This window comes from Escherichia sp. E2748 (genome assembly GCF_005781125.1).
Taxonomy (GTDB): Bacteria; Pseudomonadota; Gammaproteobacteria; order Enterobacterales; family Enterobacteriaceae; genus Escherichia.
In genome coordinates this window covers 921386-968727 of sequence record NZ_VATP01000001.1, presented here as the reverse complement: position 1 = coordinate 968727, position 47342 = coordinate 921386, and the positions used below count along the sequence as shown (strand labels likewise).

Sequence of the window (47342 nt, the reverse complement as noted above, 5' to 3'; positions counted from 1 at the left end):
GTCTGACACATATCCTCCTGTGGCAAGCGAAGTAAAATCGTTCGTTCAGTATTCCAGCGCCTGTCAAAGCGTTCGACCGCTAACGCGCGCACTCTACCCGCTTTTATGATTTCTGCGTCCGGAACATTCAAGCTGAGCTCTTTCGCCAGCAGCAGACAGTAATATTCATTATCCACGCTTTGACTGAGATCGAGCGTCGCGTTGGGCTGCCTGATTTCACCAATCGGTAATTTAATGATATGCGTCGTCGGCGTTATTCCTTTCGGAATGCACCAGTCATTGCCCATTCTGAGCAGCGCGGTCTTTTCCTGCGCGCCAGCAACTGAGATGCGAAAGTCATTTTCTTCTCTTATCATGCCTAGCGGAATATCTGCTTTATAAGCCGTTAATACTTCTTCAAGTCTGGCGTCAGTAAGCTTTTCCCATGCCATTATCGGGTGCGTTACGGTTTCATCTTCTGGTAATAACGTCACGGCGCCAACGCTGTCTCGCCCTATTTCTGACAATAAATCAAACGGTTGTCTGGATATAGCATGATAACGTTTAACGATCCGGTCGCGTACAACCGGGCTATCGGGTAACAGGTTATCGAAGAAGTTAAACACGGCATCAGAGGTGATATTCCCCCTCTGCAATGGCAGCGATAGCGACAACGGCCTGGCATAACGGTTGGCTAACCACTCCGGCGCATACCTAAAAGTGTGCGCGCCATTGGCCAACTTCGTTAACTCGCCTACCCGCTGGTTGTTCATCCAAGTGACAAGTTTAGGCATTACCACTCCAGATCTTGCTGTCCTGTTGATTCTGGCGCAGCGTTTTTCGTGTCGCATAGCGTCATTGAGAGTTCAAGTGACTGTAATATCTTAAAAAATGTCGTCAGCGTGGTGTTATCGGGATTATTCTCGAAATTCGAAATCGTCGCCTGCTTAATGCCGATTTTTTTCGCCAGCTCGCTCTGCGTCCAGCCATTTTGCTGACGAACCAGTTTCATTGCATTCGCTAATTGCGTTGGGCTATAGATCATCGGAAAGCTCATCATGCCATACGTCCACAAGAAGTTTATCCGCTCAAGGGGATATTGTCAGTTTTATCCCTTAGTGAGGATAAAGTCAATCTGTAAACGCATTTTATCCGCTCTACGGGATAAACGCTGCGATATCCGCGATCGCGGATAAAATGGAGGATTAAAAAACGGCGCTGATGTGCCATTTGAGGTTGCTGACTAAAGTCGTCAATACTAAACCGCATACCATCTTCGGCATGCGGCTTGATACGGTTTAGCAGATATATTTCACTCCCGGCATGCCCAGCCGTTATCACCTAATCCTAATAAAGAAAAGAAATAGGAATACTGATACTCAAAAATTAACAGCCACGGTTATCAGGATGTGGCTGTCAATAAAACTATAACCCAGGTGCTTTCCATAACGATGTCGTCAGTCCGTGATCAACCAGCCCCAGTTGATCCTGATATACAGCCTGCCACTTATCGCGTGAATCTTGATAAAGTTCATGCTTTTCCGGGTCTGGTGTATGCGTCCGTTCCCAGCGTACAAGACGTTCTCCAGTTTCTGCCATTGATGAATAAATCCCGGCACCGACGCCAGCTGCAATGGCACATCCTAATGCAGTGGCTTCTTTGACCACCGGAATATTAACGGGTAATCCCGCGACATCAGCGAGAATTTGACTCCATAATTTTCCCTTCGCCCCTCCGCCTGCAAAGACCAGCGATGTGGGACGAATATTCGAAAAATCAGCAATTTGCTGCAAGTTACACGCTGATACAATCGCCGCATTTTCTTCCAGAGCACGGAACAACGTCGCTTTGTTACATTTATCCGGGTCAATGGATAAGTTAATAAAAGAAGGCGCAGCGTGATACCAGGTTTTAAAGCGCATTCTGTCGGAGAATATCGGCATCACGCCCCACGACCCAGGCGGCACCCGGCTGGCCATATCTTCCAGCAGCGTGTAAGTGTCGATACCTAAACGTTCGGCAATCAGTTTTTCTTCGGCACAGAAAGCATCGCGGAACCAGCGCATGGTGAGTCCGGTAAAAAAGCTAATAGATTCAGCTTGTACCATGCCAGGAATAACATGGGGATTAACGCGCACGTTCATTTCTGGGTCTGTCATCGGCGCGGCTAAGTTTACAACTTGCTGCCAGAATGTGCCGCCAAGTACGGCAGTTTGTGCCGGGCGCACTACACCTAATCCCAGGCAACCAAGCTGTACGTCCCCTCCTCCCACGACCACCGGAGTGCCAGCCTTCAGGCCGCAAAGTTCCGCAGCTTGTGAACTTACCACGCCCAGCAATGTGCCGGTTTCTTTGACAGGAGAAAGAATATCAGCCCGCAGTCCGGCCATATCCAGCAATGCAGGTTTCCAGTCACGGGTGGTTAGATCGAGAAGTCCCGTGGTGCCTGCGTTAGACGGATCGACCGCAAGTTCGCCGCTGAGCATATAGGCCAGCCAGTCGCTGATCATGGTGATGGTCGACGCTTGTCGGTAGATATCAGAACGATGATGCGCCAGCCAAAGTAATCTGGGAATGGCGCTTAAGGCCAACGTTTGTCCGGTCGCGCGATAAACTTCGTTTTCAAAGGTATTGTTATGCAGTTCTTTAAGTTCGCTGACTTCCCGCGCCGCTCTGGCATCCACATTGGCGCAGGCCCAGATCGGTGTTCCTTCATTGTTATATAAAACAATACCTTCGCGCATCGAACATGCCGAAACGGCAGCAATATATTCCGGCGCGATACCAGAATTATGTAACGCCTGGCGCATACATTCGCACGCCAGTTGCCAGTTCTTATTCAGATCAAATTCCATTGAACCGGGAACGTCAGGCACTGCCAGATGCCGCCACTCCGCCTGTCCTACTGCGATTTGATTGCCTTCCAGGTCGAAAATCACAGCCCGAATACTTCCGGTGCCTGCGTCCAGCGCCATCAGGTAATGCTTTGATTCTGAAGGGGTAAAGAGTCGAGCCATTAGATTATCCTCGGCTTAAGCGTTCTGTCTGTTCCTCTATACGTTCTCCATCGTTCCCGGTAATAAGGTGATGCTAAATTAACCACGTAAAATCGCAGCGGCAGTATCCTGGTCGGTAACCAGCGCGTTGATGTAGCCGCCTTTCATCGCAGCGGCGATCGCTTCGGCTTTATTTTCGCCCCCTGCGACACCTACTCTAGTTGGAATAGTTGTCATCGCGGTTAAAGGTAAGCCAATCAGTTCGTTATGTATTTTGATATCCGTGACAACGTCACCTTTAGCGTCAAAAAAGTAACCTAAAATATCGCCAATGGCCCCTTTTCGACCAATCATTAACTGTTCGCCCTGGCTGATATAACCGGAGCGAATAATCGTCGCATTCTCTTTTTGATTCACTGCGCCAATGCCGACAATGGCCACATCCGCAGCTTGTGCGGCTAACAGGACATCTTTGACGCAGTTTTCATTTTTCAGCGTTCGGGCAATTTCAGCCGAAGATGCCCGTAATGGCGCCGGAATGATGTTGACGCTGCACGCTGCGTTAAGTTGCCCGATGCCTGTCATATAAGAGCCGACGCCACCGGAGAGCGTGACCAGGCGGATTTGCTGTGACGAAATAAACCCACTTAAGCGTTGCAGCGTGTTCATCGTTGCCTCGCCAAAGCCAATCGCCAGCATTTGCTGTGGCTGGAGCAATCCCATCAACATATGCGCTGCGCCGATTCCTAAGCGCCCGCCGACATCTGCATCTGCGAGTCCAGGGATCACCCGCACATGCTGTAATGAAAACTGGCGACGTAATTGCGTTTCATATTCCAGACAGCCTTCAAAGCGAGAATTAATCTGCACGCGAATAATGCCGGACTGATGCCCTTTCTCCAGTAACCGCGACACTTTCAAACGCGTTAGCCCTAGGCGATCGCTAATCTCGCTCTGGGTCAGCCCGTCGTGATAGTAAAACCACGCGATCCGCGCGACCTGTTCTTCTTCGCACATTCCCTGTTCTGAAATTGCCGAATCGTTGATTGTCATAATTCATTCTTCACTTTGAACATATTTAAATCTTTAATGCAATTGTTCAGTTATTGCGCGCTTATATCTGTGATAACCACCACAGTTTGGTCAAACAGCAATGAACAAACGCAACCATAAAAATCAAAATAGCATAAATTGTGATCTATTCGTCGGAATTATGCGCAATAGCCACCTAAGGTTATGAACAAATTAAAAGTAAAAATACATTTGTTCAAAACTCACCTGCAAAACTGAATGGGGGAAATATGCAAACGAGTGATACCCGCGCGTTACCGCTACTTTGCGCCCGCTCGGTTTATAAAAAGTATTCAGGGGTTAATGTCCTGAAAGGCATCGATTTTACGTTGCATCAGGGGGAAGTCCACGCCCTGCTCGGCGGTAACGGCGCGGGTAAATCGACGCTAACGAAAATCATCGCCGGTATTACCCCCGCTGATAGCGGTACGCTGGAGATTGGGGGCAACAACTACACCAGATTAACGCCAGTTCATGCTCATCAGTTGGGTATTTATCTCGTTCCCCAGGAACCGCTGCTTTTCCCAAGTCTGTCGATAAAAGAAAACATCCTGTATGGGCTGGCAAAAAAACAGCTTTCTATGCAGAAAATGAAGAACTTGCTGGCGGCGCTGGGCTGCCAGTTTGATCTGCATAGTCTGGCGGGCTCACTGGATGTTGCCGACCGCCAAATGGTGGAAATCCTGCGCGGTCTGATGCGCGATTCGCAAATTCTTATTCTCGATGAACCTACAGCGTCGCTTACCCCTGCGGAAACCGAACGCTTGTTTGGCCGTTTGCGGGAACTACTCGCCACTGGCGTGGGTATTGTTTTTATCTCACATAAGCTGCCGGAAATTCGCCAGATTGCCGATCGGATTAGCGTGATGCGCGACGGAACTATCGCGTTAAGTGGCAAAACCAGTGAGCTGTCTACCGACGACATCATTCAGGCCATTACGCCAGCAACGCGGGAAAAATCTCTCTCAGCCAGTCAAAAGTTATGGCTGGAGTTGCCCGGTAATCGACCACAACATGCAGCTGGAACATCGGTACTGGCGCTGGAAAATCTGACTGGCGAAGGTTTTATGGATGTCAGTTTTACGCTGAATGCCGGAGAAATTCTTGGCCTGGCTGGGCTAGTGGGGGCCGGGCGCACTGAACTGGCAGAAACGTTATATGGTCTGCGGCCTTTGCGTGGCGGGTGCATCATGTTGAATGGTAAAGAGATCAATAAATTATCTACCGGAGAACGTTTGCATTGCGGTCTGGTTTATCTACCAGAAGATCGCCAGTCCTCAGGATTGAATCTCGATGCTTCGCTGGCGTGGAACGTCTGCGCCCTCACCCATAATCAACGCGGATTCTGGGCAAAAACCGCGAAAGATAACGCCACACTGGAACGATATCGTCGCGCGCTCAATATTAAATTTAACCAACCGGAACAAGCTGCACGAACTTTATCCGGTGGCAACCAGCAAAAAATCCTGATTGCCAAATGTCTGGAAGCTTCGCCGCAAGTATTGATTGTTGATGAGCCGACGCGCGGCGTGGATGTCTCGGCGCGTAATGATATCTACCAGCTGTTGCGCAGCATCGCCGCACAAAATGTGGCCGTGCTGCTTATTTCCTCCGATCTGGAAGAGATCGAACTGATGGCTGACCGCGTGTATGTGATGCATCAGGGTGAAATTACCCACTCGGCACTGACCGGGCGCGATATTAATGTCGAGACCATTATGCGCGTTGCCTTCGGCGATAGTCAGCGTCAGGAGGCGTCATGCTGAAGTTTATTCAGAACAACCGTGAAATCACGGCACTGCTGGCGGTGGTGCTGCTGTTTTTGTTGCCAGGTTTTCTCGACCGTCAGTATTTAAGTCTGCAAACGCTGACCATGGTTTATAGCAGCGCACAAATCTTGATCCTGCTGGCGATGGGCGCGACGCTGGTGATGCTGACGCGCAATATTGATGTTTCGGTAGGCTCAATTACGGGTATGTGCGCGGTGCTGTTGGGGATATTACTGAACGCGGGGTATTCACTGCCTGTTGCTTGTGTCGCGACGTTACTGCTCGGCTTGCTCGCGGGATTTTTCAACGGTGTACTGGTCGCGTGGCTAAAGATCCCTGCCATTGTCGCTACGCTCGGTACATTAGGATTGTACAGAGGCATCATGCTGCTGTGGACTGGCGGTAAATGGATTGAAGGGTTACCCGCCGAACTGAAACAACTCTCCGCCCCGCTACTGTTTGGCGTTTCCGCGATTGGTTGGTTGACGATAATTCTGGTGGCATTTATGGCCTGGCTGCTGGCGAAGACGGCGTTTGGACGCAGTTTTTATGCCACGGGCGATAATTTACAGGGCGCTCGTCAACTGGGCGTTCGTACAGAAGCCATTCGGATTGTGGCATTTTCGTTGAACGGCTGCATGGCTGCGTTGGCGGGAATTGTGTTTGCTTCGCAGATTGGGTTTATCCCCAACCAGACCGGCACCGGGCTGGAAATGAAAGCTATCGCTGCCTGCGTGCTGGGCGGTATTAGTTTGCTCGGCGGTTCCGGCGCGATTATCGGAGCGGTGCTCGGCGCCTGGTTCCTGACGCAGATCGATAGCGTACTGGTGCTGTTGCGAATTCCGGCATGGTGGAATGATTTTATCGCGGGCCTGGTTCTGCTGGCGGTGCTGGTGTTTGATGGACGCCTGCGTTGCGCGCTGGAACGTAATCTGCGGCGGCAAAAATATGCCCGCTTTATGACGCCACCGCCATCCGTTAAACCCGCTTCGTCAGGTAAAAAACGGGAGGCCGCGTAATGCGTATTCGCTACGGTTGGGAACTGGCCCTTGCCGCACTGCTCGTTATTGAGATCGTCGCATTTGGTGCAATTAACCCGCGGATGTTAGATCTCAATATGTTGCTGTTCAGCACCAGTGACTTTATCTGCATTGGCATTGTCGCCCTACCGCTGACGATGGTGATTGTCAGTGGCGGGATCGATATTTCGTTTGGTTCGACCATCGGCCTCTGCGCCATTGCATTGGGCGTACTGTTTCAAAGTGGTGTGCCGATGCCACTGGCGATTCTTCTGACATTACTGCTCGGCGCATTGTGCGGGCTGATCAACGCCGGATTAATTATCTATACCAAAGTTAACCCGCTGGTGATTACGCTTGGCACGCTATATCTGTTTGCCGGAAGCGCTCTGCTGCTTTCCGGGATGGCCGGAGCGACGGGGTACGAAGGTATTGGTGGATTCCCGATGGCGTTTACAGATTTTGCTAACCTGGATGTGCTGGGACTCCCTGTTCCGCTGATTATCTTCCTGATATGTCTCCTCGTTTTCTGGCTCTGGCTGCATAAAACCCATGCCGGACGTAACGTGTTTTTGATTGGGCAAAGCCCGCGCGTGGCGGTTTATAGCGCGATTCCAGTTAACCGTACCTTATGTGCGCTCTATGCCATGACAGGGCTGGCATCTGCGGTCGCCGCTGTGCTGTTGGTGTCGTATTTTGGTTCCGCGCGTTCCGATCTCGGTGCGTCGTTTCTGATGCCCGCCATCACCGCAGTGGTGCTCGGCGGTGCCAATATTTATGGTGGCTCCGGTTCCATTATCGGCACCGCCATTGCGGTTTTATTAGTGGGATATTTGCAACAAGGTTTGCAAATGGCAGGAGTGCCAAATCAGGTGTCCAGCGCCCTTTCCGGTGCGCTGCTTATCGTCGTTGTCGTTGGTCGTTCCGTTAGCCTGCATCGCCAGCAAATTAAAGAGTGGCTGGCGCGTCGGGCCAATAACCCATTGCCATAAAGGATATCTTCATGACACTTCATCGCTTTAAGAAAATCGCCTTACTTAGCGCCCTTGGCATTGCCGCAATCTCTATGAATGTGCAGGCCGCAGAGCGTATTGCATTTATTCCCAAACTGGTTGGCGTGGGATTTTTTACCAGCGGTGGCAACGGCGCACAACAAGCTGGTAAAGAGCTGGGCGTTGATGTGACCTACGATGGGCCGACAGAACCCAGTGTTTCTGGTCAGGTACAGTTGATTAATAACTTCGTCAATCAGGGATATAACGCCATTATCGTTTCTGCGGTTTCGCCAGATGGTTTATGCCCGGCACTGAAACGCGCCATGCAACGTGGGGTGAAAGTACTTACCTGGGATTCTGACACCAAACCGGAGTGCCGTTCTTACTACATTAACCAGGGAACGCCCGCCCAGTTGGGAGGTATGTTGGTGGATATGGCGGCGCGCCAGGTAAATAAAGACAAAGCCAAAGTCGCGTTTTTCTACTCCAGCCCCACAGTGACGGACCAAAACCAGTGGGTGAAAGAAGCGAAAGCGAAAATCGCCAAAGAACATCCAGGCTGGGAAATTGTCACTACGCAGTTTGGCTATAACGATGCCACTAAATCGTTACAAACCGCGGAAGGCATATTAAAAGCCTATAGCGATCTCGATGTCATTATCGCCCCCGACGCCAACGCCCTGCCTGCTGCCGCGCAAGCCGCTGAAAACCTGAAAAATGACAAAGTTGCGATTGTCGGATTCAGTACGCCAAATGTGATGCGTCCGTATGTAGAGCGCGGCACGGTGAAAGAGTTTGGCCTGTGGGATGTGGTTCAGCAAGGCAAAATTTCGGTCTATGTCGCAGATGCATTATTGAAAAAAGGTGCAATGAAAACGGGCGACAAGCTGGATATTCAGGGCGTAGGTCAGGTGGAAGTCTCGCCAAACAGCGTTCAGGGCTATGACTACGAAGCGGATGGTAATGGCATTGTACTGTTACCGGAGCGCGTGGTTTTCAATAAAGAAAATATCGGCAAATACGATTTCTGATGTGCATTACTTAACCGGAGTAAGTTATGGCAGATTTAGACGATATTAAAGATGGTAAAGATTTTCGCACCGATCAACCGCAACAAAATATCCCTTTTACCCTCAAAGGTTGCGGTGCTCTGGACTGGGGAATGCAGTCTCGTTTATCGCGGATATTTAATCCGAAAACGGGTAAAACCGTGATGCTGGCCTTTGATCATGGTTATTTTCAGGGGCCGACTACCGGACTTGAACGCATTGATATAAATATCGCCCCACTGTTTGAACATGCCGATGTATTAATGTGTACACGCGGTATTTTGCGCAGCGTGGTGCCACCCGCGACCAATAAGCCAGTGGTACTGCGGGCGTCAGGTGCGAACTCTATCCTGGCGGAATTAAGTAATGAAGCAGTGGCGTTATCGATGGATGACGCCGTGCGCCTGAACAGTTGTGCGGTGGCGGCGCAGGTTTATATCGGCAGCGAATATGAACATCAGTCGATCAAAAATATTATTCAGCTGGTCGATGCTGGAATGAAAGTGGGAATGCCGACCATGGCAGTCACTGGCGTGGGCAAAGATATGGTGCGCGATCAGCGTTATTTCTCGCTCGCGACTCGAATCGCCGCTGAAATGGGGGCGCAAATTATCAAAACCTATTATGTCGATAAAGGTTTTGAACGGATTGTTGCCGGATGTCCGGTACCTATTGTTATTGCTGGCGGTAAAAAATTACCGGAGCGCGAAGCGCTGGAAATGTGCTGGCAGGCTATCGATCAGGGCGCTTCTGGTGTGGATATGGGGCGAAATATTTTCCAGTCAGACCATCCGGTGGCGATGATGAAAGCCGTACAGGCGGTGGTTCACCATAACGAAACGGCTGATCGGGCATATGAACTCTATCTGAGTGAAAAACAGTAACTGCGGATTTAAGGAGAAGAATCATGCACGTCACACTGGTTGAAATTAACGTTCATGAAGACAAGGTTGACGAGTTTATCGAGGTCTTTCGCCAGAACCACCTGGGCTCGGTACAGGAAGAAGGTAATTTGCGCTTCGATGTCTTACAGGACCCGGAAGTGAATTCGCGCTTTTATATTTACGAAGCCTATAAAGATGAAGACGCAGTGGCGTTCCATAAAACCACGCCCCACTACAAAACCTGTGTCGCGAAACTGGAAGCGCTAATGACCGGGCCGCGTAAAAAACGTGTGTTCAATGGGTTGATGCCGTGAGGCGAATTCATCAGTTTTATCTACAATTGGGGTAACGCGCTGACGGGAGTAAAAAAATGTCTGACTGGAACCCCTCTTTATATCTGCTCTTTGCCGCTGAACGATCGCGTCCGGCGGTGGAGCTGCTTGCCAGAGTGCCGCTGGAGAATGTCGAATACGTTGCCGATCTTGGCTGTGGCCCAGGTAACAGCACCGCCCTGCTGCATCAACGTTGGCCTGCGGCCAGGATAACGGGCATCGACTCGTCTCCGGCGATGATTGCCGAAGCGCGCAGTGCTCTTCCAAAATGTCAGTTTGTGGAAGCAGACATCCGCAACTGGCAACCGAAACAGGCACTCGATCTGATTTTTGCTAATGCCTCACTGCAATGGCTGCCCGACCACTACGAATTGTTTCCTCATCTGGTTTCATTACTTAATCTCCATGGTGTGTTGGCAGTACAGATGCCAGATAACTGGCTGGAGCCGACCCATGTGCTGATGCGCGAAGTCGCCTGGGAACAAAATTATCCAGATCGCGGGCGTGAGCCGCTGGCTGGCGTTCATGCATATTACGATATTTTGAGCGAAGCCGGATGCGAGATTGATATCTGGCGAACCACTTACTATCACCAGATGCCGTCGCACCAGGCGATTATTGACTGGGTGACCGCAACCGGATTACGCCCGTGGTTGCAGGATCTGACTGAGAGCGAACAGCAGCATTTTCTTACGCGCTACCATCAGATGCTGGAAGAGCAGTATCCACTCCAGGAGAACGGGCAGATACTGCTGGCATTCCCGCGACTGTTTATTGTTGCCCGACGTATCGAGTAATTATCACGTCAGCTGGTAATGGCGATCGGGAAGAATTTTCGCTGGAATTTCTGCTTCATCGTTCATCTGTAACAGGTCAATTTCAATAGCGTTGCAGATGGCATCCAGTGGTAAATCGTTGTTTTCTGTACCGAACGGATCTTCCAGTTCTTCCGCCAGACAATCCAGCGAAATAAAGGTGTAGGAAATCAGCACAGAGATAAAAGGCGTCATGTAATGCAGATCCACGACCAGCGCGAACGGCAGCATGATACAAAACAGATAAACGGTACGATGCAAAATCAGGGTGTAGGCAAAGGGAATTGGCGTATAGGCAATGCGCTCGCAGCCTGCCAGAACCGCTGAAATATCATTAAGCCGATCGTTGAGGCTAATAAACAGGATATCTGAAAGTTGTCCATTGCGTCGCTGAACCGCCAACCATTCCCCCATTATTAACAAGATACGGTTAGCTGGAGAGTTCGAAGCCAGTACACGCTGAAGATCTTCAGTCTTGAGATAATGAGCCAGCACTTCCGCCTGCGGCTGTTTGCGTAATGTCATGCGTAAACAATGGGCGAAGGCGATTTGCAGTCGGGCAAACTCCCTTACCCTTGCCGAATCCGGCAATGTCGTTTTTACCTCACGCAATAATGACCGCGAAGCAATCATCAACTGCCCCCAAAGTTTGCGCGCTTCAACGTAACGGGCGTAACCAGCGTTATTACGAAAACCCAGAAAGATGGCGATGGCGACACCAAGAATGCTGAACGGTGCGAGGGTGAATTTGATGCCCAGATGTGTGTACCAGGGCAGCATGAAAATAACAGCGATAGAAAAGAGAAAATTGAGTAGTAAGCGCGAGGATATCTTGGATAATACTGAACCGTGCCAGACAAAAATACGGCGCAGCCAGTGTTGTTGTGGACGAACAATCATGGTTATCTTCAGGCGTGGAAAAGTCGCCCTATTAAACGTGATTACGATCACGTTCTCAAGATGCTACTTACAAATTACCTACAAGCTTACAACATTAACAGGTGCTGCATGTGGCACCTGTTAATAATAAAGGTACATAGGATGTTGTAACTAATATAGTGGAATAAGAAACCCGGTCGAAACCGGGTTCAGAGTATTAGCACAACGGACGTACAGCTTCGCGCATCCCTTTTTCCAGAATGGAATCCAGGTCATTAGCAACCAGTTCGACCAGGCCAGGCACTTGCGTCAGGTCCTGTTCCCAGTGGTCTTTTTCTGCCAGCACAGTAGCGACCAGCTCCTGGGTGTCGATGATACGGTCACGATGCTGGCTCCAGAGTTGCTGATAACGTTCCAGCCAGTGGGCATCATCCTGTACCGGATACGCTTCCCCGTTACGTTCTCCACGATAGAATGCAATCAATGCGGCTAACGCGAAGGTCAGTCGGGCCGGAAGTTTACCGTTCACCTTCTGCCCTGCCAGCAACTGAGGCAGAATTCGGGTACGGAACTTGGTCATACCGTTGAGCGCGATGGAAAGCAGCTGATGCTTAATATATGGGTTACGGAAACGCCCGGTTACCGCACTGGCGAAAGATTCCAGTTCATCACGTGGCAAATCCAGTACTGGAATAATTTCTTCGTAGATGGCTTTTTCAACGAATGCGCAAATTTCAGCATCGTTCATCGCTTCGCCTACAGTATCCAGCCCTGCCTGGAACGCCACCGGCACCAGCGCGGTGTGTGCACCGTTGAGAATTGCCACTTTGCGCTCTTTATACGGTTTAATATCGTCAACAATCAGCACGTTGAGCGGATATTTGTCCAGACACAGTTCAGTCGCTAAAGATTTCGGCCCCTGAATTACAAACAGGTAAAAGTGTTCAGCGGTATCGAGGAAACCATCGTGATACCCCAGTTCTTCTTCCAGTTTCGCCACTTCATCACGCGGATAACCGGTAACGATACGGTCCACCAGCGTAGAGCAGAAGCTGTTAGCCTGATCCAGCCATTGAATAAATGCTTCTGGTAGCGCCCACTCCTGCGCGTAGCGCAGAACCAGTTCACGCAGCGCATCGCCGTTATAGTCGATCAGTTCACACGGGATGATAATCCAACCTTTATCCAGCGCACCGTTGAAATGGCTAAAACGTTCGAACAACAGGCGAGTCAGTTTTGCCGGATAGCTTACCGCTGGCGCGTCAGCAAATTTGTCGCCTGCATGGTAGCTGATACCTGCTTCGGTGGTGTTAGAGAAAACAAAGCGCATTTCCGGGTTGTGCGCCAGTTTCAGGAATTCATCGTATTCACTGTAGACGCTGATTTCACGATTAACAGAACGAATCAGACGCGCATCGCTGACCGCCTCGCCCTTCTCATTCAAACCACGAATGATGGTGGTGTACAGACCATCCTGAGTGCTCAGTGACGGCGGGAATGAAGTTTCAATCGGACGAACTACGACCACACCAGAATTCAGATCGGTGTGCTCATTCAGGAGATCAATTTGCCAGTCGACAAAGGCACGCAGGAAGTTACCTTCACCAAACTGAATGATACGTTCTGGATACTGTGCACCGGGAAAATCGCGACGATTTAGTGTTTTCACAATGGGTTCCCTTTTGATTAGTCATACAACCTGTTTGAATTGGTACGACAGGTTAGCAAACTTTGATACGCTGAACCCCTGTTTTGATCAACTCGCGGCGAACAATTCACGTTTTTTGGCGAAAAATGTGCTGTTGGTCAAGGTTCCGGAAAGTGAAAGCTTGTAATCATGATTTCCGGTAAAAATGGGAAATGACAAAATTGGTAGAACAAATTAGATGTTCACCACCAAAAAATCACAACCTGTCAGACAACTTCTTCGCCATAATGCATAGTGCTGGTTCGATTTCGCCCGTCTTTTTTCGAGCGATAAAGACAAGTATCGGCTTCTACCATCAGTTTGTTGAAATCATCGATTAACGTACGAAATGTTGCACTCCCACTTCCGACACCAATGCTAACCGTCAAATAAAGCGTTTTTTGTTGCCAGATAAACGGTTGCATTTCTACGCCTTTACGGATTTTTTCCGCCATCAGCAGACCATCCACAGGATTCACTGAAGGCACTGCAACAGCAAATTCTTCGCCGCCCATCCGCGCCACCAGCCCTTTATCACCAACTATCTTCTGTATATGCCGGGCAAACACGCTTAAAACTTTATCGCCACATTCATGACCATAGTTGTCGTTTATGCTTTTGAAATAGTCGATATCAAGCAGCATCACCGTCAGATGTTGTGTCTGTTGTAGTGACGGATTTTTTAATGCCTCAAAAAGACCTGAGCGCGAGTAAACCTGGGTGAGAAAATCAAAATCGGCACGCAGAGAAACTTGCTTAACCAGCGAGTTAATTGCCGCCACGCTAAAGGAAACCATGATTGGGCAAATTGCCATGGTAGCAATCCCCAGACGAGCGGAGAACATTTGTGGGATAGAGAACGGCGAACCGACGGCGATATCTATCACCGAATTTGCCACCAGCACGATTTCCACCGCGCCCGTCAAAAAAGTCAGCAAACACGTTACCTGCGGGGTATAGCGTACCGCACACCAGATCAATGCAGGCAATGGGAACGCCAGACTCCCCGCACCGCCGATAACTACCGAGGCAATGACCGATACAATGAGCGCAATAAACGGCATCATCTGTTCTGCTTTAAAGCGTGGCAACGCCCTGGGGATCGCCAGCGTCAACATACACGGAACAATTAACACGCCCGTCGAAAACTGTTCGCTAAACCAGTCAGCAAGTAAGGGCCAGAAATCCAGACTATCAATACTTACTGAACCAACCGCCCCGACAATTGCGCATAATAATGCGGCTATAAGGCAATAATTAAACAAGCGTAAGGCACTTACTGGCTCATACTTATTTTTCCCCAGTCGCTTATCCCTCAGCACTAACCGAGCCACGGTCACAATAAACATCATATTGGACAAGTTGATGACCAGTGAAACTAAACCCCATTCGGTAGTCATCGCATCATAAGCCATCATCGCCACGTAACTGATTGCATAGTAATGCAGCCGATTGAGCCAGACATACCGGGCAAAAACCCCTGCCATCACACCATTCAGCGGCCAGAAGAGAGAGAGTTCATGAACCAGACGTAACTCTGCACCAACAAAATAGAACAGCGTGGTTAGCGCAAAAATCGCGATGCTATTACGTAGCAAATGGCCTTCCAGGAACAAATGGAAAGTTGAGATGGGGAGTACACGCATTAATTATCTGTCCATACAATTGCAGGCTGCAATTATTTTAACGCAATAAGTAAATTCTCATAAAGGATAGCATGTTCACTGGCAGCGGTGACAAATAAAGATATTAATCCGATACGGCTTTGTCGAAATCTGACATTCTTATGGCTGATTCATCTGAATAACCAGCCAGTGGTAGATAACCGTCACAATATAACGTTGTTGTTCCTCACTTAACGAAACACCCTGCGGAATGTTGTGCCACTTAGCCAGACAGCCGCGACAACATGTTGCTGTAGCATGCTGGGCAATAAACACCGGATGCCCGCGCATGGGAGTTTGCTTGCCATCGTTCGCAGGTAAGGCCGGGGCAAGACGTTTAGCGACAAAATCCGCCGCATGTTGTTCGATAACCGGCGCGCCCTTCTCCAGACAATACTGACGCTCCTTCACGCCTAAACGAAAGCGGGAGCGAAATTTTGAACGGGATAAACGCGCGAAGAGTGGATCAAGAGACTGCATTAGTAAACCGAGCGTCCTAATTGTTTCGTCAATTGTTCAAGTACTGCAATACCGGCAAGAGAGTTACCTGCGTCATCCAGTTCCGGACTCCAGACCGCAATGGCCATTTCATGTGGGACGATCGCCACAATACCGCCACCAACGCCAGATTTCGCCGGAAGTCCCACCCGCCAGGCAAACTCGCCCGCATTCTGGTACATACCACTGGTTGCCATCAGCGCGTTAATTTGTCGCGCTTGCATTGGCGTTACCACCGGCTCATCGATATGAATAGCCTTCCCCTGATTTGCCAGAAAGACAAACGTTCGGGCCAGCTCAACGCAGCTCATTTTTAGTGCACAGTAGTGAAAGTAGTTTTGCAGTACTGTTGTCACATCATGATGGAAATTGCCAAACGACTTCATCAGCCAGGCTATCGCCGCATTTCTCGCAGAATGCTCGAACTCTGAACGCGCTACCACCGTATCGTAGGCAATATCAGACACGCCGCTTAGTCCACGCACCACTTCCAGCATACGTTGCCGTGGGGCGCTTAATCGCCCTTGCAACATGTCGCAGACCACCAACGCACCGGCATTAATAAAAGGATTTCGTGGAATACCCTGCTCCATTTCCAGTTGCACCAGGGAATTGAATGGCGATCCCGACGGATCCTTGCCCACACGTTGCCAAATTTCTTCTTCGGAGTAATGACGCATTGCAACAACGAGACTGAGCACTTTGGAAATAGACTGAATTGAAAAACGCTCTTGCGCGTCTCCGGCCTGAAAAAGCTGCCCGTCAACGGTACAGATAGCAATGCCCAGTCGGGAACCCTCTACCGTTGCCAGTGCCGGAATATAATCCGCGACTTTCCCCCGACCAATTAGCGGTCGTACTTGCCGCAAGATGTTTTCTAAGATTGCATTATCCATGGCGACTGCCACTCTCTGCTCCTTGCTCGCAGGTCTGAAAAGACCTGCGAGTATAACAGAGCTAAATATGTGACGTCAGATCCGGTCTTTCCATACCGTCTGGATATTACAGAACTCATGTAACCCAAAATGGGAAAGCTCACGACCAAAGCCGCTCTTCTTCACACCGCCAAACGCTACCCGTGCATCACTGGCGCTGAAACCATTGATAAACACCCCTCCACATTCCAGACGTGCTGCCATTTGTTTCGCCAGTGCTTCATCAGAGGTAATAATGGTTGCAGAAAGTCCAAACTCGCTGTCATTAGCCAGTTTAAGCGCATGTTCAGCATCTTTCGCAATGGTGATTGCCGCGACGGGTCCAAACAATTCTTCACGAAACGCGGTCATTTCTGGCGTGACGTCTGCCAGAACCGTTGCCGGATAGTAGTTTCCTGCGCCTGCTACCTTTTCCCCTCCGAGTAACAGACGGGCGCCCTGTGCCAGTGATTTTTCAACCTGATGATGTAGCTCATCACGCAAATCGAAACGCGCCATCGGTCCGAGGTCGTTATCCTCATGACTCGGATCGCCCATTTTCAACGCCGATACCGCCGCCACAAAACGTTCGGTAAATGCAGAGGCAATCCCCTCTTCGATGATAAAGCGTTTTGCTGCTGCACAAACCTGCCCGGTATTCTGATAACGTCCGGCAACCGCGGCTTTCACGGCCAGGTCCAGATCGGCATCGTTAAGCACAATAAATGGGTCGGAACCGCCCAATTCAAGCACACATTTTTTCAGCGCCGCCCCAGCCTGCGCGCCAATGGCTGCTCCCGCACGGACACTTCCGGTGACTGTAACCGCAGCAATGCGCGGGTCTTTAATCATCTGGCTTACACCGTCATTGTCGGCATTCAACCAGCCATATACGCCTTGTGGGATACCTGCATCGTTAAAGACCTGAGCAATTAACTGTGCACAGCCCATCACATTTGGCGCATGCTTAAGCAAATAACCGTTACCTGCCAGGATAATGGGAACAGCCCCTCGCATCACCTGCCATAACGGAAAGTTCCACGGCATAATCGCCAGGATCGTCCCCATAGGACGATATTCAATAACCGCTTGCTGATTTTCTACCTGCGTAGGTTCGCTCTTCAGCATTGCCGGACCATGCTCTGCATACCAGTCGCACAAGTTTGCTGATTTCGCCACTTCGGCACGCGCCTGTTTGATCGGTTTCCCCATTTCTCGAGTGATCATTTGCGCCATCTCTTCGCTACGGGCGCGCAAAGCCTTACCGAGATCACGCAGTTTTTCTGCGCGATAATCTACGTTTGTTACGCGCCAGTCGCGAAAGCCTGCCGCCGCGAGCCGAAGTGCGTGTTCAATATCGTCAGCGCCAGCCCACGGCAGTGCAGAAAGTTGTTCTCCATTGGCTGGATTTATTGAAATAGCATGGGTAAGCGGAGTAATGGTCATTCGGGTATCTCCTTCGTGAGTTATGGTGTGAAGATACGCAGATTTACTCTTTCGTTAAAATGAATAATATTAAGCCACTTGTTCACGAATCGAGAATGCTATGGATCTGACCCAGCTGGAGATGTTTAACGCCGTTGCCGAGGCTGGCAGCATTACCCAGGCGGCAGCAAAAGTGCATCGTGTGCCATCTAACCTGACTACCCGTATCCGCCAGCTGGAAACAGAACTCGGCGTGGAACTGTTTATTCGCGAGAATCAGCGTTTACGTCTCTCTCCTGCCGGGCATAATTTTTTGCGCTATAGCCAACAAATTCTCGCGTTGGTCGACGAAGCGCGAAATGTTGTTGCTGGCGATGAGCCACAAGGCTTGTTTTCTCTCGGTTCGCTGGAAAGCACCGCAGCGGTACGCATCCCAGCTACACTGGCAGAATTTAACCGTCGTTATCCTAAAATTCAGTTTTCCCTTTCCACTGGCCCTTCCGGAACTATGCTGGATGGTGTACTTGAGGGAAAACTGAATGCGGCATTTATTGATGGTCCGATTAACCATACAGCCATTGACGGGATGCCGGTGTACCGCGAGGAGTTGATGATCGTTACGCCGCAAGGACATACTCCCGTTACCCGCGCCAGTCAGGTTAATGGTTGTAATATCTATGCCTTCCGCGCTAACTGCTCGTATCGCCGCCACTTTGAGAGCTGGTTTCATGCCGACGGCGCAGCGCCGGGGACAATTCATGAGATGGAGTCATATCACGGTATGCTGGCCTGTGTAATCGCCGGAGCGGGAATTGCGCTTATTCCTCGTTCCATGCTGGAAAGTATGCCGGGGCATCATCAGGTTGAAGCCTGGCCATTAGGTGAGCAATGGCGTTGGTTAACGACATGGCTGGTCTGGCGTCGTGGCGCGAAGACTCGTCAGCTTGAGGCGTTTATTGAACTGCTTGACACATCGCTGGAACAGCATGAAGCGGCAAAATGAGATGTGGATCACAAAGTCATTGTATTCACATCATTAACCGTTTTAAGATCATTTCATCACCTTTTCGCAACTCACCCGATAATCTGTTATGACAACAAACACTGTTTCCCGCAAAGTGGCGTGGCTACGGGTAGTTACGCTGGCAGTAGCCGCCTTCATCTTCAATACTACCGAATTTGTCCCTGTTGGCCTGCTTTCTGACATTGCGCAAAGTTTTCACATGCAAACTGCTCAGGTCGGCATCATGTTGACCATTTATGCATGGGTAGTAGCGCTAATGTCATTGCCTTTTATGCTAATGACCAGTCAGGTTGAACGCCGCAAGTTGCTGATCTGCCTGTTTGTGGTATTTATTGCCAGCCATGTGCTGTCATTTTTATCGTGGAGCTTTACCGTTCTGGTGATCAGCCGAATCGGCGTTGCTTTCGCACATGCTATTTTCTGGTCGATAACGGCGTCTCTGGCGATTCGCATGGCACCAGCAGGTAAACGAGCGCAGGCGTTGAGTTTAATCGCTACCGGTACAGCACTGGCAATGGTATTAGGTTTACCCATTGGTCGAATTGTGGGGCAATATTTCGGCTGGCGAACGACGTTTTTTGCCATTGGTATTGGAGCGCTTATCACCCTGCTATGCCTGATTAAGTTACTTCCATTACTCCCCAGCGAACATTCCGGGTCGTTGAAAAGTCTTCCGCAACTGTTCCGCCGCCCGGCATTGATGAGCATATATTTGTTGACGGTAGTGGTGGTTACCGCGCATTACACGGCATACAGCTATATTGAGCCTTTTGTGCAAAACGTAGCTGGGTTCAGTGCCAATTTTGCTACAGCATTGCTGTTAATGCTCGGAGGCGCAGGCATTATTGGTAGCGTGATTTTCGGCAAACTCGGCAATCAGTATGCGTCTACGCTGGTGAGTGCGGCAATTGCGTTATTGCTGGTGTGCCTGGCGCTACTGTTACCTGCGGCGAACAGTGAGATGCACCTCGGCGTACTGAGCGTTTTCTGGGGGATTGCGATGATGATCATCGGCCTTGGGATGCAGGTAAAAGTGCTGGCGCTGGCACCGGATGCTACCGATGTTGCGATGGCGCTATTTTCGGGGATATTCAATATTGGTATCGGCGCCGGGGCGCTGGTGGGTAATCAGGTGAGTCTTCACTGGTCGATGTCGATGATTGGCTATGTTGGCGCGGTGCCTGCTCTCGCTGCGTTAATATGGTCAATCGTCATATTCCGCCGCTGGCCAGTGAAACTCGAGGAACAGACACAATAGTTGAAAGGCCCATTCGGGCCTTTTTTAATGGTACGTTTTAATGATTTCCAGGATGCCGTTAATAATAAACTGCACTCCCATACACACCAGTAAGAAGCCCATCAGGCGGGAGATCGCTTCAATTCCCCCCTTGCCCACCAGCCGCATAATTGCGCCAGAGCTACGTAGGCTTCCCCACAAAATGACCGCAACCAGAAAAAAGATCAGCGGCGGCGCAACCATCAGTACCCAGTCTGCGAAGGTTGAACTCTGACGTACTGTGGACGCCGAACTGATGATCATCGCAATGGTCCCCGGTCCAGCGGTACTTGGCATTGCCAGTGGAACAAAGGCGATGTTGGCACTGGGTTCATCTTCCAGCTCTTCGGATTTGCTTTTCGCCTCCGGTGAGTCAATCGCTTTTTGCTGGGGGAAGAGCATACGGAAACCAATAAAAGCGACAATTAAGCCGCCAGCAATACGCAGACCGGGAATCGAAATCCCGAATGTGTCCATCACCAGTTGTCCGGCATAGTACGCCACCATCAAGATGGCAAAAACATATACCGAGGCCATTAATGACTGACGATTACGTTCGGCGGTGTTCATGTTACCCGCAAGCCCGAGAAACAACGCTACGGTGGTTAACGGGTTAGCTAACGGCAATAACACCACCAGCCCCAGGCCTATCGCTTTAAACAAATCTAACATTGGTGGTTGCCATCCTGTGTCGCTAGTTATCTGCGAAAAGTATAAAGGGTAAACAAGGAGAAAGTTTCACTCTTTAACTAATCTTGCAGCACACTGCGCAATACTTGAACCGATTTAGCAAATCGTGGCATCGAGGGATTCATTCGTTTGACTTATACTTGCCTGGGCAATATTATCCCCTGCAACTAATTACTTGCCAGGGCAACCATTGTGAAAAGTACCAGCGACCTGTTCAATGAAATCATCCCATTAGGTCGCTTAATCCATATGGTTAATCAGAAGAAAGACCGTCTGCTTAACGATTATCTGTCACCGCTCGATATCACCGCGGCACAGTTTAAAGTGCTCTGCTCTATCCGCTGCGCAGCATGCATTACTCCCGTTGAGCTGAAAAAAGTCCTTTCGGTTGACCTTGGCGCGCTGACCCGCATGTTGGATCGCCTGGTTTGCAAAGGCTGGATTGAGCGGTTGCCGAACCCGAATGACAAGCGCGGCGTGTTGGTGAAACTCACCAGCAGTGGCGCGGCAATATGTGAACAATGCCATCAATTAGTTGGCCAGGACCTGCATCAAGAATTAACAAAAAACCTGACGGCGGACGAAGTGGCAACGCTTGAGCATTTGCTTAAGAAAGTCCTGCCGTAAACAAAAAAAGAGGTATGACGATGTCCAGACGCAATACTGACGCTATTACCATTCATAGCATTTTGGACTGGATCGAGGACAACCTGGAATCACCACTGTCACTGGAAAAAGTGTCAGAGCGTTCAGGTTATTCCAAATGGCACCTGCAACGGATGTTTAAAAAAGAAACCGGCCATTCATTAGGTCAATACATCCGCAGCCGTAAGATGACAGAAATCGCGCAAAAGCTGAAAGAAAGCAACGAGCCAATCCTCTATCTGGCAGAACGTTATGGTTTCGAGTCACAGCAAACGCTGACTCGCACCTTCAAAAATTACTTTGATGTTCCGCCACATAAATATCGGATGACCAATATGCAGTGCGAGTCGCGGTATTTGCATCCATTGAACCATTACAACAGTTAATAAAAATGTGACAACGTCACTGAGGCAATCATGAAACCACTTTTATCCGCAATGGTAACCGCGCTTATTCTGTTTTCCGCGCAGAGCTTTGCGGAGCAAACCTCGCAACCGGTCGTTACTTCCTGTGGCGATGTGGTGATTGTTCCCCCATCGCAGGAACAACCACCGTTCGATTTAAATCACATGGGTACAGGCAGTGACAAATCGGATGCGCTGGGCGTGCCCTATTACAACCAACACGCCATGTAGTTTATTCAGGCCCCGGCATATCGGGGCTTGTTAGCCTCTCACCTTCACCGCTTTACGCCACCGCAAACCAAACACATTGATATACAGTCCGGTCATAATAAGCACGGCACCTAAGAATTGCAGACCTGTTAGGCGTTCATCCAGCAGTAACGCTGCACTTGCCAGACCGACTACCGGCACCAGTAATGATAATGGTGCGACACGCCATGTCTCATAGCGTCCAAGCAGCGTACCCCAGATCCCGTAACCAACTATCGTCGCCACAAATGCCAGATACATCAACGCCAGAATGGTGGTCATGTCGATAGTGACCAGACTGTGAATCATTTTTTCGGCGCCATCGAGAATGAGCGAGGCGACAAAAAACGGGATTATCGGGATTAATGCGCTCCAGACGACCAGAGACATCACTGCCGGACGGGATGAATGAGACATGATCTTTTTATTGAAGATATTGCCACTCGCCCAACTAAATGCCGCCGCCAGGGTCAAAATAAAACCGAGCATCGCCACATGCTGACCGTTAAAGCTATCTTCGATTAACACCAGTACACCAAAAATCGCTAACGCAATCCCCGCCAGTTGCTTACCGTGCAGCCGTTCGCCAAAAGTAAAAGCACCGAGCACGATAGTAAAAAACGCCTGAGCCTGTAAGACCAGCGAGGCTAGCCCTGCCGGCATACCGAAGTTAATGGCGCAAAAGAGAAAGGCAAACTGCGCAAAACTGATGGTTAAACCATACCCCAGCAGTAAATTCAGCGGTACTTTTGGTCGCGCCACGAAAAAGATTGCCGGGAAGGCGACCAGCATAAAGCGTAAACCGGCCAGCATCAGCGGTGGCATGTTATGGAGCCCCACTTTGATGACCACAAAATTAAGCCCCCATACAACGACGACTAATAGCGCCAACACCCCATCTTTCCGCGACATTTTCCCGCCTCTGAATTTTCATTTTTGTCAGCAATCAACTTAGCTGAATTTACTTTTCTTTAACAGTTCATTCGTTAATCACCGTTTACCACGGCATTAATGGCAAATAAGTCGCTATACTTCAGATTTTTGCCATGCTATTTCTTTACATCTCAAAAACAAAACATAACGAAATGCATTGTCGGACAGCCAAATGAACTTATCTCTGAGACGCTCTACTTGCGCCCTTCTCGCCTCGTCGTTGTTATTAACTATCGGACGCGGCGCCACGCTGCCATTTATGACTATTTACTTGAGTCGCCAGTACAGTCTGGGTGTCGATCTCATTGGTTATGCGATGACAATTGCGCTCACTATTGGTGTCGTTTTTAGCCTCGGTTTTGGTATCCTGGCGGATAAGTTCGACAAGAAACGCTATATGTTACTGGCAATTATGGCCTTCGCCAGCGGTTTTATTGCCATTCCCCTGGTGGACAGCGTCACGCTGGTGGTACTTTTTTTCGCACTCATCAACTGTGCCTATTCCGTTTTTGCCACTGTATTGAAAGCCTGGTTTGCCGACAATCTTTCATCCACCAGCAAAACGAAGATCTTCTCGATCAACTACACCATGCTCAATATTGGCTGGACCGTCGGCCCGCCACTCGGCACGCTGTTGGTCATGCAGAGCATCAATCTGCCCTTTTGGCTGGCAGCTATCTGCTCTGCGTTTCCCATGGTTTTCATTCAAATTTGGGTAAAGCGCAGCGAGAAAATCATCGCTACAGAAACAGGCAGCGTCTGGTCGCCAAAGGTTTTGTTACGGGATAAAGCGCTGCTGTGGTTCACCTGCTCTGCCTTTCTGGCTTCTTTCGTGAGCGGTGCCTTTGCCTCTTGTATCTCGCAATATGTGATGGTCATAGCGGATAGTGGTTTTGCTGAAAAAGTAGTCGCAGTGGTTCTGCCTGTTAATGCCGCGATGGTGGTTACGTTGCAGTATTCCGTTGGGCGGCGTATTAACCCGACCAACATACGCGCGCTGATGACGGTAGGCACACTCTGTTTTGTCGTCGGTCTGGTCGGTTTTATTTTTTCCGGAAACAGCCTGCTATTGTGGGGAATTTCAGCCGCGGTATTTACTGTTGGTGAAATTATTTATGCTCCCGGTGAGTATATGTTGATTGACCATATTGCGCCGCCTGGAATGAAAGCCAGCTATTTTTCCGCCCAGTCATTAGGCTGGCTGGGGGCAGCGGTAAATCCATTAGTGAGTGGTGTTGTACTTACCACTCTCCCGTCTTCTTCGCTGTTTATCATTCTGGCGTTAGTCATCATTGCCGCGTGGGCGCTGATGTTAAAAGGTATTAACGCCAGACCCCAGGGGCAGCCAGCACTCTGTTAACGTTCGTGCCGTGCCACTGCTGGCACGGCTTTGCTAATCATTATTCTGAGGCAAAGGCATAACCTTCATCTTCCCAGCCGGTTATCCCGCCAAGCATGATTTTAACCGGCTTTCCGAGTCGAGCCAGTTTGAGTGCCGCACGGTCTGCACCATTACAATGTGGCCCCGCGCAATACACCACAAATAGCGTATCGTCCGGCCATTCGGCCATTCTTTCTGCGGTCATTTGCTTATGGGGTAAATGGAGAGCGCCTGGGATATGCCGACGAGCGAAGTCCTCTTCACGACCAACCACATGAAGTAAAACGAAATCATCGCCAATATAAGCCAGAGAGTCATGAACATCGGCACAATCTGTTTCGACACTCAAGCGCGCGAGAAAATGCGCCTCAGCAACTTCTGGCTTCGCTGTGGTAAATTCAGTGACATAACGCATAGTGCTTTTTCCTTTTGGTTTGTTGTGTTAACAATAATGTAACCAATCTACTTTTCACTGACCGCCTCCCGATATGCCAGAAAAGAGCAAAATGATGACAACGTTACAACGCCCGCTGGTCGTTGCACTGGCTTATGACGGGCTATGTACTTTCGAATTTGGCGTAGCCGTTGAAATATTCGGCCTGCCACGACCGGAACTGGGCGATAACTGGTATCGTTTTGCCGTTGCTGCGGTAGAACCTGGTGCGCTGCAAGCCACCGGGGGGATCCACGTGGTGGCAGACGGCGGGCTGGAATTATTGCCCAACGCCGATATGGTTATTATTCCTGGCTGGCGTGGAATAGATGCAAAAGTGCCAGAGATGCTATGTCAGTCATTGCGCGAGGCACACCAGCGCGGTACTCGCCTGGTATCGATATGCTCTGGCGTGTTTGTCCTTGCCGCTGCGGGCCTTCTTCACCAGCGAAAAGCGACCACCCACTGGCGCTACACTGAACAACTCCGGCACCGTTACCCTTCAATCAGCGTAAGTGACAATGTGTTATATCGGGATGAAGGACAAGTGATGACCTCCGCCGGAAGCGCCGCGGGGATCGATCTGTGTTTACATATCGTGCGCAAAGATTTTGGCCATGAGATTGCTAATAATGTCGCCCGGCGGCTGGTCATACAGCCACATCGCCAGGGGGATCAACCACAAAATCTGACGCGCCCAATGGCCTCACCGCGTGAAAGCCAGACGTTAGGTGCATTATTCGACTTTTTGCAGCAGAATCTGGCACAAACACATACTGTGTCTTCCCTCGCCGAGCGGGTAAATATGAGTCAGCGCACTTTTTTGAGACGTTTTGAGGCGTTAACCGGCATGACGCCCGCCCGCTGGCTGCTTAATGAGCGCTTAATACGAGTTCAGGATTATCTGCAAAATTCGGCTTTTAACATCGATAAAATTGCCGAGCTGACGGGTTTTGGCAATTCAGCGTTATTGCGTCATCACTTTCACCAACGTTTTTTATTATCCCCTTCGCAATATCGTAAAAACATCCATTCCCCATCACAATAACCGCCTGATTCAGCCTTTGTTTAGGTAATCTCTGCTAATATCTTTCTCATTGAGATGAAAATTAAGGTAAGCGAGGAAACACACCACACAATAAACGGAGGAAAATAATGTTGGGTAATATGAATGTTTTTATAGCTGTTCTGGGAATAATTTTATTTTCTGGCTTTCTGGCCGCATATTTCAGCTACAAATGGGATGACTAATGAACGGAGATAATCCCTCACCTAACCGGCCCCTTGTTACAGTTGTGTGCAAGGGGCCTGATTTTCTGACGGCAAAAAAAACCGCCAGTAAACCGGCGGTGAATGCTTGCATGGATCGATTTGTGTTTTGCTTTTACGCTATCAGGCATTTCTCTGCGCTGGTAACGGTTCTTTGACACAGTAGCATTATTTTTCTCAATGAATGTTAAACAGAGCTTAAACTCGGGCTATCACACTCTGCTCGTCAATAAACATGCAGCGATTTCTTCCGGTCTGCTTGCCTTCGTACATTGCTCTGTCAGCCCTTCCAATAACCACATCCAACGGTTCTTCAGGAAACGCGCGGCTCACGCCAGCGGTCACTGTTATTGGGATATGTCCGCCAGGATGCGCTATGGCATGGTTATCGACTAACTGACAAATACGTACCCCAGCACGACACGCCTCAGCATCATTTTGCGCTTTGATGATAATAATAAACTCTTCACCACCATAGCGATAAACCGTATCGTAGTCACGCGTCCAACCGGCTAAGTAAGTCGCCAGGGTTCGTAATACCACATCACCGATTAAATGTCCGTAGGTATCATTAACCAGTTTAAATCGGTCTATATCCAGCAGCATTAAATAAAGATTTAATGGTTCAGCATTACGTAATTGATGCTCAAAGGATTCATCAAGTACCCGACGGCCAGGTAATCCCGTCAATACATCCATATTGCTACGAATAGTCAGCAAATAAATTTTGTAATCTGTTAATGCTGCGGTAAAAGAAAGCAACCCTTCCTGAAATTCGTCAAAATGAACTTCCTGCCAGCGATTTTCGACAATAGCCAGCATTAATTCCCGGCCACAGTTATGCATATGCTGATGGGTAGAATCTATTATCCGAACGTAGGGTAATTCATCACTATCGAGTGGTCCATGATGATCAAGCCACCGACCAAACTGGCACAGTTCATAAGAATGGTTATCCGTAATTTCTGGCTGACTGGTATCCCTCGCTACCACGCTATGAAACATACTCACCAGCCACTGGTAATGGGCATCGATAGCCTTATTGAGATCTAACAAGATAGCATCGATTTCCGTTGTCTTCTTGATCATTGCCACTCCTTTTTCACAATTCCTTGTGCGCTCTATTATAACGAGAGAAAAGAAAATTTATGTCAACAATTCCATAGAAAAAACATTAATTAATGGATAAAAATATAACGGCGTGATTTAAAACAAAATAAACAGAAAAAAGTGATTAAATCTGTCAGAACACGTTAAATTCAAGCCAGAAGATATAATACCGATTATGCCAAAGGGAAGAAGGTAATGGCCTGAAAGATTAGGGCTTTTGGCAGTATTATAAATCCAATTATTTCTGCAAATGTACGCAGATCCCGGATAACTAAAAAAGAAATGAACAGCATATTATAATATAGCACCGGACTGGATGTAGCCCGGTGCTATATGGGGGAATTATACGTTCAAGCCGCGATGTTGCAGCATCGGTGTAATCTGTGGTGCCTTACCTCGCCACTGGCGATACAAACGTTCTAAATCTTCGCTATTACCTTTGGAAAGGATAGCGTCGCGAAAACGTTGCCCATTTTTACGCGTTAAACCGCCTTCCTCGACAAACCATTTATAACCATCGTCTGCCAGCATTTGCGTCCACAGATACGCGTAGTAACCTGCCGCATATCCGCCACCAAAAATGTGAGCGAAATAACTGCTGCGATAACGCGGCGGTACAGCGGGAAGATCCATGTTTTCCGCCGCCAGCGCCCGAAGTTCGAAATCGTCCACGTCGTGGCGTGCTTCATTCTCCTCCAGACAATGCCAGCGCATATCAAGAAGTGCTGCGCTAAGTAACTCGCTCATCTCGTAGCCCTTATTAAACAGGCTGGCATTGCGCATTTTCTGTTGTAACTCTTCCGGCATGGTTTCTCCGGTTTGGTAATGCCTCGCATAGCGAGAGAATACCTGCGGATTTGTCGCCCAGTGTTCGTTTATTTGTGAAGGGAACTCGACGAAATCACGCGGCGTGTTGGTGCCAGAAAGCGTCGCATAACGTTGGCTGGCAAACAGGCCGTGCAGCGTATGACCAAATTCATGGAATAAGGTTATAACATCGTCCCACAATAACAATGCAGGTTCACCTGTCGTTGGTTTCTGATAATTGCAAACATTGTAAATAACGGGACGTGTGTCATTGAGCGTAGATTGCTCAACAAAATTCCCCATCCACGCGCCGCCGCTTTTGGAATCACGGGCAAAGAAATCACCGTAAAATAACGCAAGACCGACTCCGTTATGGTCAAATATTTCCCATACGCGCACATCCGGGTGATAGACTGGTATATCAAAGCGCTCGACAAATTTAATGCCGAAAAGCTGATTTGCAGTCCAGAATACCCCCTCATTCAACACTGTGTTCAATTCGAAATAAGGTTTGAGCTGCGCTTCATCGAGACAGAATTTCTCGCGTCTTACCTGCTCGGCATAAAATGCCCAGTCCCACGGCTGGACGCTAAACCCGCCTTGCTGCTTTTCGATAACCGCCTGAATAGACGCCAGTTCATCGTCTGCTCGCTTACGCGCGGCCGGGACAATTTCACGCATGAAGTTAAGTGCTGCTTCGGGGGTTTTTGCCATCTGGTCGGCGATTTTCCACGCAGCATAATGAGGGAAACCAAGCAGTTTCGCCTGCTGCGCGCGGATCTCCACCAGCCGTTGAATAATGGCACGGGTATCGTTAGCGTCATTTTTTTCTGCCCGCGTCCAGCCCGCAGTGAACAGTTTTTCACGCGTCGCGCGATCGCGCAGTTCGGCAAGCGCCGGTTGCTGGGTGGTATTCAGCAGTGGGATAAGCCACTTGTTATCCAGACCTTTCTCGCGCGCTGCATCCGCCGCCAGGGCAATATCTTGCTCACTCATCCCCGCCAGTTGCTCAATATCGTCAACCACCAGCCCACCGGATTTGTTCGCCGCTAATAACCGCTGGTTAAACTGACTAATAAGGGTCGCAGCCTCTGTATTCAGCACTTTTAATTTTGCCTTATCGGCCTCTGCAAGTCTGGCCCCGGCAAGAACAAAACGTTGATGAATCACCTCGACCAGTCGAATGGATTCGCTATCAAGACTCAGAGATTCACGGCGCTGCCAGATGGCATCGACCCGAGCGAACAATTCGCCGTTCAGGTAAATGTCATTAGCCAGTTCCGCAAGTTCTGCCGAGAATTGTTCATCAAGACGCTGTAATTCATCGTTGGTATGCGCCGAGGTCATAGCGAAGAAGACGCTGGTTACACGTGTGAGTAATTCCCCGCTCTTTTCAAGAGCCAGAATCGTGTTAGTAAAATCGGGCGTCTGCGGGTTTAACGCTATCGCTTCTATCTCAGCCCGCTTTTGCCGCATCCCCTCGTCGAATGCCGGGCGATAGTGATGATTTGCAATCTGATCAAAATGGGGCGCCATATAAGGCAGCGTGCTCTGCGTAAGAAAAGGATTCGTCGTTGACATTTTCTACTCCTGAAAACGAGGTGTTCCATAGCGTAGGCTTACTGATAACGGAGTGCAATCATGCAAACCAGTATTACCCGCTCTTAAGCATCACGTGCTATGTTAGTGACACACAAAAGCGTTGAGGAACAGTGAGATGATCGTATTAGTAACTGGAGCAACGGCAGGTTTTGGTGAATGCATTACTCGTCGTTTTATTCAACAAGGGCATAAAGTTATCGCTACTGGTCGCCGTCAGGAGCGGTTGCAGGAGTTAAAAGACGAGCTGGGAGATAATCTGTATATCGCCCAACTGGACGTCCGTAACCGCGCCGCCATTGAAGAAATGCTGGCATTGCTTCCTGCCGAGTGGAGTGAGATTGATATTCTGGTGAACAATGCTGGACTGGCGCTGGGTATGGAACCTGCACATAAAGCGAGCGTTGAAGACTGGGAAACCATGATTGATACCAACAATAAGGGCCTCGTGTATATGACGCGGGCAGTCCTGCCGGGCATGGTTGAGCGCAATCGTGGTCACATTATTAACATTGGTTCAACGGCGGGTAGCTGGCCATATGCAGGTGGCAACGTCTACGGTGCGACAAAAGCCTTTGTTCGTCAGTTCAGCCTGAATCTACGCACAGATCTGCACGGTACGGCAGTACGTGTCACAGACATCGAACCGGGACTGGTAGGCGGCACCGAATTTTCCAATGTCCGTTTTAAAGGCGATGACGGCAAAGCAGAAAAAACCTATCAAAATACCGTTGCGCTGACGCCAGAAGATGTCAGCGAAGCCGTCTGGTGGGTAGCCACTCTTCCCGCTCACGTTAACATCAACACCCTGGAAATGATGCCGGTTACCCAAAGCTATGCCGGGCTGAATGTCCATCGGCATTAATTTTTATACCCGGCCTCACCGCCGGGTTATTGCTTGTCACAAAAAAGTGGTAGACTCTTGCGGTTAACCCACTCAAAAGCAATAACGAATGACCGTCGAAACACAACTTAATCCCACACAGCCTGTCAATCAGCAAATTTATCGTATTCTTCGTCGCGACATTGTGCATTGCCTGATTGCACCAGGTACGCCGTTGTCGGAAAAAGAAGTTTCTGTTCGTTTCAATGTGTCACGCCAGCCGGTTCGCGAAGCCTTCATTAAACTGGCTGAAAACGGCCTGATTCAAATTCGCCCGCAGCGTGGCAGCTACGTCAATAAAATCTCCATGACCCAGGTTCGCAATGGCAGTTTTATTCGACAGGCCATTGAGTGCGCGGTGGCACGGCGGGCAGCGAGCATGATAACTGAAAGCCAGTGCTACCAACTTGAGCAAAATCTTCACCAGCAACGCATTGCCATTGAGCGCAAGCAACTGGATGATTTTTTTGAACTTGATGACAACTTCCATCAGCTCCTGACTCAGATTGCTGACTGTCAACTCGCCTGGGACACCATTGAAAACCTGAAAGCGACCGTTGACCGGGTGCGCTACATGAGTTTTGACCACGTTTCACCGCCGGAAATGCTGCTTCGCCAGCACATGGATATTTTCTCTGCTCTGCAAACACATGATGGTGATGCCGTTGAAAAGGCAATGGCATTGCATTTGCAGGAGATTAGCGAGTCCGTACAGCTAATACGCCAGGAAAATAGCGACTGGTTCAGCGAAGAGTAATTCTTTACCTCTCATCCCATTCGGGGTGAGAGTTCATCCCCCTTCTTCTGGTTTATGCAAGCATCAAAAAAGATGTGAACTTGATCATAAACAAAAAAATATTCACTCGACAGGAGTATTTATATTGCGCCCGTTACGTGGGCTTCGACTGTAAATCAGAAAGGAGAAAACACCTATGACGACCTACGATCGTAACCGTAACGCAATCACTACTGGCAGCCGTGTTATGGTTAGCGGCACCGGTCACACTGGCAAGATCCTGTCGATTGATACTGAAGGTCTGACCGCAGAGCAAATCCGCCGCGGTAAAACCGTAGTAGTTGAAGGTTGTGATGAAAAACTCGCGCCTCTGGACCTGATTCGTCTCGGCATGAACTAAGCGTGTGAATGCCGCCGATGGCGGCATTGCTGTCACTTATCACTTCACCGCATATTTCGCCACGGTCGCTTTCGCGCCATGCGCTAATAAAGACAAATACGCTTCCGTCACCTTTGCTGTGAACAACGCATTGTTCGGCAAATCATCACCAAATATCGCATTAATCGCCATCAAGGACTGCACGCGCACTTGCCCTTCTGCACTACTTTGCACGGCCTCCTGAATGACCGGTAATAACGGGTCACTAATTTCGATGGGATTACCCTGCTCATCAACACCGCCGACATACCGCATCCAACCGGCGACGCCAAGCGCCAACAGATCGAACGCGCTGCCCTGTTTCAGATGCCAGCGAATGGAATCCAGCATTCGCTGCGGGAGTTTCTGACTGCCATCCATCGCAATCTGCCAGGTTCGATGGCGTAACGCTGGATTACTGTAGCGTTCAATCAGTCGATCCGCATAATTTTGCAGATCCACGCCCTGCACTTTCAGCGTCGGCGCCTGTTCCTGCAACATCAAGGCATGTGCCGCACGGCGATAATTTTCATCTACCATGCAGTCATTAATATGCTGATATCCGGCCAGATAACCCAGATACGCCAGGAATGAATGACTGCCGTTGAGCATACGCAGTTTCATCTCTTCATAAGGCAGCACATCGCTGACCAGTTCAGCACCTGCTTTTTGCCATTCCGGACGTCCGGCAACAAAGTTATCTTCAATAACCCACTGACGGAACGGTTCACAGGCTACACCTGCTGGATCGCGCACACCGGTGAGCTGCTCTATTTTATTCAGCGTTTCAGCCGTCACCGCCGGGACAATGCGATCGACCATTGTCGAAGGAAAAGTCACGTTTTCGACAATCCATTGCGCCAGTTCCGCATCAACAGCATGCGCATAAGAAGTGACAACGTCACGCATTACATAACCATTTTCCGGCATATTGTCGCACGACATCACCGTAAATGCCGGTAACCCTGCGGCTTTGCGCCGGGCCAGCGCCTCCACAATAACCCCTGGTGCCGTTTTCGGCTGGTGGGGATTGTTTAGATCGTCAACGATCATTGGGTGATCCAGCATTAACTGCCCGGTCGCCGGAGAGTGAAAATAGCCTTTCTCTGTAATAGTCAGAGAAACAATTGCAATTTGCGGTTCGCACATGGCAGCAAGCACAGCGTCTAAACCGTCTATTTGCACGTGCAACGCTTTTTTCACTACCCCCACTACACGAGCGGTCCAGGCATCGGCCGACATTTCCGCAACGGTATAGAGATTATCTTGCTGTTTTAGATCAGCTATTTGCTGTTCACCGCCAATCAAGTTCACTTCATAGTAACCCCAATCGCTGTGATGCTCGGCAGCCAGGATGTCGGCATACACACCCTGATGCGCGCGATGAAATGCGCCAAAACCTAAATGAATAATTTTGGGCGCCAAGTTATTACGATCATAACCAGGGAGTGTCGCTCTGGCGTTAAAAAGTCTGTTTTCCATAAGAAGACCTGTTTCTGTCAATTAAACTACGATGTATCTGTTGAAAATATCGCAGTGGTATATTTTTTCTCTTATCATTAGCGAAAGCCCGGCCACACTATCGGAAAATATAACCGGGTAACGAATAAAAATGGATTATTTCATACCTAGCAATGCCGGTAGCCACAGCGAAAGTCCCGGAATATAAGAAACCATAAATAGCAAAATGATATTTCCTGTAATAAACGGAATTACCGCTTTACTGATCTCTCCTAAAGAAACACGGGCAATTCCCTGCGAAACGAAGAGGCACACGCCAACAGGTGGTGTCGTCAGGCCGATTACAAGGTTCATTACCATCATTACTGCAAAATGGATAGGATCCATACCGATAGCTGTCGCAACTGATAGTAATGGGGTAAAGAGAATCAATAGTGCTGCGATGGTTTCCATAAACATGCCGACCAACAACAGCAGCAGGTTAATCATTAGAATTAACAAATATTTGTTGCTTGTAATAGATAACATGCCATCAGCAATTTGCTGCGGGATCCCTTCAGATGTCAGGATCCAGGCAAAAACATTGGCGAAACCAACCAGCATCAAAATGCCAGCCGTACCGCTGATGCTTTCCATCATACATCCCATGAATTTGCTCACAGTCAAGTCACCATAGACAAAAAAGCCCACGATCAACGAAAACACAACAGCAAATACAGATGCTTCAGTCGGAGTAAACAGACCAGTAACCAAACCGCCGATAATCATGACCGGCATTAGAATTGCCCAGATCGCCCCACGCGTAGCATGTAACCGTTGACGAAATGTAGCCCGCTCACCTTTTGGATAACCCCGTTTATGCGCCAGGTACCATGCGATACTGGCCATGGTTAAGCCCATCATTAAACCAGGAACTGCCCCAGCGATAAAAAGTTTACCCACTGACAAACCGGTTAACGTACCAACAATGATCATTGGTACACTGGGCGGAATAATTGGACCGACTGTCGATGCCACTGCAGTTATTGCCCCAGAAAATGGTGCATCGTAACCACTGCGTTTCATTGCGGGGATCATTACTGATCCAATGCTGGCGGCTTCGGAAACTGCCGTGCCGGAAATACCTGCAAAGATCATTGAACCGCTAACGTTGGCCATTGCTAAACCGCCACGAATGTGACCCAGCCATGCGTTACTGAAAGATACAATTCGGTCAGTAATGCCGCCGCCGTTCATTAATCCTCCCGCCAGCAAAAAACCGGGGATACAAAGCAGTACAAAAGAGTCCATACCACTAAAGAACTGATTCGCCATAATGGCGAGTCCCATATCAGTGACCAGTAGATAGAAGATTGACGATAACGCAAGGGAGAAAATAACCGGAACTCCCAGCATAAGTGAAACAAAGAATATCACAAACAGACCAATAGTCGGATTCATGCGCTGTTCTCACATTAGATAATTCTATTTCCGCCCTTGCGGCGTAAAATCCCGAATCAAATTAAACAAAGTAAAAAGCGATATGTTTCCGGTAATGATAATCACCGAGGATGTCACCCATGCCTGTGAAATAGGCAGTGTAGTAGCCATACGCCACATTGTGCTTTCTACATATTCTACGGAATTGATCATTAGAGTAATTGAGCAGGTAAGAATAACCAAATCAATAAGTAGCACCAGATATTTCTTTAAACCAGATGGCAGCAGACTTACTACCAAATCAACGTTCACCAATTCACGTTTACCCGTTGCCAGTGCACAACCAAATGCGACAACGTAAACCAGTAGAAAGCGAGCGACCTCCTCTGTCCATGCTGGCGAACTTATTGGTAATGGCCGAGATATAACCTGGAGCAATACTACACCAATGAGCGCAATTAATAAAACCGTACCAATAGTTAAATAAATTTTTTCTATATATCCATATAACTTATTAAACATATTTTTCCCTCAGTAGCTCAAAAAGGGGGAATATCTCCCCCGTTTAATATTATTTTGTTGCTCGAGCTTTTTCGTAAAGAGGTTTGATTTGTGGATTAATTGATTTTTCAACTGATTCATTTGCTATCCGAGCAAACTCGTTCTGATGTACATCAACCAGCGTCATCCCTTTCGCTTGCAGAGCTTCAACTAATTTAGCTTCATCCTGTAAATATAGTTCGTGTTCATAGGCCTGTGCCTCTTTGCCTGCATCAATAATAGCCTGCTGGTATTCTGGCTTCAGCTTATTAAACTTCTTCGTCCCCATAACCAGATAGATCCAGCTACGAACATGTTCTGTCCGGTTAAGATACTTCTGCACTTCAAAGAAACTACCACTCATGATCATAGAAAGTGGATTTTCCTGCCCTTCAATCACTCCCTGCTGCAAGCCAGTAAAGACTTCAGAAAATGCCATTGGTGTCGGTTGCGCGCCCAAATCTTTCCAAACGTTGATGAACATTGGTACGTTCGGTAAACGTAGAGTTAACCCTTTAAGTTCTTCCGGATTGGTAATCGGACGGTTAGACGTCAGGTTACGGGGGCCGCGTTCAAACCAGGCGATGGTTTTCAGTTTCACACGCTCTTCAATATCTTTGGATATTTGTGCGCCAACTTCACCATTAACAATTTTTGCCATTTGTTCTGAAGAAGTAATCATATAAGGCACTGCCAGCAATGCCGCAGAAGGTGCCCAGTTTTGTAATGACTCACCTGTAATGGTCATATCAACGCTTCCTAGCTGAATTGCGTTAATAATATCCATTTCTTTACCTAATGATTCATTAGGATAGATTTTAACTTCTACCGCATTATTTGTTTTTTGCTTTACCAACTCAGCAAACTTCAGTGAGGCTTTATGCCAACTATGTTCTTCATTTACAGGATGCCCTAATTTTAGGGTAACATCTGCGGCGATAGCTGAAAAACTTAATAATCCACCAAACAGAGTACAAAGTGCCAGAGATAGCTTTTTCTTTTCCATGATTAATGTTCCTTTGTAGGTACAGTTACTTTTATATAAGACATTCAGGACTCGGGGAATTTCAATAATACTTTGCACAGCCCTTCTTGTTGAGACTCGATGAGTTTAAATGCTTCATGTACATGTTGAATATCAAAAACATGACTTATAATATTCTCCGGATGAATTAATCCCATCACCATCCACTCAATAACTGTAGGGAACATACGACAATTTAAACGCGATGAATAGAGGGTTAACTCACGACGAGTTAATTCTTGTTGCGCTATTGCGGACGGTGTCGCAGAAAAACCTAAAAGTCCAATTCGCCCGGCAGGAGAGATTAACGTCACGGCTTCTTCCAGGATAGATGGATGGCAAACCGCATCATAAATTAACGTAGGTGTTAGTTTATTATTGTGCAGAAATTCCCGTAATGAACCATTCCGGTTATTAAAAGTATGAGTCGCACCACAACGTCCTGCCATAAGCAGGCGATCTTCGCGTTGATCCACCACAATTACTGGAATCTGCCAGACGTTACACAAAACATCAATAATTGTTAAACCTGCCGGACCTGCTCCATATACCAGTGCAACATCCGTTGGGAAAACCCCCGTACGATTGGTTACATTGGCGGCTACCGCATACGGTTCAATTGCCGCTGCAAGGTTTGCTGGTATAGATTCCGGCACTCGCCAGATGTTAGTTGCTGGAACACAGGTATAATCGGTAAAGCCACCATCACGATGAACGCCTAATACGTTTAAGCTTTCGCACACATTCGGGCGCCCAATTGAACATGGATAACAATGACCGCAGCTAATGACAGGATCAACCACGACGCGTTCACCAATGCGTTGCGGAGAGATATTGTCCCCTACACTGGTTATCGTTCCGACAAATTCATGTCCTACGATACGAGGGTAAACCGCAAAAGGATTTGCGCCATGATAAATATGCAGGTCTGAACCACATATCCCTGCATACTCAACTTTGACACAAACTTCATCAGCTTTTGGCGCAGAAGAAACGCTATCAATCAGATGCATTTGTCCAGGTTTTTCAACCACAACACTAACCATATATTCCGTCCTTACCAGTTCCAGAGTGTGCCATCTTCCAGGCGTGCGACTGGCAGATATGCAGGTTCATAGGGATATTTCGCTGCCAGCTTTTCATCAAACTCGATGCCAAGACCCGGTTTATCGCCCGGATGCATATAGCCGTTATCAAACGTCCAGTTATGCGGGAAGACTTCGAGCATTTGTTCGGAATAGCCCATATATTCCTGAACGCCGAAATTTGGTACCCACAGATCAAAGTGCAGCGCCGCTGCCATGCAGACAGGTGACAAATCAGAAGGACCGTGTGAGCCAGTGCGTACCTGATACAGGGATGCGAAATCAGCGATCCGACGCATACCGGTGATGCCGCCCGCATGAGTCAGCGTGGCGCGGATATAGTCAATGAGTTGTTCTTCTATCAGTTGTTTGCAGTCCCAAATGCTATTGAAGACTTCACCCACCGCAATTGGCGTGACGGTGTGTTGGCGAATGAGGCGGAAACACTCCTGGTTTTCCGCAGGCGTCGGGTCTTCCATCCAAAACATGCGATAATCTTCAATGCTTTTACCAAAGCGTGCCGCTTCAATAGGCGTTAAGCGATGGTGCATGTCATGCAGCAGATGTTCATCAAAACCAAACTTGTTACGTACCGCGTCGAACAGTTTTGGCATGAAGTCGAGATATTTTTCCGTCGACCACAACTGCTCTTCTGGCCACTGCCCTTTGGTCGCAGGTTCATAAGCCAGCCCTTTGCCTTTGGACATGCCATAGGTGGTCTTCATGCCTGGAATGCCGCACTGTACGCGGATGGCTTTGAATCCCAGTTCCTGATGACGAGCATAATCATCCAGTGCCTCATCAATGGAGTGACCGGTCGTGTGACAATAAACCATAACCCCTTCGCGAGACGCGCCACCCAGTAGCTGATAAAGCGGCATGTTGGCGGCTTTGGCTTTAATGTCCCACAGCGCCATATCAACAGCTGAAATGGCCGACATGGTGACTGGACCGCGACGCCAGTACGCCCCTTTATAGAAAAACTGCCAGATATCTTCGATACGGTGTGCATCGCGACCAATGAGTTGTGGGCAAAGATGATCTTGCAGATAAGATGCTACCGAAAGCTCGCGTCCGTTAAGCGTGGCATCGCCAAGACCGGTAATACCATCCTCGGTGGTGATTTTTAAGGTGACAAAATTACGTCCTGGACAGGTGACAAAAACTTCAGCCCCTACGATCTTCATGTTTTATTCCTTGCATCGATCTTCGTGATGCATGAAATCTACGCAGTTGAACCACTGCCATACAAGTATGAAGACACAAAAAAGCCAGAATGATCACAAAAAAAGGCGCGTATTTGCGCCGTGAATAGATCTAAAGACAGCCAGATTTCACTGTTATTTTGGACGCCATGTATGGCATATCTTATTAATAATAAAAGAGATTTATCATTCCAGGCAAAATCAAACTCGTCCCCAGCCAGCAACAATAATCAACATCCCGCATAGCGCGACCAATGCTCCAGTCCAGTCGTAGAGACTGAGTTTTACGCCATCCACAACCCGCAGCCACAGCAGCGCCGTGCAAACATAAACGCCACCATAAGCTGCATACACTCGCCCACTGGCCGCCGGATGCAATGTTAACAGCCAGACGAAAAGCGCCAGAGAAATCCCCGCCGGAACCAGCAGCCATACGCTGGCGTTCCGTTTAAGCCATAGCCAGGGCAGGAAGCATCCGACAATTTCACACAAGGCGGTAGCAAAAAACAGTAACGTTGTTTTAATCATCTTTGTCACTCATTGACATCATGTATATTTATGGCTCGACATAATATCATCACCCTATACATCCTTCTGGTACGTTTTGCGTTCGCAGTGGATCGTGTAAAATCCCCTTTAAACATTCATGTAAGGAATGAATCATGAATCTTATTTTCTGCAAACGGCTCGGACTGCTCGCTTTTCTGCTACCTTGCGCACTGGCATTTAGCGCAACTACTCATGCAGAAACCAATAAACTGGTGATTGAGTCTGGCGACAGCGCACAGAGTCGCCAACAGGCGACAATGGAAAAAGAACAATGGAATGAAACTCGCAATTTGCGTCAAAAAGTCAATAAACGCGCCGAAAAAGAATGGGATAAAGTTGACTCCGCATTCGATAGCCGCGATAAATGCGAACAAAGTGCCAACATTAATGCCTACTGGGAACCGAATACTTTACGTTGCCTGGACCGTCGTACTGGCCGCGTAATTACCCCCTAACCTGTTATTGATATAAGGAATGTAAGGACACGTTATGACAAGCGCCCACAGTGTTAAGCTACGTCCGCTGGAGCGTGAAGATTTACGCTATGTGCATCAACTCGACAATAACGCCAGCGTGATGCGTTACTGGTTTGAGGAACCCTACGAAGCCTTTGTTGAACTCTCTGATCTGTACGATAAACATATTCACGATCAGAGTGAGCGCCGTTTCGTGGTGGAGTGCGATGGTGAAAAAGCGGGTCTGGTGGAACTGGTTGAAATTAACCATGTCCACCGCCGCGCAGAATTTCAGATAATCATCTCCCCGGAATACCAGGGCAAAGGTCTGGCAACACGCGCAGCAAAATTAGCAATGGATTATGGCTTCACTGTTCTTAATCTCTATAAACTGTATCTGATTGTCGATAAAGAGAATGAAAAAGCGATTCACATTTACCGTAAGCTCGGTTTTACGGTCGAAGGTGAACTGATGCATGAATTCTTTATTAATGGTCAATATCGCAATGCCATTCGCATGTGTATATTCCAGCATCAGTATCTGGCGGAACATAAAACGCCGGGTCAGGCGATGCTGAAGCCGACCGCGCAATAGCGTTAATAATAATCAATGGTATTTTTGATAGTGTAAACCCGTTCGACGGCGGGTTTTTCCGCTTCATCAACAATGATCAATTGGCAGTCCACCGGATTGGCGTGACTGTCATATTCACAGCTTTGCTTCACATTACCAACTTGTTGATTATTCAGTAAAGTAACCGCCGTGTAATCGAGTTTTTTGATCGGATCAGTTGATGGTGTTGCAGTGACTGATAACGTTTTATCGTTGCTTACCGTGGTTTTACCCAACGGATAGCCCTGTTCATCATACCTATAATCCACCTTCATCTGTTTACTGCTGGCTTTAACTACAAAGCCATTATCATCGGTTTCCCAACTCACTCCGGCGGAAGGTAATTCTGCTAACTGGCATTTACCCTGTAAACGTACTTTTTTCTCCAGTGTCTGCGCATCACGGTAATAATTCGCATCCAGCACTAAGGCAACCACGGTATTATTTTCCAGATCCAATAATTCAAGCGAATCGAAGCAACCTTCTTCCGATAAGCTGCCTGAAACACGTTTCGTCACTTCCCCTTGTTCATTCATCAATGTCTGGGTGAAATCTTTAACCGGACCACGCAGCGGATCGAAATCAAATTCATTAGAGAAGCTGGCCATCTCTGGCGTAAAAGAAAACGTCACTTCTGCGCGATCGCATCCTGTAAGCATTATCGCGAGCAAACATGGCAGTAATTTGAAATTCACTTTAGTCACCAGACAGTAGAGATTATTATCAATCATAGTAGTAAATACAGTGCTTTACACGTGAAATGCTATGCTTAGTGAGTAATATTCATTTAAGGAGCCAATGATGAAAATCTCAACTTATTGCGCCGCGCTACTGCTCACAATTGCCTCACCCGCCGTGCTGGCCGCGCCAGATTCTTGTGAACGGATAAAGAGCGATATTTCACAGCGTATTATCAATAACGGTGTGCCAGAAAGTAGCTTTACTTTAAGTATTGTGCCAAATGATCAGATCGATAAACCTGACACCAGGGTGGTTGGCCATTGTGCCAATGATACTCATAAAATTCTCTATGACCGCACCACCAGCGGTAACAATTCTGCCCCTGCACAACCGACTCAAGATGGCGCGCCTGCCGAACCGCAGTAAAAAGTATGATGGACGCTGGCGCGTCTTATCAGGTCTACATACTGCAACGTGCTTGTGTCTCATACCGGGCGGTGAGATGATCGGGCGAGCGCGATTTTATGGCCTGCATATGACGGTCGGAATGGCCGTCGCAGGTTAACAACTTGGTGCGGGGCAAGCCGCACGTTTCAGGATGATAAGAATGACGCATTTTTCACAACAAGATAATTTTTCTGTCGCGGCGCGTGTGCTGGGGGCGCTGTTTTATTACGCCCCAGAAAGCGAGGAAGCCGCGCCTCTGGTTTCTGTAATGACCAGCGATGGCTGGGAAACTCAGTGGCCTCTGCCGCAAACTTCTTTAGTGCCGCTGGTAACGGCTTTTCAGCAACAGAGTGAAGAGTCGCGTACACAGGCCTGGCAGCGTTTATTCGTTGGCCCGTGGGCGTTGCCGTCCCCGCCGTGGGGATCGGTCTGGTTGGATCGTGAATCGGTACTGTTTGGCGATTCAACGTTGGCACTTCGTCAATGGATGCGCGAAAAAGGCATTCAGTTTGAGATGAAGCAAAACGAACCTGAAGATCATTTTGGCTCCTTGCTACTGATGGCGGCCTGGCTGGCGGAGAGCGGTCGTCAGACAGAGTGCGAAGAGTTGCTGGCGTGGCATCTTTTACCGTGGTCGACGCGCTTTCTCGAGGTGTTTATCGAAAAAGCAGAACACCCTTTTTACCGCTCGCTTGGTGAACTGGCTCGCTTAACGCTGGCTGAGTGGCAGTCACAATTGCTGATTCCCGTCGCAGTTAAGCCACTGTTTCGTTAAGGTTACCGTATCATCACCGGATGGCGGCAATATCGCGCCATCCGATATTTAATAAGTTACAGTGTCACACCATTTCCCTACTTAAAGCACGCACAGCTTTTGCGCCTGACGTCTTTTCCCGCAAAATAGATGCCCGTGTTTAAATTGCCATTTCTACTCATGCATCATCTACACCTTTACCCGGATCTGCGCACCATGTTTCGTCGTCTGCTTATCGCAACGATAATCGGTATTCTCGCGGCGTTTGCCGTTGCCGGATTCCGTCATGCCATGCTGTTGCTGGAGTGGTTGTTCCTGAGCAATGATTCCGGGAGTCTGGTCAATGCTGCGACAAACCTTTCTCCGTGGCGACGCTTGTTAACTCCTGCGCTCGGTGGTCTGGCGGCAGGTTTATTGCTCATGGGCTGGCAGAGAGTTACGCAGCAACGACCCCATGCGCCGACCGATTATATGGAAGCGTTGCAGAGCGAGGGGCAGTTCGATTACGCAGCAAGCCTGGTAAAATCACTTGCCTCTCTGCTGGTGGTGACAAGCGGTAGCGCAATTGGCCGTGAAGGGGCGATGATTCTGCTGGCGGCTCTTGCTGCATGCTGGTTTGCCCAACGTTTTACGCCGCGTGAAGAGTGGAAATTATGGATTGCCTGCGGTGCTGCGGCAGGCATGGCTGCAGCCTATCGCGCACCGCTTGCCGGGAGTTTATTTATTGCTGAAGTGCTGTTTGGCACCATGATGCTTGCCTCTCTTGGCCCTGTGGTGATTTCAGCCGTGGTGGCATTGCTTGTCAGCAATCTTATTAATCACAGCGATGCATTGCTCTACAGCGTTCAGCTCGAGGTGACGCTGCATGTGCGGGACTATGCGCTAATTATCAGTACCGCCGTACTGGCTGGTCTTTGCGGACCATTACTGTTGAAAATGATGAGCGCCAGTCATCAAGGTTTTGTTCACCTAAAACTGACGCCGCCCTGGCAGTTGGCGTTAGGGGGGGTGATCGTCGGCCTGCTTTCCCTGCTCACGCCTGCCGTATGGGGCAATGGTTATAGTACGGTGCAATCCTTTTTAACCACCCCACCACTGTTTACGGTCATTGCTGCGATCTTCATCTGCAAACTTTTTGCCGTGCTGGCCAGTAGCGGTTCCGGCGCGCCTGGCGGTGTGTTTACGCCAACGCTATTTATCGGGCTTGCAATTGGCATGCTGTATGGACGTAGCCTGGGGTTATGGCTTCCAGGCGGCGAAGAAATGACGCTTTTACTCGGACTAACAGGGATGGCAACTCTGCTGGCTGCGACCACGCATGCGCCAATTATGTCGGCATTGATGATATGTGAAATGACCGGGGAGTATCAGCTACTCCCCGGTTTATTGATTGCCTGCGTGATCGCGTCGGTAATGTCGCGGACCTTACACCCTGACTCTATCTACCGACAGCACACTACGCAGCATGGCTAAGCGGATGTATTGACCCAGTTCTCGCTGTTCAGCTCGGGGCAGATAAGGTAGTTCACCAATGAGCGGTGCCGGGAGTTTTTTACCCAGCACATCAATGATTTCAGCATAATGCGCTAACCCAGGGTTAATACGATTAGCCACCCAGCCAATGAGAGGCAGACCGTCGTTCGCAATCGCTTGTGCGGTCAGAAGCGCATGGTTAATACAGCCTTCCTGAATACCCACCACCATCAACACTGGTAGCTGCTCCTGGACCACCCATTCAGAGAGCGGACGCAGATCATTCATCAGGCTACGCCATCCGCCAGTCCCCTCAACGACAACATGATCAACTTTGTCAGTCAGGTTAGCCAGACCATTTGAAATGAGCGTGTAATTGATTGGACAACTGTGCGCCACGCTACTTTCTTCTTCGCTTAACGCAATGGGATTGACTGCTTCATAAGGCAGTTCAATTGATGAAACACTCTGCAACACCAGGGCATCTTTGTTACGCAGCCCCTCAGGTGTCTCTTTGCTCCCCTTCGCTACGGGTTTGTATCCCGCAACTGTTTTTCCCTGGGAGGCTAACGCTTGTAGCAATGCGCGGGAAACCACCGTTTTCCCTACAGAAGTGTCTGTACCTGTTATAAAGAAACGCTTCAGCATCACTAACTCCACCGTTATGCTTCACTAATATAAGCCAGGAAAATAATTCAACGTGGAAAGTCTAAGTTATGCTTTCTGCACTCAATTTGAGATAGCGCAAATTTTGGTAGAACAGTTAAAAAATGTTAACCCTGCAACAGACGAATCAGCAAAGATCCATTATATAGCGCATCTTTTACCAGCGCGGCCCCTGCCATTGTCCCCTGATTGGTGAACTGAGTGCTCTCAACGCTAATATGCTGGCTGTATGCTGGAAGCGCCTGCTGGCGGATGCTGTCAGAAATCACAGGGAACAGAATATTTGCCGCTTTGCTTAACGGCGAGCCAATCAGTATTTTTTGTGGGTTAAATAAATTCACCATGATGGCCAGAATGCGCCCAACATGCGCGCCTACGCCAGTGATAATATCCTTTGCCAGCAAGTCACCCTGCAACGCCGCATGGCATAATGAATCTACGCTCAAAGGCTGCCCGTGCAACATCGAACTCATTGACTGATTTAGACGTAATTGCGCCAGTTCGAGGATGCTGTCCACACTGGCGATGGTTTCCAGACAACCGTGGTTACCGCAATAACAGCGTTTACCATACGGATCCACCTGGGTATGACCAATTTCTACCAGGCTACTGCTTCCAGCATGTAACAAGTGACCGTCGGTAATCACGCCCGCGCCAACATTGTGATCTATTACCACCTGAATCACATCGCGCGCCCCGCGAGAGGCTCCAAATAATGCCTCGGCCATCGTCCATGCACTAATATCATGCTGAATGTAAACCGGTACACCTGTGTGCTGCTCCAGCGCTTCGCCGAGCGGCATCTCTTTCACATCCTCGTAAAACGGCATCCGGTGCACAATACCATTTTCCGTATCAATAATTCCCGGCAAAGTAATGGCGATGGATGTCAGGCGCTCGAGTTTTTTCTGATGACGGATAAAAAACTGATCAATATGCGCAATGATACGTTCCAGCAAAGGCAATTCATCCTGAAGCGCCAGCTCCTGTGTCTCTTCCACCACCAGCTTGCTGCTTAAATCACGCAGGGCAAGAAAAATTAAACCACGACTGATGCGCAGAGAAAGATAATGCCAGGCTTCTGTTTCCACCACCAACCCCACCGCAGGGCGGCCACGGTTTCCCCCTTCTTTAATTTCTAACTCTTGCACCAGATGCGCTTCTAGCATTTCGCGGACAATTTTGGTGATACTGGCGGGAGCCAGTTGCGCCATGCGGGAAAGGTCGATACGCGAAATGGGACCAAGCTGATCAATCAGGCGATAAACAGCACCCGCGTTGGTCTGCTTTATTTGATCAATATGTCCAGGCTGGTTTTCTGCAACCACCTTATACTCCCTATATTTTCGCGCTCCGAAATAATCTGTAGGCTATGGTGAAACACTTCAATGCGTGCCGTCAAATTTTTACTTAGCCATGTGATTAACAGCACACTTTTCGGGTTTTTTAGCTGAATTTTACCTCACCTGAGAGCATTCAGCAGCTGAATACGAAAGTTTCGCGCTGCCGGACTTTGTTCATGATGCGTCGGCCAGACCAACCACATTTCAGAAACCGCATCTTCTTCAGCAATAGGTATCCAACGCATTTCATTAAGCTGAACACGCTTAAATGAGGCGGGCAAAATCGAAACGCCCAAACCGGCAGACACAAGGCCAATGATGGTCATCGCCTCGCCCACTTCCTGGGTAATAACCGGTGTAAGATTGTAGCGTCGCATCAGGCCCAGAATGTCATCATAAAGCCCTGTCCCAACGTGAGGATCAAAGAAAACAAACGGCTCTTTTGCCAGTTCCGCCAACGTAACTACAGATTTACCGGCTAACGGATGATCGTGCGGAATCATCGCCATAAGCGGTTCATGCACAATTACCGCATGGTTCAACGTCTCCGGCAGCAAAGTATTGCGTAACAGTCCCATATCGAGCGTCCCTTCGATAAGGGGCGCAATTTGCTCGCGGGTATTCATCTCGCGCGTCTGCAAATGGACATCAGGAAATTCGCGGCGAAATAACGATAAGGTATCTGACACTGCGCGAATGAATGGTGCCGATGAGGTAAAACCAATGCGTAACTCTCCCGCCTCCCCCTGATGCAGTCGTTCTGCTCGCGCGGCGGCATCGTCTACCAGAGAAAGAATTTGACGACTATCGGCAAGAAATTGTTTGCCTGCAGCGGTGAGCGCGACGCTTCGATTGGTCCTGGCCAGCAGGCGCGCGCCAATTTGTTGCTCCAACGCCTGAATCTGTTGGCTTAGTGGCGGTTGAGAAATATTCAGGCGCGCAGCAGCTCGACCAAAATGCAATTCTTCTGCAACAGCGATGAAGTAACGTAGGTGACGCAATTCGATATTCATATTTCATACATATTATTTGAGACTATTAATATATTAGACATAACAATTCGATTTTCCTACTCTATTCCTGAGCTAACACAACGCGCATATTTAGTAAGGATTTCAAGTGAGTCGTTCCACAACTGTTGATGGCGCTCCGGCAAGCGCCACTGACAAGCAAAACGTTTCCCAGCCAAACCTGTTCATCAAACGCGGTACGCCGCAATTTATGCGCGTAACCCTGGCGCTTTTTTCTGCCGGACTGGCAACCTTCGCACTTCTCTATTGTGTGCAACCTATCCTTCCGGTTCTTTCACAGGAGTTTGGCTTAACACCCGCAAACAGTAGTATTTCACTGTCAATTTCAACGGCAATGTTGGCTATCGGATTGCTGTTTACTGGCCCGCTTTCCGATGCCATTGGTCGCAAACCAGTGATGGTTACGGCGCTGTTATTGGCCTCCATCTGCACGTTACTTTCGACGATGATGACCAGCTGGCACGGCATTTTGGTGATGCGCGCCTTGATTGGCCTTTCATTAAGCGGCGTGGCTGCGGTGGGCATGACCTACCTTAGCGAAGAGATCCACCCGAGTTTTGTCGCCTTTTCGATGGGGTTGTACATCAGCGGTAACTCGATTGGCGGCATGAGCGGACGCTTAATTAGCGGTGTCTTCACCGATTTCTTCAGCTGGCGAATTGCACTGGCCGCGATTGGCTGTTTCGCACTGGCCTCGGCGTTAATGTTCTGGAAAATTCTTCCAGAATCTCGCCATTTCCGCCCTTCCTCACTGCGTCCTAA

Annotated in this window: 50 protein-coding genes and 2 pseudogenes (1 of these 52 cut by a window edge); 26 read left to right on the top strand and 26 right to left on the bottom strand. The window is 48.9% G+C overall.

The genetic code is table 11. The features are described 5' to 3' along the window. From FEK42_RS04690 to lsrR, 4 genes are all read right to left on the bottom strand, one after another. A partial coding sequence (locus FEK42_RS04690; RefSeq protein ID WP_138211751.1) for a HipA N-terminal domain-containing protein occupies window positions 1-773 on the bottom strand: 773 nt, incomplete at its 3' end. Beyond that, a complete protein-coding gene (hipB, locus tag FEK42_RS04685; RefSeq protein ID WP_130209223.1) occupies window positions 773-1039 on the bottom strand; it encodes a type II toxin-antitoxin system antitoxin HipB in 267 nt (88 codons plus the stop codon). The genes FEK42_RS04690 and hipB, both read right to left, overlap by 1 nt. A gap of 365 nt (window positions 1040-1404) precedes the next feature. Then, complete coding sequence (lsrK, locus tag FEK42_RS04680; protein ID WP_135491325.1) at window positions 1405-2997, bottom strand: autoinducer-2 kinase; 1593 nt, start codon at window positions 2995-2997, stop codon at window positions 1405-1407. A 78-nt stretch (window positions 2998-3075) separates the two neighbouring features. Continuing rightward, window positions 3076-4029: a transcriptional regulator LsrR gene (lsrR, locus tag FEK42_RS04675; protein WP_130260630.1), complete on the bottom strand. Its 954-nt coding sequence runs from the start codon at window positions 4027-4029 to the stop codon at window positions 3076-3078. Between the two features lie 248 nt (window positions 4030-4277). On the opposite strand from lsrR, the gene lsrA reads away from it, so the two are divergent. From lsrA to tam, 7 genes are read left to right on the top strand one after another with little or no spacing between them, the layout of a single operon-like run. Then, a complete protein-coding gene (gene lsrA / locus FEK42_RS04670; RefSeq protein ID WP_135492650.1) occupies window positions 4278-5813 on the top strand; it encodes an autoinducer 2 ABC transporter ATP-binding protein LsrA in 1536 nt (511 codons plus the stop codon). Next, the gene (gene lsrC / locus FEK42_RS04665; protein ID WP_135492651.1) at window positions 5807-6835 is read left to right on the top strand and encodes an autoinducer 2 ABC transporter permease LsrC; all 1029 of its coding nucleotides are present in this window, start codon (window positions 5807-5809) and stop codon (window positions 6833-6835) included. The genes lsrA and lsrC overlap by 7 nt, the downstream gene beginning before the upstream one ends. Next, the gene (gene lsrD / locus FEK42_RS04660; protein WP_001222725.1) at window positions 6835-7827 is read left to right on the top strand and encodes an autoinducer 2 ABC transporter permease LsrD; all 993 of its coding nucleotides are present in this window, start codon (window positions 6835-6837) and stop codon (window positions 7825-7827) included. Before lsrC ends, lsrD begins: the two co-directional genes overlap by 1 nt. An 11-nt stretch (window positions 7828-7838) precedes the next feature. Then, window positions 7839-8861 (top strand): autoinducer 2 ABC transporter substrate-binding protein LsrB, encoded by a 1023-nt coding sequence (gene lsrB, locus FEK42_RS04655; protein WP_130209235.1) that lies wholly within the window; start codon window positions 7839-7841, stop codon window positions 8859-8861. Window positions 8862-8887: 26 nt separating this feature from the next. Continuing rightward, window positions 8888-9763 carry a 3-hydroxy-5-phosphonooxypentane-2,4-dione thiolase gene (lsrF, locus tag FEK42_RS04650; protein WP_000774178.1) on the top strand — a complete coding sequence of 292 codons (876 nt, stop codon included), beginning with the start codon at window positions 8888-8890 and terminating at the stop codon, window positions 9761-9763. A 23-nt stretch (window positions 9764-9786) separates the two neighbouring features. Next, window positions 9787-10077, top strand: a complete 291-nt coding sequence (lsrG, locus tag FEK42_RS04645; RefSeq protein ID WP_130209237.1) for a (4S)-4-hydroxy-5-phosphonooxypentane-2,3-dione isomerase — start codon at window positions 9787-9789, stop codon at window positions 10075-10077. A gap of 56 nt (window positions 10078-10133) precedes the next feature. Then, window positions 10134-10892: a trans-aconitate 2-methyltransferase gene (gene tam / locus FEK42_RS04640; protein WP_135492652.1), complete on the top strand. Its 759-nt coding sequence runs from the start codon at window positions 10134-10136 to the stop codon at window positions 10890-10892. A 3-nt stretch (window positions 10893-10895) separates the two neighbouring features. Here tam and FEK42_RS04635 read toward each other — a convergent pair whose 3' ends face one another. The 6 genes from FEK42_RS04635 to sad all read right to left on the bottom strand — a co-directional run bounded on the left by FEK42_RS04635 (window position 10896) and on the right by sad (window position 17998). Continuing rightward, on the bottom strand, window positions 10896-11810 hold the full coding sequence (locus tag FEK42_RS04635; RefSeq protein WP_135492653.1) for a bestrophin family protein: 915 nt from the start codon (window positions 11808-11810) through the stop codon (window positions 10896-10898). Between the two features lie 196 nt (window positions 11811-12006). After that, on the bottom strand, window positions 12007-13458 hold the full coding sequence (gene uxaB / locus FEK42_RS04630; protein ID WP_135492654.1) for a tagaturonate reductase: 1452 nt from the start codon (window positions 13456-13458) through the stop codon (window positions 12007-12009). A gap of 245 nt (window positions 13459-13703) precedes the next feature. After that, a complete protein-coding gene (locus tag FEK42_RS04625; RefSeq protein ID WP_130209245.1) occupies window positions 13704-15122 on the bottom strand; it encodes a diguanylate cyclase in 1419 nt (472 codons plus the stop codon). Between the two features lie 138 nt (window positions 15123-15260). After that, window positions 15261-15620, bottom strand: a complete 360-nt coding sequence (locus FEK42_RS04620; RefSeq protein WP_001191034.1) for a DUF4186 domain-containing protein — start codon at window positions 15618-15620, stop codon at window positions 15261-15263. Next, entirely contained in the window at window positions 15620-16546 is a 927-nt protein-coding gene (gene glsB / locus FEK42_RS04615; protein WP_130260621.1) for a glutaminase B, read from the bottom strand. The genes FEK42_RS04620 and glsB overlap by 1 nt, the downstream gene beginning before the upstream one ends. A gap of 63 nt (window positions 16547-16609) precedes the next feature. Then, entirely contained in the window at window positions 16610-17998 is a 1389-nt protein-coding gene (sad, locus tag FEK42_RS04610) for a succinate-semialdehyde dehydrogenase (protein ID WP_130258981.1), read from the bottom strand. A gap of 100 nt (window positions 17999-18098) precedes the next feature. Here sad and FEK42_RS04605 point away from each other — a divergent pair, with 100 nt between their 5' ends. Together FEK42_RS04605 and ydeA are read left to right on the top strand one after the other, a co-directional pair. Further along, entirely contained in the window at window positions 18099-18980 is an 882-nt protein-coding gene (locus tag FEK42_RS04605; protein ID WP_130219101.1) for a LysR family transcriptional regulator, read from the top strand. Window positions 18981-19068: 88 nt separating this feature from the next. After that, on the top strand, window positions 19069-20259 hold the full coding sequence (gene ydeA / locus FEK42_RS04600) for an L-arabinose MFS transporter (protein ID WP_130260618.1): 1191 nt from the start codon (window positions 19069-19071) through the stop codon (window positions 20257-20259). A gap of 24 nt (window positions 20260-20283) precedes the next feature. Here the strand turns inward: ydeA and marC are convergent, their stop codons facing one another. After that, a complete protein-coding gene (marC, locus tag FEK42_RS04595; protein WP_130209251.1) occupies window positions 20284-20949 on the bottom strand; it encodes an NAAT family transporter MarC in 666 nt (221 codons plus the stop codon). A gap of 210 nt (window positions 20950-21159) precedes the next feature. Here marC and marR point away from each other — a divergent pair, with 210 nt between their 5' ends. From marR to marB, 3 genes are read left to right on the top strand one after another with little or no spacing between them, the layout of a single operon-like run. Continuing rightward, on the top strand, window positions 21160-21594 hold the full coding sequence (gene marR, locus FEK42_RS04590; RefSeq protein WP_130209253.1) for a multiple antibiotic resistance transcriptional regulator MarR: 435 nt from the start codon (window positions 21160-21162) through the stop codon (window positions 21592-21594). Window positions 21595-21614: 20 nt separating this feature from the next. Continuing rightward, a complete protein-coding gene (marA, locus tag FEK42_RS04585; protein WP_130209255.1) occupies window positions 21615-21998 on the top strand; it encodes an MDR efflux pump AcrAB transcriptional activator MarA in 384 nt (127 codons plus the stop codon). Window positions 21999-22028: 30 nt separating this feature from the next. Continuing rightward, the gene (marB, locus tag FEK42_RS04580; protein ID WP_130209257.1) at window positions 22029-22247 is read left to right on the top strand and encodes a multiple antibiotic resistance protein MarB; all 219 of its coding nucleotides are present in this window, start codon (window positions 22029-22031) and stop codon (window positions 22245-22247) included. A 30-nt stretch (window positions 22248-22277) separates the two neighbouring features. Here marB and eamA read toward each other — a convergent pair whose 3' ends face one another. After that, window positions 22278-23177 carry an O-acetylserine/cysteine exporter gene (gene eamA / locus FEK42_RS04575; RefSeq protein WP_138211750.1) on the bottom strand — a complete coding sequence of 300 codons (900 nt, stop codon included), beginning with the start codon at window positions 23175-23177 and terminating at the stop codon, window positions 22278-22280. Window positions 23178-23370: 193 nt separating this feature from the next. Here eamA and ydeE point away from each other — a divergent pair, with 193 nt between their 5' ends. Beyond that, window positions 23371-24558 (top strand): efflux MFS transporter YdeE, encoded by a 1188-nt coding sequence (ydeE, locus tag FEK42_RS04570; protein ID WP_138211749.1) that lies wholly within the window; start codon window positions 23371-23373, stop codon window positions 24556-24558. Between the two features lie 40 nt (window positions 24559-24598). On the opposite strand, the gene FEK42_RS04565 is transcribed toward ydeE, so the two are convergent. Continuing rightward, window positions 24599-24994 (bottom strand): rhodanese-like domain-containing protein, encoded by a 396-nt coding sequence (locus FEK42_RS04565; protein WP_001271101.1) that lies wholly within the window; start codon window positions 24992-24994, stop codon window positions 24599-24601. A gap of 94 nt (window positions 24995-25088) precedes the next feature. On the opposite strand from FEK42_RS04565, the gene ftrA reads away from it, so the two are divergent. The 3 genes and pseudogenes from ftrA (at window position 25089) to FEK42_RS22965 (ending at window position 26365) form a co-directional block, all read left to right on the top strand. Next, window positions 25089-26060, top strand: coding sequence for a transcriptional regulator FtrA (gene ftrA / locus FEK42_RS04560; protein ID WP_135492814.1), 972 nt, complete (start codon window positions 25089-25091; stop codon window positions 26058-26060). 107 nt (window positions 26061-26167) lie between these two features. Further along, entirely contained in the window at window positions 26168-26263 is a 96-nt protein-coding gene (mgtS, locus tag FEK42_RS04555) for a protein MgtS (RefSeq protein WP_064529968.1), read from the top strand. Beyond that, window positions 26263-26365, top strand: a pseudogene (locus FEK42_RS22965) (hypothetical protein). The gene mgtS and the pseudogene FEK42_RS22965 overlap by 1 nt, the downstream one beginning before the upstream one ends. 114 nt (window positions 26366-26479) lie before the next feature. Here FEK42_RS22965 and FEK42_RS04550 read toward each other — a convergent pair. Together FEK42_RS04550 and dcp are read right to left on the bottom strand one after the other, a co-directional pair. Beyond that, complete coding sequence (locus FEK42_RS04550) at window positions 26480-27370, bottom strand: diguanylate cyclase (RefSeq protein WP_130260615.1); 891 nt, start codon at window positions 27368-27370, stop codon at window positions 26480-26482. Between the two features lie 363 nt (window positions 27371-27733). Next, the gene (gene dcp, locus FEK42_RS04545; protein ID WP_135492656.1) at window positions 27734-29779 is read right to left on the bottom strand and encodes a peptidyl-dipeptidase Dcp; all 2046 of its coding nucleotides are present in this window, start codon (window positions 29777-29779) and stop codon (window positions 27734-27736) included. Between the two features lie 136 nt (window positions 29780-29915). Here dcp and ydfG point away from each other — a divergent pair, with 136 nt between their 5' ends. From ydfG to ydfZ, 3 genes are all read left to right on the top strand, one after another. Continuing rightward, complete coding sequence (ydfG, locus tag FEK42_RS04540) at window positions 29916-30662, top strand: bifunctional NADP-dependent 3-hydroxy acid dehydrogenase/3-hydroxypropionate dehydrogenase YdfG (RefSeq protein ID WP_135410700.1); 747 nt, start codon at window positions 29916-29918, stop codon at window positions 30660-30662. Window positions 30663-30750: 88 nt separating this feature from the next. Beyond that, window positions 30751-31437, top strand: coding sequence for a DNA-binding transcriptional regulator rspR (gene rspR, locus FEK42_RS04535; protein ID WP_135410699.1), 687 nt, complete (start codon window positions 30751-30753; stop codon window positions 31435-31437). A gap of 175 nt (window positions 31438-31612) precedes the next feature. Beyond that, the gene (ydfZ, locus tag FEK42_RS04530) at window positions 31613-31816 is read left to right on the top strand and encodes a putative selenium delivery protein YdfZ (protein ID WP_000214710.1); all 204 of its coding nucleotides are present in this window, start codon (window positions 31613-31615) and stop codon (window positions 31814-31816) included. Window positions 31817-31855: 39 nt separating this feature from the next. Here the strand turns inward: ydfZ and FEK42_RS04525 are convergent, their stop codons facing one another. From FEK42_RS04525 to FEK42_RS04495, 7 genes are all read right to left on the bottom strand, one after another. Then, on the bottom strand, window positions 31856-33316 hold the full coding sequence (locus FEK42_RS04525) for a mannitol dehydrogenase family protein (RefSeq protein ID WP_135492657.1): 1461 nt from the start codon (window positions 33314-33316) through the stop codon (window positions 31856-31858). A 135-nt stretch (window positions 33317-33451) separates the two neighbouring features. Continuing rightward, window positions 33452-34735 carry a TRAP transporter large permease gene (locus FEK42_RS04520; RefSeq protein ID WP_130260610.1) on the bottom strand — a complete coding sequence of 428 codons (1284 nt, stop codon included), beginning with the start codon at window positions 34733-34735 and terminating at the stop codon, window positions 33452-33454. 24 nt (window positions 34736-34759) lie between these two features. Continuing rightward, window positions 34760-35236: a TRAP transporter small permease gene (locus FEK42_RS04515; RefSeq protein ID WP_135410697.1), complete on the bottom strand. Its 477-nt coding sequence runs from the start codon at window positions 35234-35236 to the stop codon at window positions 34760-34762. 49 nt (window positions 35237-35285) lie between these two features. Next, the gene (locus tag FEK42_RS04510) at window positions 35286-36260 is read right to left on the bottom strand and encodes a TRAP transporter substrate-binding protein (RefSeq protein WP_130209277.1); all 975 of its coding nucleotides are present in this window, start codon (window positions 36258-36260) and stop codon (window positions 35286-35288) included. Between the two features lie 44 nt (window positions 36261-36304). After that, window positions 36305-37324, bottom strand: coding sequence for a Zn-dependent oxidoreductase (locus FEK42_RS04505; RefSeq protein ID WP_130260609.1), 1020 nt, complete (start codon window positions 37322-37324; stop codon window positions 36305-36307). 11 nt (window positions 37325-37335) lie between these two features. After that, complete coding sequence (gene rspA, locus FEK42_RS04500) at window positions 37336-38550, bottom strand: starvation-sensing protein RspA (RefSeq protein ID WP_135406695.1); 1215 nt, start codon at window positions 38548-38550, stop codon at window positions 37336-37338. A gap of 219 nt (window positions 38551-38769) precedes the next feature. Further along, window positions 38770-39096 carry a YnfA family protein gene (locus FEK42_RS04495; RefSeq protein WP_130209283.1) on the bottom strand — a complete coding sequence of 109 codons (327 nt, stop codon included), beginning with the start codon at window positions 39094-39096 and terminating at the stop codon, window positions 38770-38772. A gap of 134 nt (window positions 39097-39230) precedes the next feature. On the opposite strand from FEK42_RS04495, the gene FEK42_RS04490 reads away from it, so the two are divergent. Together FEK42_RS04490 and speG are read left to right on the top strand one after the other, a co-directional pair. After that, a complete protein-coding gene (locus tag FEK42_RS04490; RefSeq protein ID WP_135492658.1) occupies window positions 39231-39572 on the top strand; it encodes a DUF1283 family protein in 342 nt (113 codons plus the stop codon). Between the two features lie 34 nt (window positions 39573-39606). Beyond that, window positions 39607-40167, top strand: coding sequence for a spermidine N1-acetyltransferase (gene speG, locus FEK42_RS04485; protein WP_064529978.1), 561 nt, complete (start codon window positions 39607-39609; stop codon window positions 40165-40167). A 2-nt stretch (window positions 40168-40169) separates the two neighbouring features. Here the strand turns inward: speG and FEK42_RS04480 are convergent, their stop codons facing one another. Continuing rightward, a complete protein-coding gene (locus FEK42_RS04480) occupies window positions 40170-40880 on the bottom strand; it encodes a YnfC family lipoprotein (RefSeq protein ID WP_130209287.1) in 711 nt (236 codons plus the stop codon). Between the two features lie 106 nt (window positions 40881-40986). Here FEK42_RS04480 and FEK42_RS04475 point away from each other — a divergent pair, with 106 nt between their 5' ends. The 4 genes and pseudogenes from FEK42_RS04475 to clcB all read left to right on the top strand — a co-directional run bounded on the left by FEK42_RS04475 (window position 40987) and on the right by clcB (window position 43540). Further along, on the top strand, window positions 40987-41292 hold the full coding sequence (locus FEK42_RS04475) for a DUF1161 domain-containing protein (RefSeq protein ID WP_135492815.1): 306 nt from the start codon (window positions 40987-40989) through the stop codon (window positions 41290-41292). A gap of 52 nt (window positions 41293-41344) precedes the next feature. Continuing rightward, window positions 41345-41431, top strand: a pseudogene (locus tag FEK42_RS22960) (hypothetical protein); the annotation flags it as partial. A gap of 42 nt (window positions 41432-41473) precedes the next feature. Then, window positions 41474-42088, top strand: a complete 615-nt coding sequence (gene dmsD, locus FEK42_RS04465; RefSeq protein ID WP_131161914.1) for a Tat proofreading chaperone DmsD — start codon at window positions 41474-41476, stop codon at window positions 42086-42088. A 159-nt stretch (window positions 42089-42247) separates the two neighbouring features. Then, window positions 42248-43540, top strand: coding sequence for a voltage-gated ClC-type chloride channel ClcB (gene clcB / locus FEK42_RS04460; protein ID WP_135492659.1), 1293 nt, complete (start codon window positions 42248-42250; stop codon window positions 43538-43540). Here clcB and bioD read toward each other — a convergent pair. The 3 genes from bioD to FEK42_RS04445 all read right to left on the bottom strand — a co-directional run bounded on the left by bioD (window position 43493) and on the right by FEK42_RS04445 (window position 46562). Further along, window positions 43493-44188 carry a dethiobiotin synthase gene (gene bioD, locus FEK42_RS04455; RefSeq protein WP_130209293.1) on the bottom strand — a complete coding sequence of 232 codons (696 nt, stop codon included), beginning with the start codon at window positions 44186-44188 and terminating at the stop codon, window positions 43493-43495. The two genes, clcB and bioD, sit on opposite strands and share 48 nt — an antisense overlap. A gap of 125 nt (window positions 44189-44313) precedes the next feature. Further along, the gene (gene mlc, locus FEK42_RS04450) at window positions 44314-45534 is read right to left on the bottom strand and encodes a sugar metabolism global transcriptional regulator Mlc (RefSeq protein WP_130209295.1); all 1221 of its coding nucleotides are present in this window, start codon (window positions 45532-45534) and stop codon (window positions 44314-44316) included. A gap of 134 nt (window positions 45535-45668) precedes the next feature. Next, window positions 45669-46562, bottom strand: coding sequence for a LysR family transcriptional regulator (locus FEK42_RS04445; RefSeq protein ID WP_130209297.1), 894 nt, complete (start codon window positions 46560-46562; stop codon window positions 45669-45671). A 106-nt stretch (window positions 46563-46668) separates the two neighbouring features. On the opposite strand from FEK42_RS04445, the gene FEK42_RS04440 reads away from it, so the two are divergent. Continuing rightward, window positions 46669-47342, top strand: the 5' portion of a protein-coding gene (locus FEK42_RS04440) for an MFS transporter (RefSeq protein ID WP_135492660.1). Its footprint extends 580 nt past the window's final position; the window shows 674 of its 1254 coding nt (coding positions 1-674); the start codon lies at window positions 46669-46671; its stop codon lies beyond the right edge, outside the window.

What these genes read in the sequence shown, in the direction of transcription:
- FEK42_RS04505 (WP_130260609.1), bottom strand. Translation starts at nt 37,324, where the DNA reads ATGGTTAGTGTTGTGGTTGAAAAACCTGGACAAATGCATCTGATTGAT.
- FEK42_RS04515 (WP_135410697.1), bottom strand. Translation starts at nt 35,236, where the DNA reads ATGTTTAATAAGTTATATGGATATATAGAAAAAATTTATTTAACTATT.
- tam (WP_135492652.1), top strand. Translation starts at nt 10,134, where the DNA reads ATGTCTGACTGGAACCCCTCTTTATATCTGCTCTTTGCCGCTGAACGA.
- ydfG (WP_135410700.1), top strand. Translation starts at nt 29,916, where the DNA reads ATGATCGTATTAGTAACTGGAGCAACGGCAGGTTTTGGTGAATGCATT.
- dmsD (WP_131161914.1), top strand. Translation starts at nt 41,474, where the DNA reads ATGACGCATTTTTCACAACAAGATAATTTTTCTGTCGCGGCGCGTGTG.
- eamA (WP_138211750.1), bottom strand. Translation starts at nt 23,177, where the DNA reads ATGTCGCGGAAAGATGGGGTGTTGGCGCTATTAGTCGTCGTTGTATGG.
- ydeA (WP_130260618.1), top strand. Translation starts at nt 19,069, where the DNA reads ATGACAACAAACACTGTTTCCCGCAAAGTGGCGTGGCTACGGGTAGTT.
- marA (WP_130209255.1), top strand. Translation starts at nt 21,615, where the DNA reads ATGTCCAGACGCAATACTGACGCTATTACCATTCATAGCATTTTGGAC.
- ftrA (WP_135492814.1), top strand. Translation starts at nt 25,089, where the DNA reads ATGACAACGTTACAACGCCCGCTGGTCGTTGCACTGGCTTATGACGGG.
- hipB (WP_130209223.1), bottom strand. Translation starts at nt 1,039, where the DNA reads ATGATGAGCTTTCCGATGATCTATAGCCCAACGCAATTAGCGAATGCA.
- speG (WP_064529978.1), top strand. Translation starts at nt 39,607, where the DNA reads ATGACAAGCGCCCACAGTGTTAAGCTACGTCCGCTGGAGCGTGAAGAT.
- bioD (WP_130209293.1), bottom strand. Translation starts at nt 44,188, where the DNA reads ATGCTGAAGCGTTTCTTTATAACAGGTACAGACACTTCTGTAGGGAAA.
- lsrG (WP_130209237.1), top strand. Translation starts at nt 9,787, where the DNA reads ATGCACGTCACACTGGTTGAAATTAACGTTCATGAAGACAAGGTTGAC.
- FEK42_RS04475 (WP_135492815.1), top strand. Translation starts at nt 40,987, where the DNA reads ATGAAAATCTCAACTTATTGCGCCGCGCTACTGCTCACAATTGCCTCA.
- marB (WP_130209257.1), top strand. Translation starts at nt 22,029, where the DNA reads ATGAAACCACTTTTATCCGCAATGGTAACCGCGCTTATTCTGTTTTCC.
- lsrF (WP_000774178.1), top strand. Translation starts at nt 8,888, where the DNA reads ATGGCAGATTTAGACGATATTAAAGATGGTAAAGATTTTCGCACCGAT.
- lsrD (WP_001222725.1), top strand. Translation starts at nt 6,835, where the DNA reads ATGCGTATTCGCTACGGTTGGGAACTGGCCCTTGCCGCACTGCTCGTT.
- rspR (WP_135410699.1), top strand. Translation starts at nt 30,751, where the DNA reads ATGACCGTCGAAACACAACTTAATCCCACACAGCCTGTCAATCAGCAA.
- FEK42_RS04605 (WP_130219101.1), top strand. Translation starts at nt 18,099, where the DNA reads ATGGATCTGACCCAGCTGGAGATGTTTAACGCCGTTGCCGAGGCTGGC.
- lsrB (WP_130209235.1), top strand. Translation starts at nt 7,839, where the DNA reads ATGACACTTCATCGCTTTAAGAAAATCGCCTTACTTAGCGCCCTTGGC.
- marC (WP_130209251.1), bottom strand. Translation starts at nt 20,949, where the DNA reads ATGTTAGATTTGTTTAAAGCGATAGGCCTGGGGCTGGTGGTGTTATTG.
- FEK42_RS04520 (WP_130260610.1), bottom strand. Translation starts at nt 34,735, where the DNA reads ATGAATCCGACTATTGGTCTGTTTGTGATATTCTTTGTTTCACTTATG.
- lsrC (WP_135492651.1), top strand. Translation starts at nt 5,807, where the DNA reads ATGCTGAAGTTTATTCAGAACAACCGTGAAATCACGGCACTGCTGGCG.
- FEK42_RS04490 (WP_135492658.1), top strand. Translation starts at nt 39,231, where the DNA reads ATGAATCTTATTTTCTGCAAACGGCTCGGACTGCTCGCTTTTCTGCTA.
- FEK42_RS04495 (WP_130209283.1), bottom strand. Translation starts at nt 39,096, where the DNA reads ATGATTAAAACAACGTTACTGTTTTTTGCTACCGCCTTGTGTGAAATT.
- FEK42_RS04635 (WP_135492653.1), bottom strand. Translation starts at nt 11,810, where the DNA reads ATGATTGTTCGTCCACAACAACACTGGCTGCGCCGTATTTTTGTCTGG.
- clcB (WP_135492659.1), top strand. Translation starts at nt 42,248, where the DNA reads ATGCATCATCTACACCTTTACCCGGATCTGCGCACCATGTTTCGTCGT.
- FEK42_RS04510 (WP_130209277.1), bottom strand. Translation starts at nt 36,260, where the DNA reads ATGGAAAAGAAAAAGCTATCTCTGGCACTTTGTACTCTGTTTGGTGGA.
- mgtS (WP_064529968.1), top strand. Translation starts at nt 26,168, where the DNA reads ATGTTGGGTAATATGAATGTTTTTATAGCTGTTCTGGGAATAATTTTA.
- rspA (WP_135406695.1), bottom strand. Translation starts at nt 38,550, where the DNA reads ATGAAGATCGTAGGGGCTGAAGTTTTTGTCACCTGTCCAGGACGTAAT.
- ydfZ (WP_000214710.1), top strand. Translation starts at nt 31,613, where the DNA reads ATGACGACCTACGATCGTAACCGTAACGCAATCACTACTGGCAGCCGT.
- ydeE (WP_138211749.1), top strand. Translation starts at nt 23,371, where the DNA reads ATGAACTTATCTCTGAGACGCTCTACTTGCGCCCTTCTCGCCTCGTCG.
- sad (WP_130258981.1), bottom strand. Translation starts at nt 17,998, where the DNA reads ATGACCATTACTCCGCTTACCCATGCTATTTCAATAAATCCAGCCAAT.
- FEK42_RS04620 (WP_001191034.1), bottom strand. Translation starts at nt 15,620, where the DNA reads ATGCAGTCTCTTGATCCACTCTTCGCGCGTTTATCCCGTTCAAAATTT.
- lsrA (WP_135492650.1), top strand. Translation starts at nt 4,278, where the DNA reads ATGCAAACGAGTGATACCCGCGCGTTACCGCTACTTTGCGCCCGCTCG.
- lsrK (WP_135491325.1), bottom strand. Translation starts at nt 2,997, where the DNA reads ATGGCTCGACTCTTTACCCCTTCAGAATCAAAGCATTACCTGATGGCG.
- FEK42_RS04550 (WP_130260615.1), bottom strand. Translation starts at nt 27,370, where the DNA reads ATGATCAAGAAGACAACGGAAATCGATGCTATCTTGTTAGATCTCAAT.
- lsrR (WP_130260630.1), bottom strand. Translation starts at nt 4,029, where the DNA reads ATGACAATCAACGATTCGGCAATTTCAGAACAGGGAATGTGCGAAGAA.
- FEK42_RS04625 (WP_130209245.1), bottom strand. Translation starts at nt 15,122, where the DNA reads ATGCGTGTACTCCCCATCTCAACTTTCCATTTGTTCCTGGAAGGCCAT.
- FEK42_RS04445 (WP_130209297.1), bottom strand. Translation starts at nt 46,562, where the DNA reads ATGAATATCGAATTGCGTCACCTACGTTACTTCATCGCTGTTGCAGAA.
- dcp (WP_135492656.1), bottom strand. Translation starts at nt 29,779, where the DNA reads ATGTCAACGACGAATCCTTTTCTTACGCAGAGCACGCTGCCTTATATG.
- FEK42_RS04525 (WP_135492657.1), bottom strand. Translation starts at nt 33,316, where the DNA reads ATGGAAAACAGACTTTTTAACGCCAGAGCGACACTCCCTGGTTATGAT.
- FEK42_RS04565 (WP_001271101.1), bottom strand. Translation starts at nt 24,994, where the DNA reads ATGCGTTATGTCACTGAATTTACCACAGCGAAGCCAGAAGTTGCTGAG.